This window comes from Paenibacillus polymyxa, assembly GCF_001719045.1.
GTDB classification, from domain to species: domain Bacteria; phylum Bacillota; class Bacilli; order Paenibacillales; family Paenibacillaceae; genus Paenibacillus; species Paenibacillus polymyxa_B.
Genome location: NZ_CP015423.1, coordinates 4,428,871 through 4,486,541 on the forward strand (window position 1 = coordinate 4,428,871; position 57,671 = coordinate 4,486,541).

52 protein-coding genes, 1 tRNA gene and 1 riboswitch (2 of these 54 only partly in view) are annotated in these 57,671 nt (G+C 45.6%); of the genes, 46 read left to right on the plus strand and 7 right to left on the minus strand.

Features of this window, described 5'->3' with window-relative positions; genetic code table 11:
* Nucleotides 1-898 carry the 5' portion of a tRNA modification radical SAM protein MnmL/YtqA gene (locus tag AOU00_RS19895; RefSeq protein ID WP_061829120.1) on the minus strand. It extends 56 nt beyond the left edge of the window, so 898 of the gene's 954 nt are visible here — the first part of the coding sequence; its start codon is at nucleotides 896-898; its stop codon lies beyond the left edge, outside the window.
* Between the two features lie 306 nt (nucleotides 899-1,204).
* On the opposite strand from AOU00_RS19895, the gene AOU00_RS19900 reads away from it, so the two are divergent.
* Nucleotides 1,205-1,402 carry a hypothetical protein gene (locus AOU00_RS19900; RefSeq protein WP_013309373.1) on the plus strand — a complete coding sequence of 66 codons (198 nt, stop codon included), beginning with the start codon at nucleotides 1,205-1,207 and terminating at the stop codon, nucleotides 1,400-1,402.
* A 104-nt stretch (nucleotides 1,403-1,506) separates the two neighbouring features.
* Entirely contained in the window at nucleotides 1,507-2,220 is a 714-nt protein-coding gene (gene trmB, locus AOU00_RS19905; RefSeq protein ID WP_013309374.1) for a tRNA (guanosine(46)-N7)-methyltransferase TrmB, read from the plus strand.
* A gap of 41 nt (nucleotides 2,221-2,261) precedes the next feature.
* Here trmB and AOU00_RS19910 read toward each other — a convergent pair whose 3' ends face one another.
* Nucleotides 2,262-3,395, minus strand: coding sequence for an MGDG synthase family glycosyltransferase (locus AOU00_RS19910; RefSeq protein ID WP_420488442.1), 1,134 nt, complete (start codon nucleotides 3,393-3,395; stop codon nucleotides 2,262-2,264).
* Between the two features lie 79 nt (nucleotides 3,396-3,474).
* Nucleotides 3,475-4,002 (minus strand): phosphatase PAP2 family protein, encoded by a 528-nt coding sequence (locus tag AOU00_RS19915; protein WP_061829122.1) that lies wholly within the window; start codon nucleotides 4,000-4,002, stop codon nucleotides 3,475-3,477.
* A 610-nt stretch (nucleotides 4,003-4,612) separates the two neighbouring features.
* On the opposite strand from AOU00_RS19915, the gene AOU00_RS19920 reads away from it, so the two are divergent.
* The 9 genes from AOU00_RS19920 (at nucleotide 4,613) to AOU00_RS19960 (ending at nucleotide 13,025) form a co-directional block, all read left to right on the plus strand.
* Nucleotides 4,613-5,851 carry a glycosyltransferase family 2 protein gene (locus tag AOU00_RS19920; protein WP_069291469.1) on the plus strand — a complete coding sequence of 413 codons (1,239 nt, stop codon included), beginning with the start codon at nucleotides 4,613-4,615 and terminating at the stop codon, nucleotides 5,849-5,851.
* Between the two features lie 310 nt (nucleotides 5,852-6,161).
* Nucleotides 6,162-6,659 (plus strand): translation initiation factor IF-3, encoded by a 498-nt coding sequence (gene infC, locus AOU00_RS19925; protein ID WP_013309378.1) that lies wholly within the window; start codon nucleotides 6,162-6,164, stop codon nucleotides 6,657-6,659.
* Between the two features lie 20 nt (nucleotides 6,660-6,679).
* Complete coding sequence (gene rpmI / locus AOU00_RS19930; RefSeq protein WP_013309379.1) at nucleotides 6,680-6,880, plus strand: 50S ribosomal protein L35; 201 nt, start codon at nucleotides 6,680-6,682, stop codon at nucleotides 6,878-6,880.
* Between the two features lie 52 nt (nucleotides 6,881-6,932).
* On the plus strand, nucleotides 6,933-7,292 hold the full coding sequence (rplT, locus tag AOU00_RS19935) for a 50S ribosomal protein L20 (RefSeq protein ID WP_007429517.1): 360 nt from the start codon (nucleotides 6,933-6,935) through the stop codon (nucleotides 7,290-7,292).
* Nucleotides 7,293-7,670: 378 nt separating this feature from the next.
* Nucleotides 7,671-8,708, plus strand: a complete 1,038-nt coding sequence (locus tag AOU00_RS19940) for a BMP family lipoprotein (RefSeq protein WP_061829124.1) — start codon at nucleotides 7,671-7,673, stop codon at nucleotides 8,706-8,708.
* Between the two features lie 137 nt (nucleotides 8,709-8,845).
* Nucleotides 8,846-10,384: an ABC transporter ATP-binding protein gene (locus tag AOU00_RS19945; protein ID WP_023987756.1), complete on the plus strand. Its 1,539-nt coding sequence runs from the start codon at nucleotides 8,846-8,848 to the stop codon at nucleotides 10,382-10,384.
* Nucleotides 10,377-11,456, plus strand: coding sequence for an ABC transporter permease (locus AOU00_RS19950; protein ID WP_069291470.1), 1,080 nt, complete (start codon nucleotides 10,377-10,379; stop codon nucleotides 11,454-11,456). The genes AOU00_RS19945 and AOU00_RS19950 overlap by 8 nt, the downstream gene beginning before the upstream one ends.
* 1 nt (nucleotide 11,457) lies before the next feature.
* Nucleotides 11,458-12,417 carry an ABC transporter permease gene (locus AOU00_RS19955; protein ID WP_010349245.1) on the plus strand — a complete coding sequence of 320 codons (960 nt, stop codon included), beginning with the start codon at nucleotides 11,458-11,460 and terminating at the stop codon, nucleotides 12,415-12,417.
* A 260-nt stretch (nucleotides 12,418-12,677) separates the two neighbouring features.
* Entirely contained in the window at nucleotides 12,678-13,025 is a 348-nt protein-coding gene (locus AOU00_RS19960; RefSeq protein WP_023987757.1) for a hypothetical protein, read from the plus strand.
* Nucleotides 13,026-13,059: 34 nt separating this feature from the next.
* On the opposite strand, the gene AOU00_RS19965 is transcribed toward AOU00_RS19960, so the two are convergent.
* Nucleotides 13,060-13,500 carry a GNAT family N-acetyltransferase gene (locus tag AOU00_RS19965; protein WP_061829125.1) on the minus strand — a complete coding sequence of 147 codons (441 nt, stop codon included), beginning with the start codon at nucleotides 13,498-13,500 and terminating at the stop codon, nucleotides 13,060-13,062.
* A 613-nt stretch (nucleotides 13,501-14,113) separates the two neighbouring features.
* Here AOU00_RS19965 and ilvB point away from each other — a divergent pair.
* The 15 genes from ilvB (at nucleotide 14,114) to AOU00_RS20040 (ending at nucleotide 35,805) form a co-directional block, all read left to right on the plus strand.
* Nucleotides 14,114-15,859, plus strand: coding sequence for a biosynthetic-type acetolactate synthase large subunit (gene ilvB / locus AOU00_RS19970; protein WP_061829126.1), 1,746 nt, complete (start codon nucleotides 14,114-14,116; stop codon nucleotides 15,857-15,859).
* Between the two features lies 1 nt (nucleotide 15,860).
* The gene (ilvN, locus tag AOU00_RS19975; RefSeq protein WP_023987760.1) at nucleotides 15,861-16,346 is read left to right on the plus strand and encodes an acetolactate synthase small subunit; all 486 of its coding nucleotides are present in this window, start codon (nucleotides 15,861-15,863) and stop codon (nucleotides 16,344-16,346) included.
* Between the two features lie 163 nt (nucleotides 16,347-16,509).
* Entirely contained in the window at nucleotides 16,510-17,502 is a 993-nt protein-coding gene (gene ilvC / locus AOU00_RS19980; RefSeq protein ID WP_013309387.1) for a ketol-acid reductoisomerase, read from the plus strand.
* A 124-nt stretch (nucleotides 17,503-17,626) separates the two neighbouring features.
* Nucleotides 17,627-19,168 carry a 2-isopropylmalate synthase gene (locus tag AOU00_RS19985; RefSeq protein WP_025724101.1) on the plus strand — a complete coding sequence of 514 codons (1,542 nt, stop codon included), beginning with the start codon at nucleotides 17,627-17,629 and terminating at the stop codon, nucleotides 19,166-19,168.
* A 204-nt stretch (nucleotides 19,169-19,372) separates the two neighbouring features.
* Nucleotides 19,373-20,449: a 3-isopropylmalate dehydrogenase gene (gene leuB, locus AOU00_RS19990; protein WP_069291471.1), complete on the plus strand. Its 1,077-nt coding sequence runs from the start codon at nucleotides 19,373-19,375 to the stop codon at nucleotides 20,447-20,449.
* Between the two features lie 320 nt (nucleotides 20,450-20,769).
* On the plus strand, nucleotides 20,770-21,309 hold the full coding sequence (locus AOU00_RS19995) for a peroxiredoxin (protein WP_023987763.1): 540 nt from the start codon (nucleotides 20,770-20,772) through the stop codon (nucleotides 21,307-21,309).
* Nucleotides 21,310-21,569: 260 nt separating this feature from the next.
* Entirely contained in the window at nucleotides 21,570-21,986 is a 417-nt protein-coding gene (locus AOU00_RS20000) for a hypothetical protein (protein ID WP_013309391.1), read from the plus strand.
* Between the two features lie 337 nt (nucleotides 21,987-22,323).
* Nucleotides 22,324-23,427, plus strand: coding sequence for an ATP-binding protein (locus tag AOU00_RS20005; RefSeq protein ID WP_061829128.1), 1,104 nt, complete (start codon nucleotides 22,324-22,326; stop codon nucleotides 23,425-23,427).
* Between the two features lie 341 nt (nucleotides 23,428-23,768).
* Entirely contained in the window at nucleotides 23,769-25,910 is a 2,142-nt protein-coding gene (locus AOU00_RS20010; RefSeq protein WP_069291472.1) for a bifunctional diguanylate cyclase/phosphodiesterase, read from the plus strand.
* 107 nt (nucleotides 25,911-26,017) lie between these two features.
* Nucleotides 26,018-26,088: transfer RNA gene (locus AOU00_RS20015), tRNA-Gly, on the plus strand.
* A gap of 310 nt (nucleotides 26,089-26,398) precedes the next feature.
* On the plus strand, nucleotides 26,399-27,400 hold the full coding sequence (locus AOU00_RS20020; protein ID WP_231109407.1) for a polysaccharide lyase family 1 protein: 1,002 nt from the start codon (nucleotides 26,399-26,401) through the stop codon (nucleotides 27,398-27,400).
* A gap of 363 nt (nucleotides 27,401-27,763) precedes the next feature.
* On the plus strand, nucleotides 27,764-29,614 hold the full coding sequence (abc-f, locus tag AOU00_RS20025; protein ID WP_069291473.1) for a ribosomal protection-like ABC-F family protein: 1,851 nt from the start codon (nucleotides 27,764-27,766) through the stop codon (nucleotides 29,612-29,614).
* A gap of 449 nt (nucleotides 29,615-30,063) precedes the next feature.
* Entirely contained in the window at nucleotides 30,064-31,095 is a 1,032-nt protein-coding gene (gene pheS / locus AOU00_RS20030; RefSeq protein ID WP_269321413.1) for a phenylalanine--tRNA ligase subunit alpha, read from the plus strand.
* Nucleotides 31,096-31,123: 28 nt separating this feature from the next.
* Nucleotides 31,124-33,571: a phenylalanine--tRNA ligase subunit beta gene (gene pheT, locus AOU00_RS20035; RefSeq protein ID WP_069291474.1), complete on the plus strand. Its 2,448-nt coding sequence runs from the start codon at nucleotides 31,124-31,126 to the stop codon at nucleotides 33,569-33,571.
* Between the two features lie 209 nt (nucleotides 33,572-33,780).
* On the plus strand, nucleotides 33,781-35,805 hold the full coding sequence (locus AOU00_RS20040) for a cell division protein ZapA (RefSeq protein ID WP_069291475.1): 2,025 nt from the start codon (nucleotides 33,781-33,783) through the stop codon (nucleotides 35,803-35,805).
* Nucleotides 35,806-35,953: 148 nt separating this feature from the next.
* On the opposite strand, the gene AOU00_RS20045 is transcribed toward AOU00_RS20040, so the two are convergent.
* Complete coding sequence (locus tag AOU00_RS20045; RefSeq protein WP_023987773.1) at nucleotides 35,954-36,313, minus strand: phage holin family protein; 360 nt, start codon at nucleotides 36,311-36,313, stop codon at nucleotides 35,954-35,956.
* Nucleotides 36,314-36,465: 152 nt separating this feature from the next.
* Here AOU00_RS20045 and AOU00_RS20050 point away from each other — a divergent pair, with 152 nt between their 5' ends.
* From AOU00_RS20050 to AOU00_RS20065, 4 genes are all read left to right on the plus strand, one after another.
* Nucleotides 36,466-38,835 (plus strand): endonuclease MutS2, encoded by a 2,370-nt coding sequence (locus AOU00_RS20050; protein ID WP_069291476.1) that lies wholly within the window; start codon nucleotides 36,466-36,468, stop codon nucleotides 38,833-38,835.
* 58 nt (nucleotides 38,836-38,893) lie between these two features.
* Nucleotides 38,894-39,307, plus strand: a complete 414-nt coding sequence (locus AOU00_RS20055; protein WP_013309402.1) for a DUF350 domain-containing protein — start codon at nucleotides 38,894-38,896, stop codon at nucleotides 39,305-39,307.
* Between the two features lie 54 nt (nucleotides 39,308-39,361).
* Nucleotides 39,362-40,069: a hypothetical protein gene (locus tag AOU00_RS20060; protein ID WP_069291477.1), complete on the plus strand. Its 708-nt coding sequence runs from the start codon at nucleotides 39,362-39,364 to the stop codon at nucleotides 40,067-40,069.
* A gap of 116 nt (nucleotides 40,070-40,185) precedes the next feature.
* A complete protein-coding gene (locus AOU00_RS20065; protein ID WP_061829135.1) occupies nucleotides 40,186-41,439 on the plus strand; it encodes an MFS transporter in 1,254 nt (417 codons plus the stop codon).
* Between the two features lie 80 nt (nucleotides 41,440-41,519).
* On the opposite strand, the gene AOU00_RS20070 is transcribed toward AOU00_RS20065, so the two are convergent.
* Entirely contained in the window at nucleotides 41,520-42,758 is a 1,239-nt protein-coding gene (locus tag AOU00_RS20070; RefSeq protein WP_069291478.1) for an NAD(P)/FAD-dependent oxidoreductase, read from the minus strand.
* Between the two features lie 113 nt (nucleotides 42,759-42,871).
* On the opposite strand from AOU00_RS20070, the gene AOU00_RS20075 reads away from it, so the two are divergent.
* The 12 genes from AOU00_RS20075 (at nucleotide 42,872) to AOU00_RS20130 (ending at nucleotide 51,600) form a co-directional block, all read left to right on the plus strand.
* The gene (locus tag AOU00_RS20075) at nucleotides 42,872-43,108 is read left to right on the plus strand and encodes a hypothetical protein (protein WP_061829136.1); all 237 of its coding nucleotides are present in this window, start codon (nucleotides 42,872-42,874) and stop codon (nucleotides 43,106-43,108) included.
* 31 nt (nucleotides 43,109-43,139) lie between these two features.
* Nucleotides 43,140-43,526, plus strand: coding sequence for a spore coat protein (locus tag AOU00_RS20080; RefSeq protein ID WP_029516490.1), 387 nt, complete (start codon nucleotides 43,140-43,142; stop codon nucleotides 43,524-43,526).
* 143 nt (nucleotides 43,527-43,669) lie between these two features.
* Nucleotides 43,670-44,170 (plus strand): Lrp/AsnC family transcriptional regulator, encoded by a 501-nt coding sequence (locus tag AOU00_RS20085; protein ID WP_013370105.1) that lies wholly within the window; start codon nucleotides 43,670-43,672, stop codon nucleotides 44,168-44,170.
* Nucleotides 44,171-44,182: 12 nt separating this feature from the next.
* Nucleotides 44,183-45,394, plus strand: a complete 1,212-nt coding sequence (locus AOU00_RS20090) for an aminotransferase class I/II-fold pyridoxal phosphate-dependent enzyme (RefSeq protein WP_061829137.1) — start codon at nucleotides 44,183-44,185, stop codon at nucleotides 45,392-45,394.
* A 114-nt stretch (nucleotides 45,395-45,508) separates the two neighbouring features.
* A complete protein-coding gene (locus AOU00_RS20095; RefSeq protein ID WP_069291479.1) occupies nucleotides 45,509-45,715 on the plus strand; it encodes an aspartyl-phosphate phosphatase Spo0E family protein in 207 nt (68 codons plus the stop codon).
* A 100-nt stretch (nucleotides 45,716-45,815) separates the two neighbouring features.
* Nucleotides 45,816-46,385: a type 2 periplasmic-binding domain-containing protein gene (locus AOU00_RS20100; RefSeq protein ID WP_069291480.1), complete on the plus strand. Its 570-nt coding sequence runs from the start codon at nucleotides 45,816-45,818 to the stop codon at nucleotides 46,383-46,385.
* 18 nt (nucleotides 46,386-46,403) lie between these two features.
* Nucleotides 46,404-46,967 (plus strand): cob(I)yrinic acid a,c-diamide adenosyltransferase, encoded by a 564-nt coding sequence (locus tag AOU00_RS20105; RefSeq protein ID WP_061829140.1) that lies wholly within the window; start codon nucleotides 46,404-46,406, stop codon nucleotides 46,965-46,967.
* 21 nt (nucleotides 46,968-46,988) lie between these two features.
* Nucleotides 46,989-47,948 (plus strand): RluA family pseudouridine synthase, encoded by a 960-nt coding sequence (locus tag AOU00_RS20110; RefSeq protein ID WP_069291481.1) that lies wholly within the window; start codon nucleotides 46,989-46,991, stop codon nucleotides 47,946-47,948.
* Nucleotides 47,949-47,990: 42 nt separating this feature from the next.
* Nucleotides 47,991-48,356 (plus strand): arsenate reductase family protein, encoded by a 366-nt coding sequence (locus tag AOU00_RS20115; RefSeq protein ID WP_069291482.1) that lies wholly within the window; start codon nucleotides 47,991-47,993, stop codon nucleotides 48,354-48,356.
* A gap of 72 nt (nucleotides 48,357-48,428) precedes the next feature.
* Complete coding sequence (locus AOU00_RS20120) at nucleotides 48,429-49,325, plus strand: 5'-3' exonuclease (RefSeq protein ID WP_080710677.1); 897 nt, start codon at nucleotides 48,429-48,431, stop codon at nucleotides 49,323-49,325.
* A gap of 222 nt (nucleotides 49,326-49,547) precedes the next feature.
* A complete protein-coding gene (locus tag AOU00_RS20125) occupies nucleotides 49,548-50,426 on the plus strand; it encodes an ROK family protein (RefSeq protein ID WP_069291483.1) in 879 nt (292 codons plus the stop codon).
* Between the two features lie 166 nt (nucleotides 50,427-50,592).
* Complete coding sequence (locus AOU00_RS20130) at nucleotides 50,593-51,600, plus strand: HRDC domain-containing protein (RefSeq protein ID WP_069291484.1); 1,008 nt, start codon at nucleotides 50,593-50,595, stop codon at nucleotides 51,598-51,600.
* 161 nt (nucleotides 51,601-51,761) lie between these two features.
* Here AOU00_RS20130 and corA read toward each other — a convergent pair whose 3' ends face one another.
* The gene (gene corA, locus AOU00_RS20135; RefSeq protein ID WP_023987788.1) at nucleotides 51,762-52,697 is read right to left on the minus strand and encodes a magnesium/cobalt transporter CorA; all 936 of its coding nucleotides are present in this window, start codon (nucleotides 52,695-52,697) and stop codon (nucleotides 51,762-51,764) included.
* Nucleotides 52,698-53,250: 553 nt separating this feature from the next.
* A riboswitch (SAM riboswitch) is annotated at nucleotides 53,251-53,376 on the plus strand.
* A gap of 118 nt (nucleotides 53,377-53,494) precedes the next feature.
* Between corA and metA the strand changes: the two genes are divergently transcribed.
* The 4 genes from metA to mqnC form a co-directional block, all read left to right on the plus strand.
* Nucleotides 53,495-54,412, plus strand: coding sequence for a homoserine O-acetyltransferase MetA (gene metA / locus AOU00_RS20140; protein WP_061829145.1), 918 nt, complete (start codon nucleotides 53,495-53,497; stop codon nucleotides 54,410-54,412).
* A gap of 125 nt (nucleotides 54,413-54,537) precedes the next feature.
* Nucleotides 54,538-55,722: a PLP-dependent transferase gene (locus tag AOU00_RS20145; protein WP_043882120.1), complete on the plus strand. Its 1,185-nt coding sequence runs from the start codon at nucleotides 54,538-54,540 to the stop codon at nucleotides 55,720-55,722.
* Entirely contained in the window at nucleotides 55,719-56,897 is a 1,179-nt protein-coding gene (locus tag AOU00_RS20150) for an aminotransferase class I/II-fold pyridoxal phosphate-dependent enzyme (RefSeq protein WP_069291485.1), read from the plus strand. Before AOU00_RS20145 ends, AOU00_RS20150 begins: the two co-directional genes overlap by 4 nt.
* 432 nt (nucleotides 56,898-57,329) lie before the next feature.
* Nucleotides 57,330-57,671, plus strand: partial view of a cyclic dehypoxanthinyl futalosine synthase gene (mqnC, locus tag AOU00_RS20155; protein ID WP_061829148.1) — the beginning only. It continues 792 nt past the right edge of the window; 342 of the gene's 1,134 nt are visible here — the first part of the coding sequence; the start codon lies at nucleotides 57,330-57,332; the stop codon falls past the right edge of the window.

Below are 57,671 nucleotides of genomic sequence, written 5' to 3' on the forward strand. Positions count from 1 at the left end.
CAATGGCATTAAGCACTTCCCATTTTTTAAGCGACCACATGGGTCCCATTAGCAAATCGCGTGGGGCATCTCCGGTTAACCGATGAACGATCATTTCGGGAGGTAAAAACTCCAGCGTATCAACTATCAGCTTAACGTATTCGTCCTTTTCCAGAAAGCGTAGCAATCCCGCTTCATATTGCTTGACCATGGGCGTTTTGCGCATGAGATGCAGCAGGTGGATTTTGATGCCCTGCACATCCATAGCGGCTACCGCCCGTCCCGTATCTAGCATCATTTCATGCGTCTCTTGGGGCAGACCATAAATGATGTGGGCGCACACGCGGATATTCCGCTTGCGCAGCTTTTCCACCGCATCCAGATAGCATTGAGTATCATGAGCGCGGTTAATCAGCTCTGAGGTCGATTCATGGACAGTTTGCAGACCCATTTCGACCCATAGGTACGTGCGTTCGTTTAGCTCGGCAAGGTAATCCACTACATCGTCAGGCAGGCAATCAGGACGTGTAGCGATGGACAGACCGACAACACCGGGCTGCTCCAGAATAACCTCGAAGTATTCTCGCAGTTCCTCAACCGGGGCATACGTATTCGTGTAGGCTTGGAAATAGCCAATATATTTGGCGTTTGGCCATTTTAGATGCTGCCGATCCCGAATCGTATTGAACTGGGTAACCAGATCATCACGACGACGTCCGGCAAAATCACCCGATCCGCGTGCGCTACAAAAGGTGCAACCCCCTTTAGCGATGGAGCCATCGCGATTCGGACAGGTAAAACCCGCATCCAGCATGACTTTGAACACTTTATTTTGAAATTGCTCACGCATTTCGTAATTCCAAGTATGGAACCGTTTATCTCCCCACAGGAGAGGAGCAGGCAATAAATCTGTTTTCATGGGTGTACTCCTTTTTTTACGATCACCCCATTGTAACAAAAATCAGTCTTCATTGGGAATCATTTGACCGAACAAGTCAATAAAATGTGCGTATTTTATGGCGTTGCGGATTGAAAAAGGTTACACAATGTGTTATATTGTAAGCGGTACCAGACATACAATAAAAGGACTGTTTTCGATCCTGAAGATAAAAGTTATCCGTTGCTAATGATTATTCTTCAGGGAGGCAGCTATGCTGTTTCTATCGCCTGTTTTAGGGTAAGTGCACGTCGGTTCCATCACAAATAACCCGTGAGGTGATCTTTTATGAATGCGCAGGATAAGACGCGTATGGATAAAGTTACTGTTGAGTTAACCTTTGATGAGGCGTTGGCATTGACTGGTGTCCGTTTTGGGCAGGATCGTCAGATTGGAACGACCGCACGTCAAAAAATCAGAGCGGCTTGCCAAAAGACAATTGATTTTTCACCTGCTGATGGGGTAGACTATGAACAATTAAATTAGTTGGACCCCAATCCAAATATATTGAAAAAGGAATTTCATTTCCGTATCTTCAAGCGGGGGTGAAATTCCTTTTTCCTTGATAACAGAGTATATGGAGGAGTAACATGCGTTTACGCGGAAGAAAAGGAATTCGGGAAAGTCTGGAAGAACAGCAGGACCTAGTCATCTTGGAGCCAGCACAGTATAAGGGGAAATGGCAGCAGCTTTTTGGTAATGATCGTCCCATTCATGTAGAGTTCGGTATGGGTAAAGGGCAATTTATAAGCCAAATGAGCTTCCGGAATCCGGAGGTTAACTATATTGGCTTTGATATGTATGATGAGCTGGTTCGCCGTGCAACAGAAAAGTCTCGTCTGGCCTGGAGTAATTCAGAGGTTGATACGCCGCCTAATATCAAATTGGCACTGGCAAACATTGAACAGATCGAAAATGTTTTTGAACCAGGAGAGATTGAACGCATTTATCTGAATTTTAGTGATCCCTGGCCTAAAGCCAAACATGCACGTCGTCGTTTGACGCATCCGCGTTTTTTGGACAAGTACCGTCAGCTTTTGAACAGCAAAGGACAAATTCATTTTAAGACTGATTCGGAGACACTGTTTGAGTTTTCTCTGAATTCGTTTGCCGATAGTGGTTTGCAGATGACGAATATTTCGTTAAACCTTCATCGTGAGGGGATTAACGAGGAGCATGTCATGACGGAATATGAACAAAAGTTTATGGGCAAAGGTATGAATATTCATCGAGTCGAGGTGCTGATCGGCAAAGATGCTTTGGAAGAGTACGGAAAAACACGCCTTGAAAAGTACGGGAAATAAAAACAGATCAAATGGATAGAATAAGACAGGGTGCTTCCTTATTAGGAAAGCACCCTGTTCGGTTCCAGTATATCCAAAATACTCTGTGCGCTCTGAAGAGGATAATATCGCGCTACATTATGGACGTGCTCCTGTCGCTTGCGGACGATTTCTGGAAAATCGTGTAGCAGTCGGTTCATCCATTTAACGACAACATCCAGCGAAGTAATCGGTTCTCCGAAGCCTTGAGCCGTAAAGTATTGACAATTTTCCTCCTCCTGTCCAGGGAGAGGTTTGTGAAACAGCATCGGAATCCCTTTGGCCAATCCCTCGGTACATGTCATTCCGCCGGGTTTGGTGATGAGCAGATTCGATACCTCCATTAATTTGTCGATTTCCCGTGTAAATCCGAAGATATGAATATTTGGATGATTAAACCTGGGATCCAACTGCATTTTACGACGAATTTTATCATTATGCCCCAAACAAAAAATAAATTGAATGTTATCTCTCCACTGAGTAAGCGAACGATGTATGACTTCGTCATTCATAAGGCCCCAGCCGCCACCCATAACGAGTACGGTCGGGATGGGTTTAAGTCCAAATTGTTCTCTAATTTCATCATGCCCAGGATGTTCCCAAAAATTGGGATGAACGGGAATACCGGTCACCTGGATTTTCGAGACGGATACTCCGCGTGCGCGCAGCTTACGCATGACTTCAGGCGTAGATACAAAGTACCGGTCAACCTCGGGACTAATCCATGTTCCATGTGCATCGTAGTCTGTAATGACAGTACAAAGCGGAACATGTAAGCCTAAGCGCTTCAAACGTGAAATTACCGCGCTTGGGATGGGATGAGTACATACCACCAAATCGGGACGAAGCTGCCGGAGAATGTTTCGGGTCTGCGTGTAGAACAGACGGTGCAAAGCGAGCGTTGTAAGACGGTTTAATGATTTTTTGTACTGATGACGGTAAACCAATCCGACTAGACGAGGCTGCGATGCAACAGTCTTCTTGTATGCTGTAATAATAAGCGGGGCCATTCTTGGATTCAAAAAACTCCCCAGCTCCAGCACTCTGGTCTGCACATTCGGAGAAAGCTTCCGCAAACTGCTTGAGAGCGCGTAGGCAGCTTGAGTATGTCCGGCACCGAAACCTTCCGATAATAATAACACTCGTTTTTTAGCCACTCTCATTTCACCTGTTCCTGCTGGGATGTTCTCAATCATACCATATCGGCTTTAAGGCCAGAATGCAACCGTATCGGCTTTAAGGCCAGAATGCAACCGTTCCTATTGCTGCAGACGTTCCGATGACCGCTCCTGCGAGTACATCCGTTGGGTAGTGAAGACCCAGATAAATTCGAGAAAAACCAACAATTGTCGCTACAGGCAACAGCAGCAATGTTAGCATCGGTGACTGTAGCATAAAAGGCACGGTAGCTGAAAAAATAGCGGTCGTGTGCCCTGAGGGAAAAGAATGGTCCGACAAGGGGTTGCGGAATGTATTTGTACCTGGTAGCGCCAAATACGGGCGAATCCGCGGGTACAGCTTTTTAACGATAGCTACGGGGATGTGACTGACCCCGAGAGCGATGGCTCCCTTCATACCGGTATCTTTCCACGGATTCGGAGCGAGCCACCAAATAAGGAGTGTGGAGGCTATAGTAAAGGTAGCCCCGCCTAAATGTGTGAGATAATAAAGCCAGAAGTTCAAAAAACGGTTGTGTAAGCGTCCGTTGATCCATTTGAACAACTGCTGCTCCAGATTTACAAGTTTTACGACTAGACGTTGCATTTGGTTTCCTCCGGTTGCCGGTTCAGGTCAGTCGGCAAATATTTTGAGTCATTTTGACATAATCAGACCATAAGTAATTATTCTCTTGCTCTCATCATATTTTTAAACGCTGTTCATTTCAAGAATCACTAAAGATTCAAACTTACTTGGTTCAATTCTACACAAAAATGTTAATGGAATATAAGCCAAATTGTATAACTTTCTTTGCGTTCATCCGTCTAATAAGATAGAGTGTTTAGAAGTGGTTGCTAATTGGCCCACAAAAAGGAGGGACCAAAGAAATAAAAAGTTAGCAAATGGATGAAAATAAGACCTAAGCGTCATCAATGAGAAGACCAGCGCCGCATTCCCGGTTCAAACGGGAGTTTGTTGTGTTTTTTTGCTGCTGAGACCGCTTTAAGGGCTTTGACAAAAGATTGAAAACCAACGAAAATCGTAATGGCGTTCCTGTGTCAGCCAAAAGGGGGCTGCGCACAGACAATCAAGAAAGCAAGGGTCGGGTCAAAAACTACAGAAAAGGCGCACAAAGCGCCGCAACTTGCGCTACACAGATAGAAAACAAACAAACGCAAGATTTTAAGGGGTATAAAAAAGGGGGTAACAAGAGATCATGTTAGACGCTATTTTTGTGACGCTCCAGGTCATACTGGCGGTGATCGCAGTCTATCAGTTTGCATTCTCCTTGTTCGGATTGGTTCGCAAGAAAAGGAAAGAGCACGCGGCTCCAGAAAAATCATTTGCCATTTTAGTCGCTGCCCACAATGAAGAACAGGTTGTCGGAGCATTGATGGAAAATTTGAAGCAACTTGATTATCCGAAGGAACTTTACGATGTGTTCGTAATCTGTGATAACTGCACAGATAAGACTGCGGATATTGTTCGCGCTCACGGCATGAATGCTTGTGAACGTACGAATCCAAATCTGCGTGGTAAAGGCTACGCTATTGAGTGGATGCTCAAGGAATTATGGGCTATGCCGCGCCAATATGATGCCATTGTCATGTTTGATGCTGACAATTTGGCGCATACCAATTTTTTGAGTGAAATGAACAATGATCTGTGCACAGGTGCCCGTGTTATTCAGGGGTACATTGATACTAAGAATCCTGAGGATTCTTGGATTACAGCGGCATACGGGGTATCTTATTGGTACATCAACCGTTTGTGGCAGCTGTCACGTCACAATCTGAACATGGCTAATTTCCTCGGTGGTACAGGCATGTGCTTTGAAACAAATCTGCTTAAGGAAATGGGCTGGGGTGCAACAAGTCTCGTAGAGGATTTGGAATTCACCATGCGCTGCACACAACGCAACGTATATCCAAGATTTAATTACGATGCCAAGGTATATGATGAAAAGCCGTTGACGTTCAAAGCTTCGTCCAGACAGCGTCTGCGCTGGATGCAAGGTCATTTCACGGTTGCTCGACGTTATTTCTTCCCGTTGCTGTGGCAAAGTATCAAGCATAGAAGCCTGATTAAATTCGATATGGCTCTTTATGGTCTAAACGTGTATATCGTACTGCTCACCTTCTTGATGACAGTAGCTATGTGGATAGATATAGCGTTATTTGGTGGACCTAATATCGAAAATATTTATGTACAATTCCCGGCTTGGACTGGTGTTATAGCTGTGGGTCTGAATATTACTACCTTTGTGATCGCGATGATTTTGGAAAAGGTCACGTTCAAAAAAGTATATCTGTACCTGCTGCTATTCCCGGTATATCTGGTCTCGTGGTATCCGATTACGTTCTATGCGTTCTTTACACAGAACAACAAGCAATGGAGCCATACCCAGCACACGCGTGTCGTTCGCCTGGAAGAGGTTCAGAGCAAACAAGGTTAATTGGACGGTGAAATAGGACTGAAGATCGGTGTCATTCATTTTCTATTAAAGTATTGACACCTCGATTGCACCGTGATAAGATATTCGAGTATGTTAATTGAAAAGTATGGATTAACAAGTAGAAGGTCCGACTTCTCACCTGCCCGGTATTGCCGGCTGGTCATGATCCAATGATTTGTGAATTGAACTTTCATGATGAATTGAGTATCAGACAGGGATGTCGGCTGTATAGTCGTCATCCCTTTTTTGTGCTTAAACACAATACAACAATAACAGGTTCTGGAGGTGGAGGGTTATTAGTAAGGAACATATGATCAATGATGAGATTCGGGTGAGAGAAGTACGTCTAGTTGGTGCGAATGGGGAACAAATCGGGATTACACCGACGCGTGAAGCTTTGCAAATGGCGATTGACGCAAACTTGGATCTCGTGAACGTGGCGCCTCAAGCGAAGCCGCCCGTGTGTCGGATTATGGATTACGGTAAATTCCGCTATGAGCAACAGAAGAAAGAAAAGGAAGCCCGTAAAAACCAGAAGATCGTTGACATCAAAGAGGTATGGTTCCGTTCCAACATCGAGGAACATGACTACCAAACCAAGTTTCGCAATGTGGTAAAGTTCCTGAATGAAGGGGACAAGGTGAAATGCTCCGTTCGTTTCCGCGGTCGTGAAATTACCCATGCTAATGTGGGTCAAAAAATTCTCGAACGTGTGAAATTGGAAGTTGCTGATCTTTGTACCGTGGAGCGCCAACCCAAGCTCGAAGGACGCAGCATGATTATGATATTGGCTCCAAAGAGTCAATGACAAATTAAGGAGGAAGTTCAATGCCTAAAATGAAAACACATAGCAGCCTTAAAGGCCGCTTCAAAATTACCGGTACTGGTAAAGTAATGCGTTACAAAGCTTACAAAAACCATTTGCTTTCCCACAAATCCAAACGTGCAAAACGCGTTCTGGGTACTAACCCTGAGATGGCACCTGGGGACGTTAAGCGTCTGAAACAAGGTCTTGCTAACCTGAAATAGCACTAGCACTGCAATGAATGAAGTATAAACATTATTTGGGAGGTCTATTGATATGGCAAGAGTAAAGGGCGGATTCGTCGTTCGTCGTCGTCATAAAAAAGTATTGAAGCTTGCTAAAGGTTATTTTGGTTCCAAACACCGCATTTTTAAAACAGCTAACGAGCAGGTAATGAAATCGCTTGTTTACGCATACCGTGACCGTCGTCAGACGAAACGTAACTTCCGCAGACTGTGGATCGTGCGTATCAACGCAGCAGCTCGTTTGAACGGTTTGTCTTACAGCAAATTGATGCACGGCCTGAAATTGGCTGGTGTGGACATTAACCGCAAAATCTTGGCTGATCTTGCAGTCAATGATATTAATGCATTCAACTCTTTGGCAACTGTTGCTAAAGGCAAAATCAACGCTTAATTATTAATAATGAAGGCGTGGAAACCGCGAAAGCGGTAAAAAGGTATCCCAAGCAGTACGCTGTGTAGGGATGCCTTTTTTTGTACATACTCAATGTTACGGAAAAGACTTCGTTTTCTCCAAAATACGAATAAATATGACGTGAGATGGAAGAATGTATGTTTTTTTTAACTTTGTAACGCTTACATTGATGAGATTTTAAAAAAAATTGACCCAAGGTTATTAATTGTCTAGATTTTAGCCGATCATAATTGTATAATCTCTAAAGTAAGTCTTCTGTACGATCTGTCTCGTCAGTAAATGACATGCATGAGCATGTACATGTTCAAAGAAAAGAGACAGTCCAGGGATCTAACACTAAGGGGGAACAGTATCAGCATGAAGAAAATGTTCAGTATGTCTTTGGTTATGCTGCTGGCGATCTCGGTCATTCTCGCAGGCTGCGGTAACAAAAATCAAGGTGCGTCCAACGCAAATGGCGGAGACACAGGTGGTTCTGCCAAAACATCGAATGTCCAAATCGGCATGGTTACAGATGTGGGTGGAGTAAACGACAAATCGTTTAACCAATCTGCTTGGGAGGCACTACAAGCCACTGAGAAAGAATCGGGCGTTAAAGTTAAATACCTGCAAAGTAAATCCGATCAAGATTATATTCCTAACCTGAACCAATTTGTTAAGGGTGATTTTAACCTGACTTGGGGAATCGGTTTTAATCTGGCGAATGCGATTGGACAAGTAGCGAAAGACAACCCAAGCAAGAATTTGGCGATCATTGACAGTGTCGTGGATGCGCCTAACGTAAAATCGGTTGTTTTTGCTGAAAATGAAGGTTCCTTCTTGGTTGGGGTTGTAGCTGGTAAGCTTACCAAAACAAACAAAATTGGTTTTGTGGGTGGACAAGACAGCCCATTGATCAAACGTTTTGAAAAAGGATTCGAAGCAGGAATTAAAGCTGTAAATCCAAATGCAAAATTGGAAGTTAACTACACAGGTGCATTTGATAAGCCGGACCTAGGTAAAGCAGCAGCTGCGACGATCTATAACAGCGGTGCGGATATTATTTTCCATGCAGCTGGCGGATCTGGTACAGGTGTATTTAATGAAGCACTCGCACGTAAGCAACAAGGTCAGCAAGTATGGGTTATTGGCGTAGATAAAGACCAATCACTTGAGTTTGGTGACGACGTAACATTGACTTCGATGGTAAAACGTGTAGATGAAGCTGTAAAACGCGTATCTAAAGAAGTAATTGATGGTAAATTTAAGGGCGGTGTCGAGACACTGGCTCTGAAGGATAATGGTATTGGTTTGGCAGACACATCAACGAAAAACGTACCTAAAGACGTGCTTGATCTTGTAGAACAATACAAGCAAAAAATTATTAAGGGCGAAATTACAGTTCCTTCGAAATAAGTTTTGGCTTGAAGAACATAGAAGTAGCGACAAGGCTGGTTCATAAGACTAGCCTTGTTCTTACGTCTGGAGTTATATGGATTATGGCAAAATTAGCTCATTGGAGCACATACTATAAAGTGTATAAGGGTGATCTCATGGATGCAGCGACCCCCGTCGTTGAGTTAAAGCAAATTACAAAACGATTCCCCGGCATCGTTGCCAACGACTCCATCAGCATCAAGCTGCATAAGGGAGAAATTCATGCCCTTTTGGGTGAGAATGGCGCGGGTAAATCTACGCTTATGAATATTCTTTTCGGACTGTATCAGCCGGATGAAGGGACAATTGAAATCGGAGGTAAACCCGTACAGATTGATAGTCCAAATAAGGCGATTGATCTGGGGATTGGCATGGTGCATCAGCATTTTAAACTCGTACAGCCGTTTACCGTTACCGAAAATATTGTCCTGGGCTCGGAGCCACGTAAGGGTCTGAAAATCAATTATAAAAAGGCTGCCGCAGAAGTACAGCGGTTGTCTGAACAGTACGGTCTTCAGGTAAATCCGAATGCCAAAATTGAGGATATATCTGTTGGTATGCAGCAACGTGTAGAAATTATCAAAACGCTCTATCGCGGTGCAGATATTCTGATTTTCGATGAGCCTACAGCTGTGCTGACACCGCAGGAGATCACAGAGTTGCTGGATATTATGAAGCGCTTGGTCGCTGAAGGCAAATCAATTATCCTTATTACTCATAAACTTAAAGAAATCATGCAAATTGCAGATACGGTTACGATCATTCGCCGAGGTCAGGTTATTGATACGGTCAAGACGTCTGAAACAACACCAAATGAGCTGGCTGAGAAAATGGTGGGCCGTCGTGTGTCCTTTAAAGTGGACAAGCAGCTTGCGCAACCAGGACAAACGGTACTGGAAATGAACAATGTAATTTCTAAAAACAAGGATGGCATTAATGTTCTAAATGAGTTGAACCTGCAGGTCAAGGCGGGCGAGATTTTGGGGATTGCCGGAGTAGATGGAAATGGACAGAGTGAGCTGATTGAAGCTTTGACAGGCTTACGCAAGGTGGATGGCGGAAGCATCCGTTTGCTCGGACAAGAGGTGGCCAATCAGCCACCACGCAAAATTTCAGAGGCAGGCGTTTCACATATACCGGAGGACCGTCATAAGCATGGGTTGGTGCTCGATTTTTCTATGAGTGAAAATATGGTGCTGGAGACGTATTACCAGGCGCCTTACAGTAAAAATGGCTTCTTGAACAAAGATGCTATAGAGAAACAGGCCAAAAGTCTTATCGAAAAGTTTGATGTAAGAACACCGGATATTCACACGAAGGCAAGAGCATTATCTGGTGGGAACCAGCAGAAGGCTATCATTGCGCGTGAAATTGATAAAAATCCAGACCTTCTCATTGCAGCACAGCCTACACGCGGTCTGGATGTCGGAGCTATTGAATTTGTCCAGAAACAACTGATTGCCCAACGGGACCAAGGTAAAGCTGTGTTGCTCATATCTTTTGAACTGGATGAGATTATGAATGTATCCGACCGAATTGCTGTCATCTATGAGGGCAAGATTGTCGGGGAAGTGCTGCCAGAAGAAACGAATGACCAGGAACTGGGACTGATGATGGCAGGAAGTGCAGTGAAGAAAGGAGTAGAGAATGGCTAATCTATTGAAAATATTCACAAAAGACTCCTTTGTACTGGCGCTGGTCTCTATTATTTTGGGTCTCCTTCTGGGTGCTATTGTGATGCTGATTGGCGGGTATGACCCTATTGTGGCCTATTCTGCTTTGTTTAGCCGTGTATACGGAGATTCTTATAACTTTGGAGAGGCTATCCGTGAGATGACTCCGCTGGTTTTAACGGGGTTGGCATTTGCTTTTGCGGCCCGCGCCGGATTGTTCAATATTGGCGGCGAAGGTCAGTTTCTGGTAGGTATGACAGCTGCTTCGATTGTGGGCATTAAACTCCATGGGTTGCCAGCTATCATACATGCACCGTTGGCTGTGATTGCAGGTGCAGTTTTCGGAGGCCTGTGGGCTGCGATTGCTGGCTATTTGAAGGCCAAACGAGGCGTGAATGAAGTTATTACGTGTATTATGATGAACTGGATCGGTCTGTATTTGGCTAATTTGGTGATCAATCAGTTCGCACTTATGGAAGGTGAAAATCGTTCTGTGGATATTCAGCCTTCTGCTTCAATTTCCATCGAATGGCTGTCCCAGATGATGGGGAATGCTCGGGTACATTGGGGTACAGTTATTGCAGTGCTGGCGGCAGTCTTTTTCTACATTTTCATGTGGAAAACAAAGCAAGGCTATGAGCTTCGGGCTGTCGGATTTAATCAGGATGCATCCCGCTATGCAGGTATGAATGTAAATCGTAATATCATAAAAGCGATGTTTATTAGTGGAGTTTTTGCCGGATTGGCAGGCGCCTTTGAAGTACTGGGAGTATTCCATTATCAATCTGTCATGGCAGGATCACCGGGAACCGGCTTTGACGGTATCGCTGTAGCTCTGATTGGGATGAATAACCCATTCGGTGTGCTGCTCGGTTCTGTTTTGTTCGGAACGCTTACGTATGGTTCTGCGGGGATGAGCTTTAGCGCAGATGTACCGCCCGAAATTATCCGGGTTGTCATTGGCTCGATTATTTTCTTCATTGCGGCCCAAGGTATTGTACGTTGGGTTGTGAAGCCGCTCTACTCCAAGCGGAAGAAAGAGAAGGTGTTGTAAAATGAGTTGGTTAACACTTGGTGAATTAATCCATACAACGCTCGTTTTTGCGACGGCGATTATTTTTGCGTCTCTCGGCGGAGTTTTTTCAGAAAAATCCGGTGTAACGAACCTCGGGTTGGAAGGACTTATGGTATTTGGAGCGTTTGCAGCGGGTGTTGGCGGATTTTATGCCGAGCAAGCTGGACTAGGAGGCACCTCTGCGGCTTGGGTAGGTGTGCTGTCAGCTGCGGTGTTCGGTATTCTGGTTTCGCTAATTCATGCTGTAGCCTCTATTACGTTTAAAGCTGATCAGGTAATAAGTGGTATAGTTATCAACTTTTTGGCAGCAGGTAGTACACTGTACATGGTCAAGCTTTTATTTGAGGGTGATGGTGACACGGGTCGGATTCAGGGTTTCAACGAAATATCCATCCCTTACCTTGTGGATATCCCGATTGCAGGAAAAGCCTTTTTCCAAGCCTATCCAACGACATACTTAGCCATTCTATTAGTTATTATTGGCTATTTTACTTTGTATAAAACACCGTTCGGCTTGCGTTTGCGTTCCGTTGGGGAGCATCCAGGAGCGGCCGATACAGTGGGTATTAAAGTAAATCGTCTTCGGTATATTGGTGTTATGATCAGTGGGGCGTTGGCTGGGATTGGTGGAGCTACCATCACCCTGACTACAACCAACATGTTCTCGCACAATACAGTTTCGGGGCAGGGATATATTGCTATTGCCGCTATGATTTTCGGTAAATGGAATCCGCTCGGCGCTTTTGGCGCAGCAGTGTTTTTTGGTTTTTCACAAGCCATTCGCAACTATGTGCAGCTGTTCGCATGGTCCCAAAGTATTCCCCAGGAAATTATTTTTATGTTGCCATATCTCCTGACGATTATTGTACTGGTAGCGGCTGTCGGACGTTCACGTGCTCCGGCCGCTTTGGGTCAACTTTATGATCCAAGCAAGCGTTAAAACTTATAAATAGCTGATGTGTATGTTTTGAAAATGTCATTGGTGTATAAAAAATCTGGTATCTGCATGTGCAGGTACCAGATTTTTTTATATTGTGCAGGCATTTAAACATACGCCACTGGCATGAATGGAATAGACTGTGCTATGCAGATTGGACGGGACGCTCGGCCCCTGTCAGCTCCGGTCTATTTTGTGGTGGTGATGAGCTATCAAGGAGCCGTTCAATCTGTCCATCCGTTGAGAAAGAAGGAGGAAATACGATGAAACAGGCAGTAACCAGAAAGCAGGTGGAGAAGCTTGTTGGCAAAGTCATCTTTGCTACTCGCAAGGATGGTTCCCAGGTCAGCGGCAAGCTGATTCGCATTTCGGGTAACCGACTGGTTCTTCAACCAAACCGCAAGAAAAAAGTAAACACGAAGGCGATTATTCCTCTGGTGCTGTTTGACTTGCTTGCCATCGGCACGGCTCCATACATTGGTGCCTATGGTGGGGGATATGGTGGCTACGGTCCAGGTTATGGAGGACCAGGATATGGTCCGCAGCCAGGCCCGTATACAGACGGGGGGTACCCCGGAGTAGGATATCCGTATTACCCTAATTTATTTTAGTCATACAAAATCTTGAGCTCGAAAAAGATACTTTTTACAGTGACTTTTCGAGTTCGTGGCATCGGCTCAGAGCTACGTAGCGCAGCATTTGATATTGATGACGCAGATAAAAATGGATCCCCCTGATATTGTCTTCGTCCACCATAACTTTAGCCCGCTTGCAGCGACGCAGTCGTCCGTAGTGTTCGGCATGCTCCAGCAGTTTTTTTCCGTATCGCATACCTTGATGAGCCGAAGAGATTGCGATCAAATCAATGTATAATAGTTCGCCATGCAGCATAACATGAATGAAGCCAACAACCTGTGCATTATCCGGTCTGCAAGCTACAAAAGTGATGCCCCGGTTTAAGCGCCGGGGTAATTCTTTGCGTATTTGTTCCATTTCTTGGGCACTTAAATGCGATAGGGGGACAAGCTCTTGCTCGATGAGACGAAAGATAATGCTGTCATCTTGATAGCTGCGTTTTCGAATCATAAACGGGCCTCCTTTTCTACCCTTTTAACAAGATAAGACGTGGCTTTGGAGGAGTGCACTGTCTCACCGTGTGGTCTTTTTTATAATATGCGGGTACCTCTTACAAGCGTGCGACTCTGAGGTGCTTCAGAAAAGAAACATGAATTTTTATGAAATATGGGTATTGACTATCCCAGATGAGAGACATATAATGTGTCTAAACATTTGAAAGAATGACATGAACTCAACGGCAATGAAGAGGACGAAGTGATTAGGGCTCTTTTGTTCAGAGAGTGAGGCATTAGCTGCAAGCTTCACCAAAATCCCTTTTTAACGAGCTCACCTTGGAGCTGTTTTCCTGAAAAGTATTTGGGCCCGATGATATTAACGGTGCGCTGAATCACCTATTAGGGAAAATCGTACGGTCTACGTTACAGACGCCAGATATGGAGATCCTTTGTGATTTCTGTACCTGCCAAGGTTCGATATTGCGAAATATCGGGCAAACACGGGTGGTACCACGGAAGCTACAGCCTTTCGTCCCTCAGTAACAGCAAGTCTGTTCTAGGGATGAAAGGTTTTTTTGTTTTTACAAATGTCAGATGTATGTAAATTTTGTAAAGGAGGATGACCAATGAGTGCACAAATTCCTGAAGTTAGGTCAACCAATGAATTACGTGAAAAGTGGATGAAGCCTGAAGTGATTACAGGTTCGGAAATTTTACTCCGTAGCCTGTTGCTGGAGGGAGTAGATTGTGTCTTCGGATATCCTGGTGGTGCAGTGCTTTATATCTATGATGCCATGTATGGCTTTAAGGATTTCAAGCATGTCCTCACTCGGCACGAGCAAGGAGCTATTCATGCGGCAGATGGTTATGCACGGGCGAGCGGTAAAGTGGGTGTCTGTATCGCCACTTCCGGACCTGGAGCGACAAACCTGGTAACTGGTATTGCGACGGCTTTTATGGATTCGGTGCCGTTAGTGGTCATCACGGGTAACGTTATATCTTCCCTGATCGGTACGGATGCTTTCCAGGAAGCCGATATCACGGGAATTACAATGCCGATTACGAAGCACAGCTATCTGGTAAGAGATGTGGAGGATCTGCCGCGAATCATCCATGAGGCATTTCATATTGCCAACACAGGGCGCAAGGGACCGGTGCTGATTGATATTCCGAAGGATATTTCTGCAGCCCAGACGTTGTTTGTTCCACAAACGGAACCTGTGACCATGCGGGGTTATAACCCGAAAGTGATACCCAACAAAATTCAACTAGACAAGCTAACTCAAGCTATTTCCGAAGCAGAACGTCCATTCATTCTGGCTGGTGGAGGAGTTGTATACTCCGGTGGACATGAAGCACTTTACGAGTTTGTTCGTAAAACGGAAATTCCTATTACGACAACATTGCTCGGATTGGGTGGTTTCCCAAGTGGACATGAACTGTGGACGGGGATGCCGGGGATGCATGGAACATACACCTCCAATCAAGCGATTCAACAGTCCGATCTGTTGATCTGTATCGGAGCCCGCTTCGATGATCGGGTAACAGGCAAGTTGGATGGCTTTGCTCCTCAAGCTAAAATCGTCCACATTGATATCGACCCTGCTGAAATTGGAAAAAATGTTGCAGCGGATATTCCTATCGTGGGTGACGTGAAGGCAGTGCTGGAATTGCTGAATCAGGATGTGAAACGTGCGGATCGAGCTGATGCATGGAGAGCGCAAATTCAGCATTGGAAGAAAGAGAAACCTTATTCATATAAGGATTCTGAAACGGTGCTTAAACCACAATGGGTTGTTGAGTTGTTGGATGAAACGACCAAGGGCGGCGCAATCGTAACGACGGACGTGGGACAGCATCAAATGTGGGCAGCGCAGTATTACAAATTCAATCAGCCACGTTCATGGGTCACCTCTGGTGGACTCGGTACGATGGGATTTGGTTTCCCTTCTGCAATCGGTGCTCAGATGGCAAATCCTGACAGATTGGTAATATCGATTAACGGGGACGGCGGTATGCAGATGTGTTCGCAGGAATTAGCCATCTGTGCAATCAATAACATTCCGGTTAAAATCGTAATTATCAACAACCAGGTTCTTGGAATGGTTCGCCAATGGCAGGAATTGATCTATAACAATCGGTATAGTCACATTGACCTGGCTGGAAGTCCGGATTTTGTGAAACTTGCCGAAGCATACGGAGTCAAAGGACTGCGTGCTACGAATAAGGAAGAGGCACGTCGGGCTTGGCAGGAGGCGCTTGATACACCCGGACCGGTCGTTGTCGAGTTTGTAGTCAGCAAGGAAGAGAATGTATATCCGATGGTGACACAAGGTTCGACAATTGATCAAATGCTGATGGGGGACGAGTAAAATGACAACAAAAAATACCATTGCTGTACTGGTAAATGATCAACCCGGCGTTTTGCAACGTGTGTCCGGCCTGTTCGGTCGCCGAGGCTTTAACATTGAGAGCATAACTGTGGGACAATCGGAAGAAGTTGGATTATCCCGTATGGTCATTGTGACTGTAGGGGATGAGAACAACTTGGAGCAGATTGAAAAGCAGCTTTACAAGCTGGTTGATGTGATCAAGGTCATCGATCTCAGTTCCAAGCCGATGGTAGCTCGGGAATTGGCGATGATAAAGGTAAAGGCAGAACCGCCTCAGCGGCCAGAGATCATGGGTGTGGTAGAAACATTCAGAGCAGCTGTAATTGATGTTGGAACGACGAGCTTGATCGTACAGGTCATTGGCGATACAGAAAAAATTGATGCCATGATCGAGTTGTTGAAGCCTTACGGTATTCGGGAGTTGACTCGAACCGGGGTTACAGCTATGATACGTGGCAATGCTTAATATGAAGCTTTAACGAATTACCGCTTATAGCGCATTACATCAATAAAGAACCGCCCGCATAAGAGCGGGGGCTCGAAGAGATTTTTAGATACTGAGCACGAGGGAAAGTCTCTTGGGGTACCCGCTCATTATGAAGGGTCCAATTAAAAGGAGGAAATTAACCATGGCAGTTACAACGTACTACGAAAAAGATGCAGAACTCAGCGTATTGAAAGGAAAGACAGTAGCCGTTATTGGTTACGGTAGCCAAGGACATGCTCAAGCACAAAACTTGCGTGACAGTGGTGTGAATGTTGTTATTGGTTTGCGTGAAGGCAAATCAGCTGATGTCGCAAGAAACGACGGTTTTGAAGTTCTGAACGTAGCTGATGCAACAAGCCGTGCAGATGTGGTTCAAATATTGTTACCTGATGAAACTCAAGCTTCTGTGTACAAAAATGAAATTGAACCTAACCTGAAAAAAGGCGCAGCTCTTTTGTTCTCCCATGGTTTCAACGTTCATTTTGGACAAATCGTAGCTCCTAAAGATAGCGATGTATTGCTGGTTGCTCCAAAATCCCCAGGACATATGGTACGTCGTACCTATGTAGAAGGGTTTGGAGTACCAGGGTTGATCGCAATTGAGCAGGACGCAACGGGTCAAGCCAAAGAAATCGGTCTTGCATACGCAAAAGGCATTGGCTGTACACGTGCGGGCGTAATTGAAACCTCCTTCCGTGAAGAAACGGAGACGGATCTGTTCGGTGAGCAGGCGGTATTGTGTGGCGGCGTGAGCGCACTCGTAAAAGCGGGCTTTGAAACATTGACTGAAGCAGGTTATGCTCCTGAGATGGCATACTTTGAATGCTTGCATGAGCTTAAGCTGATCGTTGACTTGATGTATGAAGGTGGATTGGCAACGATGCGTGATTCCATCAGTAATACAGCGGAATATGGCGATTATGTAACTGGACCACGCGTGGTAACGGAAGATACGAAGAAAGCCATGAAGGATGTATTGACTGACATTCAACAAGGTAAATTTGCTCGTGACTTCATCCTTGAAAATCAATCTGGACGTGCATTCCTGACGGCTACTCGTCGTAATGAAGCTAACCATCCGATTGAAGTGGTGGGCGGACAATTGCGTGAAATGATGCATTGGATCAAAAAGTAATAATCTTTTGTACTATGAACTCGACAACGTGAATTATTTATAAATATTAATTACAATGCGGCCCTGCTTATTGCGTGAGCCGCATTGTAATTTAAGGGTCCTAATCCTGAGGAGGTGCGTTAGGTTGCGCAAAATATATATATTTGACACAACGTTGAGAGACGGAGAACAGTCACCTGGCGTGAACTTGAATACTCGTGAGAAAGTGGAGATCGCTCATCAGTTGGAGAAGCTGGGAATCGATCGTATGGAGGCTGGGTTCCCGGCTGCTTCTCCGGGTGATCTGGCGGCTGTTAATGCAGTAGCAAAAGCTGTGAAAAATTCGACGGTTATTGGTCTTTCGCGTGCAAGGGAACAGGATATTGATGCGGTTCGCGAGGCACTCAAGGGAGCTCAGGACCCGTGTATCCATATCTTTTTGGCAACTTCTCCTATTCACCGTCAGCATAAGCTGCGGATGGAGAAGGCACAGGTATTGGAAACTGCTCGTGCTGCCATACGCTATGGGTTGAAATATTTGCCTAAAGTGGAGTTTTCTTTGGAGGATGCAGGTCGTACAGAGCTTGATTTTGTGGTTGAAATGGTTACCATGGCTGTACAAGAAGGGGCTTCTGTCGTCAACATTCCAGATACGGTAGGTTACTTGACACCCTACGAGTATGGAAATATATTCAAACATATTAAGGAAAATGTGGTCGATGTGGAGAAGATTCAATTGAGTGCACATTGCCACAATGACCTGGGAATGGCTACTGCTAATACACTCGCTGCCATCCTGAACGGCGCGGATCAGATCGAGGGAACCATTAACGGTATTGGTGAACGCGCTGGAAACACGGCCATTGAGGAAATCGCCATGGCACTGGAGACGAGACAGGAATTTTTCCAGGCCAAAACATCTCTGCAATTGTCTGAAATTGCGCGCACGAGCCGTTTGGTAAGCCGTTTGACGGGGATGGTAGTGCCGGGCAACAAGGCGATTGTTGGAGCCAATGCTTTTGCGCACGAATCAGGTATTCATCAAGACGGCATGTTGAAAGAGAAAACGACTTATGAAATCATGACACCAGAAAGTATCGGTCTGAAAGAAAGCAAGCTGGTACTGGGCAAGCATTCAGGACGGCATGCTTTCCGTGAGCGTTTGATCGAGTTGGGCTACGAATTGAATGAAGAAGATCTGAATCGCGCTTTTGGGCAGTTCAAGGATCTGGCTGATAAGAAGAAGGAAGTTTCGGACGATGATATTTTGGCATTGCTGGAAGAAAAATTGGCCGATGCACCTGAAGTCTTCAAGCTGGAAACGATTTTTGTTACCTATGGAAACAAAGCTACGCCTTCCGCACAAGTGCGTCTGGTTAACGATGAAGGTCAGGTTATCGAGACAGAAGCTGAAGGAAATGGTTCAGTCGATGCGATCTACAATGCGATTGACCAAGCCAGCAGCGAAAGCGTTGTACTTTCAGATTACTCCATCAAGTCAGTTACCCATGGTAAGGACGCCCTGGGTGAAGTCCATGTAGTGCTGACGCAAAACGGACTGTCTGTGCAGGGACGCGGGGTAAGTACCGATATTCTGGAAGCAAGTGCTCGGGCTTACGTAGATGCGCTAAATGGTTTGATCGACAAGCGTAAAAATTACAGCAATCGCGTAGATTATAAATCTTAATTTTATCGGACTTAAGAGTTGGATATATACAGGATCGGATGTTTCCGGTCCTGTTTTCTTTTTTCTCTGATGAAAAAATCAGCCTATAGGCTGCGCCTATTGAATTGATAGATTCTATATCTTGGTCAAGGCCCTGCCATGTATGTTACAAAGAAGGTATGAAAAATACGGTTGTATAGCTGTATAACAAGAGGAGTGTACGTGATGGCAGACGTTAAAAAGATTGCGGTAATAGCGGGAGATGGAATTGGACCGGAAGTGGTCGCAGAGGCAGAGAAAATTTTGAAACGTACGGAAGAAGTGTTCGGCCTTTCATTTGAAACAGAGCATGCGCTGTTCGGCGGGATTGCGATTGATAAGAAGGGCACACCATTGCCGGAAGAAACACTGGCAGTATGTCAATCTGCAGATGCCGTTCTGCTGGGAGCGGTAGGAGGACCACAATGGGACAACAATCCAAAGGAGCTTCGTCCTGAAACTGGACTGCTGGGCATTCGTAAAGAGCTCGGTCTGTTTTCGAATCTTCGTCCTGCTGTCGTCTTTGACTGTCTCAAGGACGCATCTACATTGAAACCGGAAGTGTTGGAAGGAACGGACCTGATCGTGGTGCGCGAACTGACGGGCGGCATTTATTTCGGTGAGAAGTTCAGACGAGAAAGTCCTCAGGGTGAGGAAGCAGTCGATACTTGTGCATATAATGTAACAGAAGTAGAGCGTATAGTGCGCCAATCTTTCGAAATTGCACAAAAACGTCGCAAGAAACTTGCATCGGTGGATAAGGCTAATGTACTGGAAACCTCCCGTTTATGGCGTGAAGTCGTTAACCGGGTTGCTGTAGACTACCCGGATGTCGAGCTGGAGCATGTATTGGTTGATAACTGCGCCATGCAATTGCTGCGTCGTCCATCTAGCTTTGACGTCATCGTGACGGAAAATATGTTTGGTGACATTCTCAGTGATGAAGCGGCTATGCTGACCGGATCCATCGGCATGCTCTCCTCCGCATCACTTGGAGAAGGCAGCTTCGGCCTATACGAGCCGGTACATGGCTCGGCGCCTGACATTGCAGGTCAAGGGCTGGCGAATCCCATCGCAACGATTTTGTCCGTTGCTTTGATGTTCCGTCTCACCTTCGGGTACGAGAAGGCAGCTGATGCCATTGAGAAAGCGGTAGCTGAGGTATTGGATGCAGGGCACCGTACGGCGGATATTGCGGTGGAAAAATCTCAAGCGATCTCGACAACTCAAATGGGCGATCTGATCGCAGCAGCTATTCGTTAAAAGCTCCGTAAATCACCTGTTCTGAAAAAAAAGCTTCCTAATTATATAGTAAGGTTATACAGTGCCTTTTCGACAAATGTTTAGCACAGTAGCTCCTGAGCAATCAGGAGCTACTTGTATATTCAAAAGTTCAAAATGTGAATAAAGCGTGAATTTTTAAGCTAGTTTAAAATAATTATAAAAAAGTAATGGTTATAATGTTGACTTTGATTTCAGTGAATGATAACATTTATCAAGTAAGTTGTTCATTACAATACAGATGATTGAGGAAAACACATTCGGTGTTTTTCTTACATATTTTAAAGGAGGATTTCATTATTATGGCAGAAAGATTGGTAGGAAGACCCGCCCCTGATTTTGCATTGGAAACAGTGACTGGAGACGGTCAAGAATTTGGTTCGGTGAAGCTTTCCGATTACCGTGGCAAGTGGCTCGTATTTTTCTTCTATCCACTGGATTTCACTTTTGTGTGCCCTACGGAAATTACAGCGTTGAGCGATGCTGCTGACCAATTCAAAGAGCTGGATACTGAAATTCTGGGTATCAGTGTAGACTCCGTGCACAGCCACAAAGCATGGATCAACACAGCTAAAGAAAACAATGGTCTGGGCAAACTGAACTTCCCATTGGCTTCTGACATCACGAAGAAAACAGCAAGCGATTATGGCGTTCTGATCGAAGAAGAAGGCGTTGCATTGCGCGGCTTGTTCATCATTGATCCAGAAGGCGAATTGAAATATCAAGTGGTTAACCACAACGACGTAGGCCGCAGTGTGGAAGAAACTTTGCGTGTACTGCAAGCTTTGCAATCCGGTGGCTTGTGCCCAATGAACTGGAAACCAGGCGATCAAAATCTGTAATATAAGCTTCACAAGTTGAAATTAAACAAGCAAGCCCCCAACTAGCGGTTACTCTGCCGTTATTGGGGGCTTGCTTGCCTGCTCTGTGCAGCGCAAGATGTGAGGATATCCTGTTTAAATGAGACAATATAGAGTGAAGTAACAAATAATTATGGAAATGTTGTTGTGTTCTGGAGGAATTTTGCCTGATGAAAGCGAATAAGGTATTGTAGAAGATAAACAAGGCAGAACAGGTTTTGTTCAGAGGAGGCTGAGCCCGGATGAGTTATTGCTGTGGAGCAAGCATGGTAGGAACCAAGGGAACGCTGAAGCATTACCGCACCCAAGTTCATAATGTTCCTTTGCTGTTTTGCCCGGTATGTCGTCGCATTGAAGTTCATTATAAAGTCGAAAATGAGTATGAAATTCTGGCTGAATATGCACATGGAGATGGGGCAACCGAGATTGATTTTCAGGATTATGTCATGGAAGACGATGATACGATATTTGAAAATTGTGTGAATCGTGAAAGTGAAGATGCCTTTGAAATTGTGAAGCGTCAAATTGACATATCTCTGGATTTATTGATGGTAGCCAAACAGATGAATGATGAAAAATGGCAGGGAGAGCTTAAGAGAAGACTGGCCGTTATGAGCCAAAGACGATCCCGACTTCAACATAATAAGAGCGGCAGTTGACATCCTACACACCAAAGAAGCTCTCAATTCTGGAGAGCTTCTTTGGTGTGTAGGGCGCTTGTTCCTAACGTAATCTTTCATTTTGGTAATGTTGCGCAGATATTATGACGAAAGAAAACAGGATAAAAATGTGGATTCGACACTTTTTCCGATTGACTGCGATCCTTAATCTTGTCTATCATAAAATAAGACTCGAATTGGAAAGAGATGGTCGGATTTCTGTGAAACTGTTTTCTACATCATTGAAGGGTAGTCGATAGATGCCTTTCTCTTCTTCAAGATTATTACGCGTCCGAAACGGCCAGTTTGTCATTCCGAAACAAGGGGGAAGCCTGGCATGATCAGTGAATTCCAAGAAGCCTTGCTTGATACCGTGGGAGCTTGTCCTTCCACACAGATCGCCAATAACAAGTATGAAAATGTGCTGGAGAACCTGGATAGTGGTATCATGCTGTTTGACAGTGACGGGGTACTGACCTTTATTAACGTGCAAATGGCGAAATTGCTGGAGCTACCACGGAGTTCGCTAGCAGGTCGCAATTTGATGCAAATTTTGCATCATCCTGAGTTAAGTCGGTTTAAGAAGAAGAAAATCATGCGGATTTATAAAGAAACTATCTTTCATAGAAAGCGCTATCACGAGTTGATTGATGAGTATGGTCGGCATTGGTTGATAACAGTGACCTATGGTGATCAGATGGATGGGGATTTTTTGTTTAGCGTCAAGGATGTGTCGGATTATAAGCAGATTGAGCAGACGGCGTATCAAAACGATAAGCTGGCGATGCTGGGACGCATCTCTGCCTCTATCGCCCATGAAATCCGTAACCCGCTTACCGCAATTCGGGGCTTTATTCAATTGCTTCGGCCACATTTGGTGGAGTTGGGCAGGGACGAGTATGCCCGCATTATATTAACAGAGATTGATCGTGCGAACGACATTATTTATGAGTTCTTAAATTCGTCCAAGCCTTCGGCTCCGCAAAAAACAGCTGTATCTGTGATGGGCTTGCTGAAAGAGGTAGTGATGCTGACAGAAAGCGAAGCATTAATGAAGGGTTGCCAGATTGCATTGGACGAAAATGATGAGCTCATGAAGGTTTCCATTGATGTGAAGCAGATTAAGCAGGTTATCCTCAATATGATTAAAAATGCGATGGATGCCATTGAAAGCATCAGTGGGGAACGAGAGGGCTTCATCGATATCCATACAGTGCTTGAGGGTAATTATGTCCACATTTGTATTGAAGATAACGGATTAGGTATGGATCACAATACATTGGCGCGTTTATTTGATCCTTTTTTTACAACAAAAGAAAGTGGAACCGGATTGGGATTGGCTGTGAGCTATCGAATTATCAAAAATCACGGAGGCTTCATACATGTAGACAGTAAACATGGAAGTGGCACACAATTCAAAATCACGCTTCCTGTAGTTTAATATGGGGAGGTTTTCGCAGAGGGGTCCTGTACATACTATTTCTTTTATGTTGTGCAGCGTTGGGGTATAGGTATCACCTTTTTGGAAAAGGTTGTCTGAAGCGCATAATCTGACAAGATGATGCGCTTTTTTGGTGCTGTAAGCTCGGTTATTTGCGTAAATGCGAAAATGAATTCATGAATTTAAGACAAAAAAATGATTCACCTTTCACAGATTAAATGCTATTATATACCAGAATACAACATTATTTTTGATACTATAGACTTAAACAACGGCTTCCAAAGCTGTCAAACGTCTTAGATGATCGGAATCTCCGATATGCAGGGGGCTGAAGAGGCTGAATGAGTATACGGCTGGAAGTAAAAAAAACGATAGGTATCGGCATTGCTTCGATAGTTTTGTTTGTCTTGGTTCAGTTATTTCACGTAACTTTGAATAAGATATACTCCCATAATGTTTTTTTCTTGTTATATCCGATTGTAGGATTTTCCTGTGCTGCGATTTGTTTTTCTATTTTTTATCAGTCCTGGTCCGTTTTACTGGAACAGTTATCCTTGCAGAGACTTTTTATTGCCCCGACGTTTTTGGTGGCTGGTCTGCTTTACCTTGTTCATATTGTTTCGTTTAGTTTCGTAAGCCTGACGGACTTTGCTTTGTCTCCGGGCATTTCGTTATGGCTGCTATTTGTAAATCGTGCCGTTACTTCTGTCTTGCTCTTATGTGTTTGTTTCCTCCCGTTTAGCAAGACGAAGTCTGAATACAAGACAGTGGCTTTGTGGGCAGGGATAGGCTGCACTTTGCTGATTCTAGGAGTTATTAAGACATTTGGTGCAGACTTACCGGATCTACGTATACGATACGAAATAGGCAACCTGGGCTGGACATTAAATCTGGCTGTCATGTTACTGCTTGTGCTCACTTTTATTTTCGGGGTACGAAAATATCGGAAAGCCCGCCCGGCGGAGTTGGGCATATTGCTTATGGTTCGTGGGATTGGGCTGTGTGTTGTGAGTCAGTTGTTCTATTTATTTTCTGAGCAAATGAGCGATATTAATCACCTTTTGGGACTTTTGACCAACGCGGTAGCATTTTATAATATGTTGAGCGGGCTGGTTCGGTTGATGATTCTGGTTCCTTATCGTGAAAAGCAGGCAGCAGAATCTGAGTTTAATCACATTGCCTATAATGATGATATAACAGGACTCCCCAATCGTCGTCGCCTTTCCCAACGCTTAGATAAAATATTGCGCAAATCATTGAAATCGGATGAGACAGTAGCGCTTTTAGTGCTAAATATTGATCGTTTCAAGGCGATTAATGATTCGCTTGGACATATGGCAGGGAATTATTTGCTGTATGCGGTAGGCGAACGCTTGGGGCATTTTAGCCATGAAGGGGAAGCTGTCTTTAGCATGGGCGGAGATGAATTTGCCTTTCTTCTAACGGGATACGAAGATACAGATGCTATGAGAAATCGTATTGATGATATGGTGAAGCTGTTCGATCAGCCTTTCGATATTAATGGCGAATCCTATCATGTGATGGTGAGTGTTGGTATAGCTTTATACCCGTTGGATGCGAATCAGAGCGAACAGCTTATTCAGCAGGCGGATACGGCTGTCCATAGTGCCAAAGAGCAGGGAGTGAATTTTCAGCGGTATGCTAGCGCGATGCAGATGCGAGCGCATGAAAGACTCCAGCTGGAAAATGATCTGCGGCGAGCGCTTGAAAATGAGGAATTTTCATTGGTATATCAACCACGTGTCCACCTGCAAAGTGGCGAGCTAACGAGTTTGGAGGCGCTGGTGCGGTGGAATCATCCTCATCGTGGGATGGTGATGCCGGGCGATTTTATTCCGGTGGCTGAAGAAAGTGGTTTAATTGTGCCCTTGGGGGAATGGGTGTTAAGGGAGGCCTGTCTGCAAAATAAGCAATGGCAGGAGCTCGGGTACCCACCCATCCCAATTTCGGTCAATTTATCCATGCGCCAATTTCAGCAAAAAAAGCTGGTGGATGTCATTCGGGGCATTTTGACCTATACGGAACTTGAAGCACGCTATCTAGAGCTTGAGATTACCGAAAGTATGACCTTTGATAAGGATCGGGCCTTTGAACAGTTGAAAAAAATAAAGGCTATTGGTGTCGCAATCAGTATTGATGATTTTGGAACTGGCTATAGCTCATTGCATTATTTGAAGAATCTCCCGATTGATCGTCTAAAAATTGACCGTTCCTTTGTAAATGAGGTACTGGTCGACAGCAAAAATGCGGCAATTGTATCTACTATTGCCTCCATGGCTCACCATTTGAAGCTGAAGGTTACGGCTGAGGGAGTGGAAAATGAGGAGCAGCTTCATTTTTTGCAGGCACAGGATTGTCATGAGGGTCAGGGATATTACTTTAGTCGCCCCATTCCGGCAGAAGTCTTTGAAAAATTGTTTTTACGTAAACCTATGAATTGGCTGGCTCAGGATAGTATGTAGTATGCTTGCATTTTGCTGAAAGGTAAGTTATACTAAATAACATCCTGATTCAGCTGGTTGACGATAGGTTAAGCGTGTCATACATAAGAATCGAGATGTTATAAAATGCGGGTGTAGTTCAATGGTAGAACTTCAGCCTTCCAAGCTGATAGCGTGGGTTCGATTCCCATCACCCGCTTACTGTTTTAAGAAGTTCGGAACCCTTGCGACGCAGGGGTTTTTGTTTTGTTTGGAGCTAGATAAATGCATTATAGCCGGGGTGCCGACGGGGTATCACGGCTTTTTGCGTTCTTACGAACTATTTTTACATTGCTGCACAAAAATAAAATATAAAATATTTAGCTTAGATGCTATAAATAAACAGATAAAAAGAACTATTTACCAATTACTAAAAAATATGTATAGTCGGATTGTCGGGATTTAACTTAAAAAAGGATGGTGTAGCTGCAATGAGGAAAATTTCTTTTCTGTTTTTAGCATTAACTTTGATGCTGTTTACTTTTTCTGCAAGTTCTACGTTCGCCGCTGCTGATTTTCCAAATACGTCGACGAATGGAATGACTGGTTTTGCCGGACAGGCTAAAAGTGAAAATGGAGCTGCAAAGCCTGCCACAACGGGGGGAAAAGGCGGTCAGGTCATTTATATCAATAATCTAAACGATTTGAAAAACCAGTTAGGGGATTCAACTCCTAAAATTCTGGTAATCGAAAAAAATATTTCTGCCTCCTCTAAAACCGTGGTCAACATTGGTTCCAACAAATCACTCATTGGTTCTTACGCGCAACACAAGCTGGTTAACATTCATTTGAAAACAACAAATAATTCGGGAAATGTGATCTTTCAAAATTTAACTTTTGAGCACAGTGCCAACATTAACGGTAACGATGACATTCAACTTTATCTCACTGCAGGTACAAATTATTGGATTGATCATGTTACATTTGCAGGTCACAGTTATAATGCGAATGGCTCGGATCTGGACAAACTTTTGTACATAGGCCAATCGGCTGATTATGTAACCATTAGTAACTCCAAATTTGCTAATCATAAATATGGTCTCATTTTGGGATACCCTGATGATGGCAATAAAAATTATGATGGCATGCCCCATATCACGATCGCCAATAATTACTTTGAAAACTTACTTGTACGTGGCCCAGGGCTTATGAGATATGGATATTTTCATGTTAAAAATAATTATATTAATAATTTCCAGCTTGCTTACACCATTGCTACGAATGCAAGAATCTATTCTGAGTACAACTACTTTGGAAAAGGTAGTGAAAAGGGCGGTATTCTTGATGATAAAGCCAATGGCGAGTTTAAAGATGTGGGGAGTTTTCCCGCCATCAACAACCAAAAATCGCGTGTAACCAGCTGGAATCCAAGCAAAAACTATAGCTATCAGGTTCAGACTCCTGAATATACTAAAGAGTTTGTAACGAAATATGCAGGTTCGTCCAATACAACTTTGGTATTTGGAAAATAACGCGGGTTATTTGCAAATGTGCTGTGATCTGCTATACTGACTGCAAGTAAGTATCCCATGAAAAGGAAGGTAACCATACGTCCGATGAAGTAAGCACACTGATTTTCCCACTTAACTGCACAGTTACTGGCAGGCGGCTGTAAGCTGCAACGGGAGAAGTGTGTCTGAAAATGAATGTAGGGACGTATGCGTTTATTCCGGAACGGGATTTGGCTTATTCGTTTACGGTTTATTTTTATAAGCGTATGTTCTGAGACGATTCATAACAGTCATTCTATATTCCTTGTATGCAAGCCGTAGCCTTCTGCGGCTTTTTTTATTGCTTCCGGGGTCAAAAAACCGGACTGGGAAAGGATGATCGGTATGAGAACGATTTTACGTATTCGCAATGTAGTAAAGGATTGGAACGGGACATCTTTATTTGAGAATGTGTCGTTGGATGTGATGGAAGGAGAACGGCTCGCACTGTTTGGAAGAAATGGAGCAGGTAAGACGACGCTATTGCGAATATTGCTGGGAGATGAAGCGCCAACCTCTGGTCAAGTAGAGCATGATTTGCCACTGGAAGAGCGGGGCTGGCTGAAGCAGCAGGATACGGTGGATTGGTCTCGAACCGCACTGGAGGCCGCACAGCAGGCCAGCCCTCGGCATTGGCTTCTCAAGCAAGCGTTGGGACAGCTGGAAGCTGACCTAGCCAATGCTGGGAAGGATATGGAGAATCATCTGGAGCGTTACGGCGAGCTGATGGATGAATACGAACGCCTGCAAGGCTTTGCCTGGGAGTCTGAGGTGGAAAAGGCGCTCACTCGAATGGGAATGCCTGTCCAGACGTGGTCCATTGCTTATGGTGACCTGAGTGGCGGACAGAAGACGAGAGTGCGATTAGCGGGACTCATGGTCAGGCAGCCGAAGCTGCTGGTGCTGGATGAGCCGACCAACCATTTGGATGCCGAAAGCTTGCTTTGGCTGGAGCAGTGGCTGTCCACGTATCCGGGAACACTGCTGTTTGTATCGCATGACAGAGCCTTTTTGGATCGGGTGGCTACGAGTATAGTTGAGCTCACATCGACAGGTATTGGGCGCTATAAAGGCGGCTATAAGGAATATAAAGCGCAAAAGGAGCGAGAACTGCGAGAGCAGGAAGCCAACTATCGGAAGCAGGAGCTGGCGAAACAGGCGCTGGAGGAAACGATTCGAAATTACAGGGAATGGTTTCATCAGGCGCATCGTGGCGCATCCAAGGTTGAGATGGCCGTTACGCAGAGCTTTTATAAGGCCAAGGCTAAAAAGAATATTTCCCGTTACCATGCGAAGGAGAAGGAACTGGAGCGACTGGAAGCCAATAGAGTAGAGCAACCGCGTGAGGCTGCGTCTTTGCACATGAAATTAAGTGACAGCGGGTTTCAGGCAAAATATTTGCTGCGTGCTGAGCAGGTTGACTTTAGCTACGACGACCGTATCATTGTGAAAAATCTAAATCTGATCGTTGCACGTGGAGACCGTCTGGCTGTTCGGGGGCCCAATGGAATTGGTAAAACCACGCTGCTTCGGTTATTAACAGGTCAACTGGAGCCGCAGACAGGAAAAATCACAACCAACCCACAGTTGAACATCGGATATTTTTCACAGGAGCTGGAGCAGCTTCCGGAGGATCAAACGTTGCTGGACAGTCTGCTTGTACTCCCGACGATGACTCAAACAGAAGCGAGAACGGTGTTGGGCTGCTTTCTTTTTGCGAAAGAGGACGTATTTAAAAGGATCGGGACACTCAGTATGGGAGAAAAATGCAGGGTAGCTTTTCTGCGTCTGTACTTTAGTGGAGCCAATCTGCTGGTGCTGGATGAACCCACGAATTATTTTGACATTGAAACCCGTGAAATTGTAGAGGATTCTTTGCGCAACTATGATGGAGCACTGGTGCTCGTCTCACATGATCGGGAGCTGGTGAGGTGCACGGCAACTCGGTTACTGGATATGAAGCCGGGGGGCGGATATGAAATCTATGAGGGGACAGCTGACGAAAAGCAAGAAGATGAGCGGAGCCGTCAACGGGAGCCAGAAGACCAGGAGCGGCGTGAGGAACGGCTTCGATTACAATTGCGTCTTACAGAGTTGATGGGAATGACGGGCACGAATGACGAAAACGAGAAGTTGTTGAGCGAAATCAGGCGCATTCGTGCAAATCTGGAGCGGTTGGATGATCTCGATATCTAAAGAAATGAAACGTATGCCCTGCTTGCCAAAGCGCGGTAGTTTGCATATAATAATGAACAATAGTTCGAATTTTTGAAAATGTCTTGATGGAGAAGAGTAGACAGTGTCCGATTGAACAGGGAGGAAGCGCCGTAGGATTGAGAGCGTTTCTGCAAATACTGGGCTGTTGAAGTTCGCTCCGGAGCAGTTCCTTGAACCTCAGACGCCATGTGAATGGCGAATGTGCAAGTAGGGGATACCGGTTCACGACCGTTACAACGTGTAGAGCGAGACGATGATGCATAGCATGAAAATCACCTGTAACTAGTTGCCGTAAGGCAGAATGCTGGGTGAGCTGAGCTTATTGTCTAACGAGGGTGGTACCACGGTCTTTTCGTCCCTTACCGGGAGAAAAGACCTTTTTTTGTTGTCTGAAAAGCTGGAAATGAAGAAAGGGGACTGAACAGGCGATGAGCGAAACCATCCAAATGAAGGAACATTTGCTGGCCTTGAAGGAAGAAGCACTGGAAGTATTGGAGAAGGTGGCAACACCCAAGGAGCTGGCTGATTTACGGGTCAAATATTCGGGGAAAAAGGGCGCATTGACTGAAATCTTGCGCGGTATGGGCAAGCTGAGCGCGGAAGAGCGTCCAGTTGTTGGACAGGTAGCTAATGAGGTGCGCGAGGCGATTGAAGAAGTCGTTAACCGTAAGCAGGACGAGTTCACGAAAGCAGAAACAAATGAGCGTTTGCAAGCGGAAAAGATCGACGTTACGCTGCCTGGACGCGCGTTGCCGCAAGGTGGACTGCACCCGCTCAACAAAGTGATTGAGCAAATCGAGGATATTTTTACAGGTATGGGCTATCGAGTGGCTGAAGGTCCACAGGCAGAGACGGATTATTATAACTTCGAAGCATTGAACCTGCCTAAAAATCACCCAGCACGGGATATGCAGGATTCATTTTATCTGACTGAGGATCTGTTGATGCGTACCCATACGTCACCGGTTCAGATTCGTGCAATGGAAGCGATGAAGGGCGAAACGCCTATTAAGGTTATCTGTCCGGGTACGGTTTTCCGACGTGATGATGACGATGCAACGCATTCTTTTCAATTCCACCAAATTGAAGGGCTTGTCATTGGAAAAGACATTCGTATGAGTGATTTGAAAGGAACCTTACTTCAATTTGCACGCGAAATGTTCGGAGAATCGACCGAAATCCGTTTGCGCCCAAGCTTCTTTCCGTTCACAGAGCCGAGCGCTGAAGTAGACGTGACTTTTGTGAAGAAAAATGGCGAGCGTGTATGGATTGAAATTTTAGGCTGTGGCATGGTCCATCCGAAAGTGTTGGAGATGGGCGGTTTTGATCCCGAGGTGTACAGCGGCTTTGCATTCGGTATGGGTGTAGAGCGGATTGCTATATTGAAATACGGTATCGACGATATTCGCCATTTTTATAACAGTGACCTGTCGTTCCTGAAACAGTTTGCGCGTCAATAAACAACTATATCAAGGGAAGTGAACCCATATGAAAGTATCATTCGAGTGGCTGTCCGATTATGTATCGCTGGATCAGGTAAGCGCGGAGGATCTAGCAGAGAAAATCACCCGTTCGGGCATAGAAATTGATGAGGTCGAGCAGCGCAATCAAGGAATTACTGGTGTCGTTGTCGGCTATGTTAAAAGCAAGGAAAAGCATCCAGATGCTGATAAGCTGAATGTATGTATTGTCGATGCAGGTCTTGAGGAAGATCTGCAAATCGTGTGTGGTGCTAAAAACGTGGATGCAGGTCAAAAGGTTCCTGTTGCAGTTGTAGGTGCAAAGTTGCCGGGAGATTTCCACATTAAAAAGGCCAAGCTACGTGGTGTTGTATCCATGGGCATGATCTGCTCGGCCAAAGAACTGGGCATGAATGACAAGCTGCTTCCAAAGGAATTGCAAGAAGGTATTTTGGTGCTGCCTGAGGATGCTGAAATTGGTATGCCAATTACGAAGCTGCTGGCGCTGGATGATCAGGTGCTGGATTTTGATCTGACACCCAACCGTTCGGATTGCCTGAGCATGCACGGAGCAGCATATGAAGTGAGTGCGATTCTGGGACGTGACATTTCGCTGGCTGACCCGGCTAAGGATCTGGTTGAAATTAGCGATGCAGCGGCAGATCATCTGTCTGTGAAGGTAGATACTCCTGAACTGTGTACGCACTATGCGGCCCGTTATATCACAGGTGTAAAAGTGGGGGCTTCCCCGTTATGGATTCAAAACCGTCTGATGGCGGCAGGTGTTCGTCCGATCAACAACATCGTAGATATTACGAACTACGTCATGCTGGAATACGGTCAGCCGTTGCATGCTTTTGATGCGGATAAGCTGGAAAATGGAAATATTGAAGTTCGACTCGCTCGTGCAGGCGAAACATTGATTACACTTGACGATCAGGAGCGTAAGTTGGAGCCGCATATGCTGCTGATTACAGACGGTGTGAAACCCATTGCATTGGCAGGCGTGATGGGTGGAGCCAATTCCGAGGTTACGGATGCGACGGTCAGCATTGCGCTGGAATCTGCCAAGTTTGACGGCGGTACAGTTCGCAAAACATCCCGTCAACTTGGACTGCGTTCGGAAGCAAGTCTGCGTTTTGAAAAAGAGGTTGATCCAGGCGCTGTTGTGCCTGCTGTGAATCGTGCAGCTGCGCTGATTCAGCGTTATGCGGGAGGCACTGTACACCAGGGCATCGTAGAATCAGCGTCTGCAAAAGCTGAAAACCGCATTATCAAGCTGTCGCTAGATAAAATAAACCGATATTTGGGAACCGAACTGTCGCTGCTTGAGGTGAAAACGATTTTCGGTAGACTTCATTTCGGATGTGGCGACGTAGAGCAAGGGGTACTGGAAATTCAAGTTCCTACACGCCGTGGAGATATTACCATTGACGTGGACTTAATCGAAGAGGTAGCTCGTCTGTATGGTTACGACAATATCCCGACCACGCCGATTGAAGGTCCTACAACTCCGGGAGCTTTGACAGCATCGCAATCATTGCGTCGCTCCCTGCGCAGATTGCTGGCTCATGGTGGTTGGCAGGAGACGATCAGTTACTCTTTTGTACATCCGCAAAGTACAGGGTTATTTAATGCCCTGACAGAAGGTAGCCATCCGGTACGTTTGGCTATGCCTATGAGTGAAGACCGTAGTGTTTTGCGTACGAGTATCATTCCACAGATGCTGGATACAGCAGTGTACAACATGAATCGCAAGCAAGACAATCTGGCGATTTTTGAGATGGGAACGGTATTTTATACAGAGGAACAAACATTAACCCGTCAGCCGCAGGAAATTCAAGTGCTTAGTCTACTGCTGACTGGGGTACGCCGTGAAAAACAATGGAATATTGGTGCTGAAAAGGTTGATTTCTTTGATATTAAAGGCGCGCTTGAAACGGTGTTTGACTATTTCGGATTGAGTGCCAGCATTCGTTATGTGGCTGACCAACCACAAAGCTACCATCCGGGCCGTTCCGCTTCGGTATGGCTGGATGTGAATGGAAACTCCCAACGGATCGGTACCATTGGGCAGATTCATCCGGAGCTGCAACAATCTTATGGGCTGAACGATACGTATGTAGCGGAAATTGCGTTGCAACAGGTCGTTGAACACGCCAACTCTCATATTCAGTTCAGAGAGCTGGCTCGCTTCCCATCCGTGGAACGTGACATTGCCCTCGTGGTGAATAAAGACGTTGAGGCAGGTGAACTGCTTCGTGTTATTCACGCTGCAGGCGGAGAGCTGTTGCAGGATGCACGAGTGTTTGATGTATTTACAGGCAGTAAGCTTGGTGAAGATAAGAAGAGCGTAGCTATCTCTCTGACCTATCGTCATTGGGAACATACGTTGACGGATGAAGAGATCAATGCGGCGCATACTCCTGTCGTTACGTCTCTGGAACAAACTTTTGGAGCGGAATTGAGAAAGTAGCAGGAAATGCGGGAAGCCGTATCGAATCTTAGTGACAGAGGTTCGATACGGCTTTTTGGCCTATCATCATAGAAGCTCTCTTACTCTGATATTTACCCGCTGCGGGGAAGCCGGACTAATAAGGTTGAACGCTTCACGGAAGGCGGGTTACCATAGTACCGGACACACCTTAGAATCAACATATAGTAGTATTGAAGGAGGGCATAATTGTGACTACACCAGATCGTACTCGCGTCACTGTAGAGATCTACGGTACTTCTTATAAACTCGTCGGCAGCAATACCGATTATATGAAGCAGGTTGCCAATTACGTGGATGAGCGTATGCACAGCATTTCTCAAGCTCATTCGCGTCTGGATATGCCCCGAATTGCCGTGTTGGCTGCGGTTCATATGGCAGAAGAAGCTGTACAAATTCAGGAAATTCAGAGTCATATGAACCGCTTAGCAGCGGAACGAGCAGAGCTCCGGGGAGATCTGGCGCAACTCCAGACGGCTCTAGGGGAACAGCAGCAAAAAAATACAGATCTGCATCAATCTTTTATTCAACTAAAGGAAGAAAAGGAAGCAACGCAGAAGAAGCTGATGGAAACCGAATCTGTATCAGCCAAAGAGATTGCCCAATTGAAGGCAAAGCTGGAACAGCAGGAGAAAAAAGCGACTGAACTTGAAAATGGACAAAAACAAGCTAAACGTGAATTGGAGGAGTCTCGTCAAGAAGCTTCTCGCAAGCTGAAAGAGCAGCAGGAGGCGGCTAATGCCCGTATCCGGCAAATAGAAGAGCAGATGAAGAAGGAAGTAGCTGAAGCGACTAAACAGGCTGAAGCCAAGCTGTCAGCTGCAGAGAAGACTCATCAGGAGCAAAAGCATATAGAACTGGACAAGCTGCGATCTGCTTTGCAGCAAGAGCATAGTAAGAAGGTAAGCGAATGGCAGACCAAGTGCTCAGGGCTGAATGAGCAGCTGGAGCAGGAACGTAAACAGGCTGAATTGGCGTTGAATGAAGAAAAGCTCCAGCATCAGGAAGCGCAGAAGCGAGCTGATGAAGCTGCACTGGAGCAGGAGATTCGGGTTGAGGAGCTTCAGGAACAATTAGAACAAGTACAAGCAGGCAGTACAGAGCTTGTTTCTCGTCTGGGAGAGGCTCAAGAACAAGCAAGAGTACTGAAGCAACAACAGTCCGAGCTGGAGTCTGTGCTGGAAACACAGCGACAGGCTGCGATAGAGCGAGAGCAGGCAGATACGCTTGCGCGTGAAGAACTGCAAAGCCGATATGATCAATTAGAAGCTGAAGCCAAGGCTACGCAGCAGCAGACGGCTAAGCTGGAGGAAGAACAGCGGCGGATGCAGAAGCTGCTGGAGCAAGCTCACGTATCTTCTCGCAAGCTGCAAAGTGAGCTGGCTACGCTAGCTGAAAGCGAGAAGTCATGGAAGAAGCTTGCAGAAGAACGCCAGTTGGCAGTTGATGAGCTGGAGCTCTCCCTGCTGGAAGCACGTGAACAGAAGGAAGCGATACAGGAGCAATTACAGCACGCAGAGGCTGAGCTCGAAGCTATTAATGATAAATTTGCTTCACAACAGCAACGGCTAGTTCAACTTGAAGCGAGAATCAAGGAGCTTTCACCTGAGCTGATTCGCGTTCAGGATGAGCTTGAGAAAGCCAAAGTCCGAGAGCAAGAGGGAGCTAAGGCGTATCAATCGCTTCAGGAGCAATATGGAAGCATGAAGAGCCGAGCTGGACAGCTGGAGCAGAATATTAAGCAGCTTCAACAGGAAGATCACGAACGGCGGAGTAAACTGGAACGTGCTGAGGAAGAATCTTTAGAGTGGCAACTTAAATACGATCAGTTGAAGGCAGAAGCGGAACGTCTGGAAGCTGAAGATGCTGCCCGTAAGGAAGAATTTGCATCTTGGGAACGGGAAATAGCGGTAACCGTTGAACAAAAGGAACAGCTTCAGGAGGAGACTCGTTTGGCGGTTGAAGCTGCCAAAACAGCGAAAGCTGAACAGCAGTCCATAGAGCAGGAACGAATGGCCTTGCAGTCTGAATTGGACGAAGTGGGTCAAAAATATGAAATGGCGGCGCATCAGCTTCGTCTGTTACAAGTACAACAGGACGTAGATCGGGAAAATACGGAGAAGATTTCTACAGAATTACGTCAATTACAGGAAGAATACACTAAACTTCAAACGGAGTACAATGAATGGATTGAACTTATCGAACAGGATCAGTAGATACGGATTAAAAATGTAAGGCAATCCCCGGCTGCTCATCGCCGGGGATTGTTTGCTTTTGTATCCACTCAGAGGTTATATGACACAAAGCTGTCCTTTGGCAGACGAAATCTGCTTCGGGACAGCTTTGTCGGGAGTTCTATTGAAGTTATTTCCCGTCTTTGCGACCTGCTTCAAACGGTGTCGATACCGGAATAAACAGGTCGATAATCCCGATAACCAATGCAGCGAGCAATGCGCCCAGAACGGAAACACTGACATTGGTCACCACATATTGAGCGATCCAGATCACCAGAGCGCTCACAAGAAAACCTACGATACCGCGTCCAAATGGAGAAACGCGTCGGCCGAACACTGCCTCGATAATGTAACCAACCAAGGCGATGACAATGGCAAGAATCAGCGCGCTCCAAAAGCCGCCTACACTAAATCCGGGAACGATCCAGCTTACGACCATCAGCACCAGAGCGGCAACGATGAAACGTACAATGTGCCCGAGAATGCTCACGGAATAACCTCCTTTGTTTTTTGAATTTACAGGGTTAGACAAAGGTTAGTGTGTGGCATGAAGAGCTTTCTTATGTGTAAAAGAGAGTTGGCAAATAGCGTAAGTTTGCTGCTTTCGGTATAATATAGATATATGTGAAAGGAGTAGTGAAGTTGGACTCTAAAATTTTTAAAACCCTTGAATATCAAAAAATTCTAAATAAACTAAGTCACTATGCCCAAACGGCAACGGGACAACAGACAGCCCTTCGACTACAGCCCAGCGATGATTTGGAGCATATCAAGAAAATGCTGAAAGGTACGGATGAGGCCTATGCTGCTGATCGACTCAAAGGAGTGCCTTCATTTAACGGAGTAGTGGATATCACTCCGGCAGTGAAGCGTGCCCGTATTGGCGGAACGTTAAGCCCGCAGGAGTTGCTTGGCATTCGGACAACAGTTCAGGCCGCACGCCGTATACAGGTATACGTGGCAAGTTTGCATGAGGAAAATCCTGTCGAAACATTGCTGTATTGGAGCGAGCAGCTTTCGGAGCAGAGAGGTTTAGAAAACTCCATTAAAGGCTGTATTGATGAAAATGCAGAGGTGCTGGATTCTGCCAGCACAGAGCTTTCTCAAATCCGTCGGGAGCTGCGCTCGGGAGAAGTGCGTATTCGTGAAAAGCTGGATTCCATGATTCGTTCCTCAACTGTATCCAAAATGCTTCAAGATCAGTTGATAACGATTCGTGGAGATCGGTTTGTGATCCCAGTTAAGGCCGAATACCGTTCTTATTTTGGCGGAATTGTGCATGATCAATCCGGGTCTGGCGCAACATTGTTTATCGAGCCTGAATCCATTGTAGCCATGAACAATAAGCTGAGGGAAACAAGGCTGAGAGAAGAGCGTGAAATTGAAGTCATTTTACAGAAGCTGACCGCACTTGTCGCAGAACAAGCAGATATGTTGCTGTATGATGTGGACATATTGGGCAATCTTGATTTTATTTTTGCAAAAGCGCGTCTCGCCCGTGAAATGAAGGCAACCTTGCCTTTAATGAATGACCGCGGGTACTTGAAGCTGAAAAAGGGCAGACATCCCCTAATTCCGTTGGAGCAGGTTGTTCCCATTGATGTGGAGTTGGGCAATTCATACACCTCCATTATCGTTACCGGACCGAACACAGGGGGGAAAACCGTTACTCTGAAAACCATCGGTCTGCTTAGTTTGATGGCGATGTCTGGACTGTTTGTACCTGTTGAGGATGAAAGCCAGCTGTGTGTATTTGATGCAATCTATGCCGATATTGGTGACGAGCAGAGCATTGAGCAAAACTTGAGTACATTTTCCAGTCACATGACCAATATCATTAGCATCCTGAAAAATATGACGCCCAAAAGTCTTGTATTGCTTGACGAAGTGGGGGCAGGAACGGACCCCGCGGAAGGTTCGGCTCTAGCTGTATCCATTTTGGAGCATATACATGCCATGGGTTGCCGTATGGTTGCCACGACTCACTATAGTGAATTGAAGGCGTATGCCTATGAACGTAAAGGAATTATTAATGCAAGCATGGAGTTTGATGTCGCTACATTAAGCCCGACTTACCGCCTTCTGGTCGGTGTTCCCGGACGAAGTAATGCATTTGCCATTGCCGAGCGATTGGGATTGCCAGGGCGTATTTTAGACTATGCCCGTGGTGAGGTAACGGAAGAAGACCAGCGCGTCGAGCACATGATCGCGTCACTGGAGCAGAACCGTTTAACAGCTGAGCAAGAACGGGAAAAAGCGGAGCAGCTGCGTAAGGAAATGGAAGCATTGCGTAGCCGTCATCAGACGGAGTTGGATAAGCTGGAGTCCCAACGGGACCGTATGCTGGAAAAAGCTGAGGACGAAGCAAGAGTTCTCGTGGATAAGGCTCGTAGTGAAGCAGAGAAAATCATTACTGATTTGCGTAAATTGGCTCAGGAAGAAGGGGCCTCGGTTAAGGAGCATAAGCTGATTGCAGCTCGCAGAGAATTGGATGAGGCTGAACCGAAGCAACGCAAGAAAAGTACCGTCAAACGCCCAGCCGCTACACGTACTCGTTCTATCATGGCTGGCGATGAAGTATCCGTTCACAGTCTGAATAAAAAAGGCCACGTGGTTGAACTGTCCGGTACCAAGGAAGCTGTGGTTCAACTGGGAATCATGAAGATGAAGGTCAGTCTGGATGATCTGGAACTACTGCAACCTGCACAAACAACGACTCCAAGAGTTCAAAAACCAGTGACTGGCGTTAAGCGGACACGGGATGATAACGTACGAAGTGAACTTGATCTTCGGGGGGCGAATGTGGAGGAAGCCTTGATGGAAGTGGACCGCTTCATGGATGAAGCGTTTCTGGCCAATCTGGGTCAGGTACACATTATACATGGCAAAGGTACAGGTGTCCTGAGAACCGGTATTCAGGAGTACCTCCGCAAGCATAAACATGTGAAAAGCTACCGTATCGGTAATTACAATGAAGGCGGCACAGGCGTAACAGTTGCTGAATTGGAATAGCTATGGGTTGCCGGCTTTGCCCGGGAACGCTTGGTAGAACGGGAGGGACGAAGTGAAGATGGCGATTGATGAATTGCTGTCACATCCGTTGGGGATGATGCTGGGTTATTTCTCGGTGGCGGTGCTGGAGCTAATTGTATTTTTGTCGTGTTTTGAGCTGGTAACCCGCTATAAATGCTGGGAAGAGATCAAGCGCGGCAATGTTTCGGTAGCCATGGCTACGGGAGGGAAAATGTTCGGTATTTGCAACGTGCTCCGCTTTGCGATGGAAGCCAAATCTAGTGTTTATGATACGATGATTTGGTCGTTCGTTGGCTTTTTACTGCTACTTGCGGCGTACTTTCTTTTTGAGTTTCTAACACCGGTATTTTCTATCGATCAACAGATTAAAGAGGATAATCGTGCTGTCGGCTTGTTCTCCATGATTATTTCCATATCTTTATCTTATGTGATCGGTGCCAGTGTAACTTGACACATCTTGTATACTAGAGCTTGGTATACGCTTGGAACGGAAGGATGATAAAGCTTGGAAATGACTATTTGTCCATGGTGTAACATGGAAATTATTTGGGATGAAGAATTAGGACCTGAGGAAGAGTGTCCTTATTGCCATAATGATCTGAAAGGGTACTCTGACATCACCGATGATGAAGATGAGTTTGTTTCTCCACCTGTGCATAGACATGCTGGTGAGCATGGACATGAAGAGACGAAACATGATCATGTGGCTTCTGTCACCCCGGCGCCCCACTCTCATGGAAAAGAAGACCTGAAGGGTTATCGTACATTGAGTATTCAGCTCGGTGATGATGAGGAGCAGGATATTTTATATGAGGCAGAGGATGAAATCGTAGTTGAAAAACCGGTTGATGCACCGTTGTTGCAGGATAATGAGCTTCATAAGCTGCCTGTGCTGCATACTTTGCAAAAATTCGAAGAAAGCGGTGCGGATCTGATGGCTTATGAACAAGGTGCTGAACAAATACTCGACAGACAAGATGAGGTTCTTGAATGTTCCCAATGTGGAGAGTACATGCTGCATGCGGGTTCGCAAACCGTAACCAGAGAAGGCTTTGAACCGTCGATGTCTCCAGCGCTTGGTAAGCCTGTTCTGGATTTGCCGTTCGTCTTGAATGTTTATGTGTGTCCTAGCTGCTTCCATGTCCAGCAGACACTATCAGAGAATGACCGACTGCGGATGCTGGAGAAGCTCAGCGGTATTTCCAACAATTAAATAGCAATCCCCCGGATAGGCCCAAGCTCAATACGGGCATCTTAAATCGAAGAAATCTTTGAACAAGCTGGCTTGAAATAAGCTGATTGGTGATTTTTCGGTTAGGGGGAACTGCATTGAAATCAAACCTGAACGGACAATCCATTCTGCTATTAAGCTTGAATGGATTGTTTGTGTTTGCAGCAGCATTGTCAGGCACATTTCTTAACGTGTATTTGTGGAAAAGCAGGCAGGATTACGCGATGATCGGCTGGTTTAATGTCAGTCAACAAATTGCACTGGGAATTATGGTCTGGGTGGCTGGAAAGTGGGTCAAGGAACATAACAAAATGAATGCCCTGCGCGTGGGGACCGCATTATCCGGCCTATTTTATCTGATCGTGTTATATACGGGACCGCAGGCTGTGAACTACATATGGCCGCTCGGGATGCTGCTGGGTGCAGCATTAGGTTTATTCTGGCTGGCGTTTAATGTGATTTTTTTCGAAGTCACGGATCAGGCAAGTCGTGATCATTTTAACGGATGGGTGGGTCTGCTAGGCTCGTTTTCCGGTATAGTGGGACCTTGGCTGTCCGGTTGGATTATTGCCCGTATGGAGGATGACGCAGGTTACCGCGTGATATTCAGTATTTCCTTGGCTTTTTATGTCGTAGGAGTGGTGCTTAGTTTCTTTCTTCGCAAGCGTAAGCCGACAGGAAATTACAATTGGAAGGAGCCCAAGCAGCGATTGTCACAAAAAGGGAGTATGTGGCGTCCGTTGTCGTTATCGCTTGTTGCCCAGGGCATCCGTGAAGGGGTATTTGCCTTCCTGATTACGCTGCTCGTGTATGTAGCTACTCAACAGGAATGGAAGCTGGCGCAGTTTTCACTTATTACATCGGCGGTTTCATTTTTCAGCTTTTGGGCTGTCGGAAAATGGCTCAAGCCACACTATCGTTCGGCGGGTATGCTGTTGGGTGCCGTATTGTTGGTGATCGCGCTTTTACCGTTATTGTGGCGTATGGAGTATAGTACACTACTGATTATGGGGATCGGCACCGCTTTATTTATGCCCTTGTATTTAATTCCCATGATTTCTGCCAGCTTTGATTTAATGGGTACGAGTAAAGGAGATGCCAATCAGAGAGTGGAACTGGTTGTACTACGCGAACTATGCTTAATGGTAGGCCGATTGACCGGAACACTCATTTTCTTGGGTGTCCTAAGTATCAGCAAGGCTCCCACGGCGATGATCTGGTTGTTGATTGGATTGGCATTGATGCCAGTGCTCGGATGGTTTTTTATGCGAAGTGTGCTGAAAATGGAACAAAAGACAAAGCAGAGCAAGTCTCATTCCCACGCACAACGCTGGCACAAGCAAACCGAATAGTTTATAGTTTAAAATACATTTAAAAAAAGACCTCCAGACCCACTTAAAGGGAAAGGAGGTTCTTTTTTTGTTTCCACACGTTAAACCATCGGTTCCGTTGTTTCGGGCGAGGGCTTGGTAGTACGGGTCAAAGAATAAAGCTCCATTTCAGGTCGGTGTGTGCCCGTCAGTTCATCAGCCAAAAGTTGTGCGGCCATCATACTCGTGACTGCTCCATTTCCCCCGTAACCCTCTAAAAAGTAGCAGTTGGGAAAACGCGGATGTGGACCAATATACGGCAAACCGTCTTGAGAGGAGCCGAATACAGCAGCCCATGCAAAGTCGATCTGAAATGATATACCCGGAAAAAATTCCTGTAACGTTTGTAGCAGCTTTTGCTGTTGGTGCAGCAGCCTGATTTCACGTTGATTGGCGTCCAGTACAGGTTCGTCTAAACCACCAATAATAATGCGTCCTTCCGGTGTGGAGCGCATATATAGATAAGGACGAGCGGTTTCCCAGATGAGACACTGTTCATGCCATAAGGGAGTATCTCCGATTGGATTGGTGGCGATAGCATATGAGCTTTCCAGAACGGCTCCGCGGTCTGTTTTAATCTCTTGTGTTTCATAACCTGTTGCAAAAATAACTTTTTTCGCTCGGATAATTCCACCGTTGGTATGACAAACAACTTCATTTTCGTTAAATTCAAAATGCTTGGCTTCCGTATGCTCATATAAGCGAACACCAAGACGGCTGGCAGATCGCAGCAGTCCTTGGGCGAACAAAAATGGATTAACCTCGGCATCTTCGCGTGTATATAAGGCTGCTGGTTTTCGGAAAGGAAATCGGGCAGCAATCTGTTGATCATCCCAGTATTCGACGGGAAATCCAAACCGGGTTAGCTGTTTGTACTCTTCCTGAAGTGTCTGCACATCCTCCGATGTACTTGCATAGTACAGGCTACTTCGGCGTGAAAAAGACGGATCAATTTCCAGCGTGGTAGACAGTTTTTCCAACTGATCCAGAGCATCTTTACACATACGGTAAAACAGTACACCGTTTATTTCACCAAACGTATTGATGAAGGAAGTTAAGGTCTTATCACTGCTATATTGCAGCAGCCCGGTATTGGCCGAAGAACTTCCATGTACTAGCTTGCGTTTGTCAATAACCACGGCGTCTACCTGTCGTTCTCCCAACAGTCGGGAGCAGATGGATCCACCCATGCCGCCACCGATGATCAATACATCACAATTTAAATCCTCTGCCAAAGGCGGGAAATCCAACATTTTCTCCAAGGTACTGGGCCAATATGTATTCCCGCTTATCAATTCCATATAAATGCACTCCTCATAAGGTAATATGTAGTATTTCTTAGGTGTACATAGTATTTCGCCAAACGGACAAGATAACCAGCGTGCAACAAAACATTCAAGGAGGCACAGAGATTATGCAATCTACGAACATGCAACCCTTGTCAGGTAAAGAGCTGGAGTACATCGTGGACTCCATTTCCAATGAAGAACTACTACTCAAACAAAGTGCGGCGACAGCGGCTTCTATTCAGCACCCAGCCATCCAACAAGCCTGTTTGCAACTGGCAAGAACTCATGAGCACCACTTGAATCTGCTTTCTAATGCTCTTCAACAGCATCAGCAGCTTGCCCCAATGCAACCGCAGCAGTAATTTGGATTTACAATAAAGGAGGTTTGACAGAATGTATTCACAAAACAATATGTCATTTATGCCCGAAGAAGATTTGCTCTATACCATTCTTGCTGATATGAAACGTACGGTGCGCGAGTACACAACGGCGACGACAGAATCCAATTGCCCGTCTGTGCGTCAGATGTTCACCGACCTTACGAATGATACATTGCGTCTGCAAGGTGATTTGTATCATCTGATGAGCCAAAACAATATGTATGCCACTCCGACTAAAGCACTGCGCATCGATTTGGACAAACAGATTCAAGAAGCTCGCAAGACCCAACAAGAATGCCAACAGTTCATTCAGCAAAAGTCGGCATCCGCGGGAGTATATGGCCAATCTATGCACCAGCAAGGCCAGTCTACTCATCAAAACAACCCTTATTATATGTAAACGGGATTTTTCGTTTTTGAAGCAGATTCCCATAACAGCCGTCCATCTGCCGGGTTTACCGGAGTGGACGGTTTTTCTTTGCAGGTTTAAAGTGCGTATTGTATGATGTATAGTAATCTCTTTCGATGGAGGCCTTATGTAGAATGACAGAGCTGAATGAATTGAAATTAAAAGTGCTGGAATTGTTAAAAGAAGATGCGAGAAGAACACCGACTCTATTGGCTACTATGCTGGGGGTTGACGAGCAGGATGTTCGCACCTCAATTAAAGAGCTCGAAGACCAACATGTGATCGTCAAATACGCCGCTGTAGTCAATTGGGACAAAGTCGACGACGAAAAGGTTACCGCTTTGATCGAAGTACAGATTACACCCGAGCGTGGAAGAGGCTTTGAAGGGATTGCAGAACGGATTTATTTGTATCCGCAAGTTAAATCGGTCTATCTCATGTCCGGAGCATACGATTTGCTGGTAGAGGTTGAAGGCCGCAATCTCCGTGAGGTCGCTAATTTTGTGTCGGAAAAACTGTCGCCTATTGATTCGGTCTTGTCTACCAAGACTAATTTTACGCTTAAAAAATACAAGCAGGACGGAATTATCTTTGAGGACCATCAGGAAGATAATCGTCTGATGATTTCGCCGTAAAGGAAGATCATGATGAATCTCAAAACAGAAGCATTTACCGACAGTAACAAAGCCATGAGTTCCTATTTGTCCCCGTTGGTGCGCGAGATCCCATCTTCGGGTATTCGTAAGTTTTTTGACTTGGTGGGTGGCAACAAGGATATTATTACCCTTGGTGTAGGCGAACCGGATTTTACAACCCCTTGGCATATGAGGGAAGCCTGTGTCTATTCATTGGAGCGAGGTTTTACCAGCTACACGTCTAATGCGGGAACGCCAGAACTGCGTGAAGCGATTAGTGATTATCTGAATGAGCAATTTGAAGTCCGTTATGATCCCAAAAATGAGATTATCGTAACCGTTGGGGGAAGCGAGGCGATTGATCTTGCTTTGCGTGCGTTAATTGTACCTGGCGACGAAATTCTCGTGCCCGAGCCATGCTACATTTCATATTCTCCAATCACTTCGATTGGAGGCGGGATTCCAGTAGGTATTGAAACATTTGCTAAGGATGAATTCAAGCTGACGGCTGAAGCACTGGAGGCAAAAATTACACCTAAATCCAAGGTGTTGATTTTATGCTATCCGAGCAATCCAACTGGGGCTACGATGACTTATGAAGATTGGCTTCCGATTGCCGAAGTCGTGGAAAAACATGATTTGATCGTCATTTCTGATGAAATTTATGCTGAATTGAATTATGGAGAAAAGCATGTCAGTTTTGCCGCTATGCCTGGTATGATGGATCGTACGATTCTCGTCAGTGGTTTTTCCAAAGCCTTCGCCATGACAGGCTGGCGTATTGGATATACATGCGGGCATCCAGATCTGATTGCCGCTATGCTCAAAATCCATCAGTACACCGTAATGTGTGCGCCTTCTATGGGTCAAGTTGCGGCACTGGAAGGCTTGCGGAATGGTTTGGGTGAGAAAGATCGTATGGTAGAAGCCTATAATCAGCGTCGCCGTCTGATGGTTGAAGGGTTCCGGGAAATCGGCCTGGAGTGCCATGAGCCAAGAGGGGCTTTTTACGTTTTCCCTAGTATTCAAAGCACGGGACTCAGCTCAGATGAATTTGCACAGCGTCTTTTGGCAGAGGCTAAAGTTGCGGCTGTACCGGGTAATGTGTTCGGTTTGGGAGGCGAAGGCTATCTTCGTTGCTCATACGCGACTTCTGTTGCTCAGCTGACGGAGGCACTGGATCGGATTGGTCATTTTGTAGAAAAAGTAAGAAAAGAAGGTTAAAATTATTTTTTTATGGGTAATTCATAAAAAATAGTCTTTTATTTCTAAATTTCTATGCTATAATTTGAAATCGGAAGCAGGAAGTTCAATTTTTCAATTGTAGGAGGAATGCTCATGTCATATGTTGGATATAATTCATCTAATTCAATAGGATACGACATTTCCCTGGAAGATGAAATTTTGTTCCTGCGCAATGAGATGATGCGGACATTTCAGGAAGAGCAGTCCTTCACCTCTGATCTTGTTATCCAGATCAGTTGCAAGCTCGATTTGAAAATCAATGAATATATGAAGCTGTATGGTACGGAATGCAAGGTTTAACCGTATGAAGTCAGCCAATGCAAGAAGAAGGCCGTCGGGCCTTCTTTTTTTGCGTTCACAACTTATGATATATTAATGGCATGGAAGAGGGGGCGTACATATGAGAGCAGGGCTAAAAAGGCTATCGCCATGGATCATCGGAATGCTTGCACTTGTATTATTGGCTGGATGTGGGGGACGGGACAAGGACAGCTTCTCCATTTTTATTATGGATAAAGGGGATGCTTCAGTCATCCGTGAAGAGCTGGCACAAAAGCTTAAGGATAAGCTAGGCGAACAGGCTCCGACTATTGAGATTTCAGTCAGTCCGCTGTATAACCAGCAGAAGCTGGTTGTAGAATATGCGGCCGGGGAGCATGATCTGTTTCTTTTGCCGGAAGAGGACATGAAGCTGTATGGACAGAATGGCTCGAATCTGCCGTTAGATGATGCTTTTGACAAGAAGACGTACGCTCGGGGCGTGTTCGAGGGCGGCGTATTTAAGAAGAAGGGGCAGGAGGAAGAAGGATCAGATGTAAGCAAGGAAACTCATTTGTTCGGAATTCCGGTGGAGCAGATGAAGATGTTTAAGGAGCTAAAATATAACTCCAAAACATTATTTGCTACCGTGCCGCCTCGTACAAGCAATAAGGAAGAAGCCATCAAGGTGCTGAAAGCACTTACGGAATGATAAAGGGGATGGAATGAAATGGGCATATATACTAGAACAGGTGATGAAGGACAAACTTCTGTGATCGGCGGTCGAGTGTCCAAAGATGATGATCGTGTGGAGGCATACGGTACAATTGACGAGCTGAACAGCTTTGTAGGACAAGCGATCAGCTTTGCCGAAGGGGAAGAGTTTACGGATATTCGGACTCAATTGGAAGAAATACAGCAGGAGCTGTTTGATTGTGGTTCGGATTTGGCGTTTGTTAAAATTAGTGAAAGCAAATATAAGGTGAAAGACGAGCTGGCAGAGCGTCTTGAAGGCTGGATTGATGCATGTCAGGAGGAAAATCCGAAGGTGGAGCGTTTTATTATACCGGGTGGTAGCACATTATCCTCAACGCTTCATGTTTGCCGTACAGTTTGCCGACGCGCGGAACGCCGTGCTGTTACACTAGGTAAACATACGGACATTAATCCGGCGGTACGTCGGTATTTGAACCGCCTTTCTGATTATTTCTTTGCCGTCGCTCGCACGGCGAATGTCCGTCAAGGCGTGCCCGATGTCGAATATGTGCGCAGCAAAAAAGTGTTCCGCAAATAAGGAGGCAACCGGGAATTTGTGATGAGCTTGTATTATGAACCTATCGTATATACGATCCCTCCTGAGGAGGAGGGCATGCTGTTGAAGACTATTTTACAAAAACGTATGAACATTTCTCGAAAGTTAATATCCAAACTCAAGCTGACCGAGCAAGGTATTATGCTGAACGGGACACGTGTGTACATCAGCGTAAAGGTAAAGTCCGGGGATCAAGTAGAAATTCGCATGGAGCGCGAGCGTTCTGATGATATTTTACCTGAACCCATTCCCTTTGAGATATTGTTTGAGGATGAACATCTGTTAGTGGTGAACAAGGCGGCGGGCATGATTGTCCATCCGACTCACGGTCATTACACAGGAACACTGGCTAATGGGGTTGTGCATTATTGGCAGGCCAAGGGAGAACTGTTCCGGTTTCGTCCTGTTCATCGTCTTGATCAAGAGACGACGGGTGTGCTGGTAGTAGCCAAAAATCCGTATGTACACCAGCATATTTCTGAGCAAATGATTGCGGGAACGGTGGTTAAGCGCTATACAGCTCTGGTGCATGGACGGCCTGAGCTGCAGGAAGGAAAGGTAGACGGACCGATTGACCGCAACCCGGATGATCCGCATTTACGTATGGTGACCCCGGATGGTTATCCTGCCCTTACGCTGTATAAGCTGGAGGAAGTGTGGAACGGGGGAAGTCGCATCGGACTAAAGTTGGAATCCGGGCGTACGCACCAAATTCGAGTGCATATGACTTATATCGGTTGTCCGTTGATCGGAGATAAAATGTATCGGATTACACCCGATGACGCTGCGCAACGTGAGCGATATGATCAGCTTGATGCCAAGATGCCTCGACAGGCTCTGCATGCCTCAGAGCTATCCTTGGAGCATCCTGTTACCGGGGAGCGGCTGACGTTCTATGCTCCGCTACCTGACGATATGGCTGAAATGCAGGAGCTATTAAGAGCGCAATATCTTTCAGAATAAAATATAAATAAGCGATGAAAACATATGGAGGTTAATCTAGCGATGAGCCAACTGAAAGTATATCAGTATTCTAAATGCAGTACCTGTCGTAATGCAGTGAAATGGCTTCAAAACAAGGGACATGAGACGGAACTTATTCCTATTTTTGAACAACCGCCCGGCCCGGAGGAATTGGAGGACTTGATTCGCAAAAGCGGGCTGGAGCTGAAAAAGTTTTTCAATACAAGCGGTGAGGTGTACAAAGAGTTAAAGCTGAAAGATAAGCTTGGAGACATGAGCCGTGAAGAGCAAATTTCGCTTTTATCCTCGAATGGAAGATTAATCAAACGCCCGATTGTAACCGACGGTAACAAAGTAACGGTAGGATTCAAAGAGGAAACATTTGAGGGCACATGGGGAGCTCAATAACGCCCAATTTACCCCCACGATATGTTATACTGTGGGGGTTAAATATTATGATGAATGGGAGCAATACAATCTGTGACACAACGCAATGAACAATCCGTAATGCTGGTTGACGGCATGGCCCTGCTATTTCGCGCTTATTATGCAACCGCCGCAAACGGTTATATCCGTCGTACAAAAGCTGGAGTGCCAACGAACGCCATATATGGTTTTATTCGATATTTTTGGGATGCAGTCCAAACATTTAATCCTACACACGTCATTTGCTGCTGGGATATGGGCGGAACGACATTTCGTGGGGAACATTTTGCTGCGTATAAGGGAAACCGAGCCGACGCACCAGATGATTTGATTCCCCAATTTACATTGATTCGGGAAGTGACGGACAGCCTCGGCATTCCCAACATTGGAGCGGAAGGTTTTGAAGCCGATGATTGTATCGGTACGCTTGCACGCCATTATTCGCAAAATGAGGACATGGATGTAATGATTCTCTCGGGAGATCATGATTTACTTCAATTAGTGGATGATCGGACACGGGTCATTATTATGAAAAAAGGGCACGGCAATTATATGGTATACACCCCGGAGACCCTGCTGACTGAAAAAGGGCTTAAACCACGCCAAGTGGTGGACCTTAAAGGCCTGATGGGGGATGCAAGCGATAATTATCCAGGAGTACGAGGTATTGGTGAGAAAACGGCACTCAAGCTGGTGCAGGAATATGACTCTATTGAAGGCATTCTGGAGAATTTGGATCAATTAACACCCTCGGTCCGTAAAAAAATTGAGAGTGATTTGGATATGCTGCATCTTTCACGCAAGCTTGCTGAAATTCACTGCGGTGTACCTGTAGCATGTGCTTTGGATAGCTGTCTGCTGACGCTGGATCACGTGCAAATTGTAGACAAGTTTGAGCAGCTTGAAATGAAAAGCTTGTGTACATTGATGGGTGTCGCAACCGGATCATAATGAAGCTGTTAGGCTTGATACGGACAATTTAAGTGAAGTAAGTTTATAGGGATGCTGACGCTAGGTGCGTTAGTGTCCTTATTTTTATACCGTTATGTCAAGGGAGTTGTATAGTCATGTGAAGGATTATATACAATTGCGATAAGGGGATTGACCTCGGGCACATTTCAGGTGAATATAGTGGATAGAGAACCGGATTATTGAAAGGGGACAACAGCAACTATGACAGTATTGGGAGCAATTGAGGCAGGCGGTACCAAATTTGTATGTGGAATTGGCAACGAACATGGGGAGGTACTGGAACGAGCAAGCTTTCCAACAACCACCCCAGCAGAAACAATGGAGAATGTCATCGCATTTTTTGAAGGCAAGGGCATTGAAGCATTGGGTGTAGGCTCGTTCGGGCCGATTGATCCTATCGAAGGCAGTGATACATATGGGTATATTACAACAACGCCAAAGCCACATTGGGGAAATTACAATTTAATTGGCAAACTGAAACAGCATTTTGACGTGCCTATGGGGTTTGACACGGATGTGAATGGAGCAGCACTTGGTGAGTCTATTTGGGGTGCCGCCAAGGGATTGGACAACTGTCTGTATATTACGATAGGTACAGGCATCGGGGCAGGTGCTTTGGTTGGTGGAAAGCTGATACATGGATTATCCCACCCAGAAATGGGGCATATTCTGGTACGTCGTCACCCAGAAGATACGTACGAGGGGACATGTCCTTATCACGGAGATTGTTTGGAGGGACTGGCAGCAGGTCCTGCGCTCGAAAAAAGATGGAAGGTTAAAGGACATGAGCTTTCTGTCGATCACGCAGCCTGGGAAATGGAAGCGCACTATCTGGCACAGGCTTTAATGAGCTATGTATTAATCCTGTCACCGCAAAAAATTATTATGGGCGGGGGAGTGATGAAGCAGGACCAACTGTTCCCTCTCATTCGTACCAAGCTTCAAGAACTTTTGAACGGATACGTGCAGCATTCGAGTCTGACAATAGATATTGAGCAATATATCGTATCTCCGGGATTGGGTGACAATGCTGGATTGTGCGGTGCTCTGGCATTGGCAAAGGAAAAGCTGAATCATTAGAATTTATGGTTGACGGCACTCCAAGGTACGGTTATTATATAGGCAACAGCATAGTACGGCTCAAAAAGGGAAGCACCTTTCTTGCGAATACGCAGGATAGGTGCTTTTTTTTGCGTTTTTGTGTTGTGCAGGACTGTCTTTCAACGATATGAGGGAGGAAGAAATCATGGAGATTGTATTTTCAAATCGCTTGTCCAAACGGAATGAACAGGGCTATGAGGACTTTGCTCAGGTATGGATTGGGCAACATGAAGGGGGATGGAGTGCAGGCTGGAGCACACACCATGTCCCGGATGAAAGTATAGACGACCTTTGGTATGAGGGCAGCTTGTGGCAGGAATTACTGCATGTATACCGTCATGAGCTGGCGCTCAAAATGGCTGAGGGCTACAGGCCCTTAATCCATGGCGTATTTCATGAGCAAGAAGGATCATCAGGACGAGGACAAACGCTGCAAAAGCTGTATTGCTACAGTGATTTGTTTCCACGTGATGAAGTGTATGAGCAGTTGACGATGTGGAGACGGCAAAAAGCAGCAACGGAACGAAAAGCGCCTTATTTTATCGCTACGAATCGGCTGCTTCGACTCATTAGCGTCTATCTTCCCCATACCGAAGAAGAATTGTTGGAGCTGCCTGGTATGGGTCAGGGTAAGGTGTCGCAATATGGGACGGAGCTATTGGCTATTACGACACAAAATGACCGGACCACGCCATTTCCGTTGAACTGGGTAACAGAGACGCTGGAAGAAGAAGTTTTTTTGTCATGGCTATACAAGCAAAAAGAGAACCAATACAGGCAGGAGCTGAATAAGTTCAGCCTAACTAGAACGATTATCGAAGGCATTTCGGACGGTCTTTCACTGGAGCATATCGGGATGAAGACAGGTTTGCATCGTAGAGAAATAATTGAAGCTGTGGAGCATTTGGACAGGGATGGTATTGATATGGAGAAGCTGATCCGCAAGGAATTGGTGAATGTATCTGAGGAGGAGCAGGCAGCCATCTGGTCTGCTTATGAAGAGTTGGGGGATACGCTACTCAAGCCTGTCATGCTGAAAGTGTATGGGGAAGAAAAGGCGACAGAAACAGGATTGGATCAAATTTATGAGCGTCTGCGTCTGATCCGTATACGGTTTCGCCATCAGCAGGTACCCGACCGACATGTTGGATAATATAGAACTGATTAGATAAAGCTAAAGTATTAAAGTACATTCAGGGTCCAACATACTAAAAAGCAGCAGCCAGTTCCTCATAGGACACGGCTGCTGCTTTTTATGATCAAGCTTGAAAATCGAAATAGGTATCCAACTCCGTACTTTTTCCCCTTTTCTTTTTAAACCCAGTCTTTCTTGCGGAAAATACAGAACATACTGACACCTAGTGCCACCATAATACCAATGACGACAAAATAGCCATAACGTGTATGAAGTTCAGGCATATTATCGAAGTTCATCCCATATATTCCGGTAATGACCGTCAATGGCATAAATACGGTCGTTATTGCCGTAAACACACGCATAATTTCATTGGCACGATTGGCGATACTGGATTGATAAGCTTCTCGAAGGTTACCCATCAAATCGCGGTAAGTTTCAAAAGTCTCCGAAATTTTCACAGCATTTTCATAAATGTCGCTGAAATATTTTTGCAATTGATCGTCGATGAGTCGCAAATCCCGTTTGTTCAGGGTATTGATGACTTCCTTTTGCGGACCCAGCACTTTTTTCAGCCACAGAATCTCACTGCGTAAGCCGATGATTTCGTTCAAATGCGACTTTTTCGTATGCATTAGAATATCTTCTTCCAGCTTTTCAATGCGGACCTCAATCCGGTCACCAACCAGAAAATAGTTGTCAACAATCAAGTCGACCAGCAGATACATAAAACGGTCAGGCTGGCTGACTTCTTGCTCCCACAGCATAGGCTTGAGGGTACGAAGCTCATTGATTTTCTGCTTGGTCACCGTAATGATAAAATGGCGGCCGAGAAAGATGTTCAAAGCTCGCAAAAATATTTCTTCATCATCAAAACGAATGCTATTTACAACGATAAAATAATGGCTTTCATAAATTTCGATCTTCGGACGTTGTTCTTCTTCACTCAAACAGTCTTCTACTGCAAGATCATGCATGGAAAATAAAGGTTGGAGCACTGCCAAATCATCGACATCGGCATCAATCCAATAAAAACCTTCTGCCGGTGCAGTAAGCGCCATTTCAATTTCTTCGACAGGGGTAAAAACCCCGTTGTTGACCAAACGGATTTTCATATATGTCACTCCTTATGCTCCGTCGTAACGGAAATACGTTTACCTTAAGCATAAGGAATGGATTCAGTTAGCCAGTTAGCCGGTGCGGGTAAGCGTGCATTCTCATCAAAAGCCGGAGGCTTTTGGAGCATGCAGAGCCTGGCGTCCCGTCTTTCGGCAAGCTGAAGTCATTCCTATGCTGTTGTTCAGGGATCGCCGCCTACTCGGACTCGGGTCGCCTTCCATTCCGGATTCACCTCTCAAATGTTCTTTTTTTAGATTGCCACAGTATCGCAGGAAACACTCAAAGTCTGCACTACTGCTCCATATTTTTGCCTAATAGCACTTGTATAGTATAACGCTCGGCCTACGGCCTTTCAAGCGCAAAATCATGGGCTAAATCAACAGTAGTGGCAAGAGCTTCAGCGAAAGGAGGGATATGATTTAACCTATGGAAAAGGTAGACAAAATGTGATTGCAGGGCACAAATTTAAAAGTCCCATCTTGACGAAGCCCAGCCGATGCATTAAAGTGAACAACAAGAACTTTGTGAACCCAAAATGAATATAGCGAAATCTTATCAAGAGCAGGTGGAGGGACTAGCCCGATGATACCCGGCAACCGGCGATTTTAATCGCACGGTGCTAATTCTTGCAGGACGCGCGCTTTGTACAAAGAGCGTTGCCCTGACAGATGAGAGAGGCGCATATGGATACAAATATGACCTTTCTCTAACCAGAGAAAGGTCTTTTTATTATATGCCCGGCATCTCAGCAGGACGATTTTCGCAAAACTTACCGAACAAGGAGTGAGTTTACATGCCGATTAAAATTCCAGATACACTACCTGCCAAGGAAGTGCTGGAGGGCGAAAATATTTTCGTAATGGATGAAAGCTTGGCTTATCATCAGGATATTCGTCCGTTGCGCATCGCCATTTTGAATTTGATGCCTACGAAGGAAACAACGGAAACCCAACTATTGCGCCTGGTCGGCAATACGCCGCTGCAAGTGGACGTCACGCTGGTGCACATGAAGTCTCATGTATCCAAAAATACATCGCAAGAATATTTGAATATGTTCTATAAAACGTTTGACGAGATTAAGAACAGTCGTTTTGACGGCATGGTCATTACAGGAGCTCCGGTTGAACAGCTTGAGTTTGAGGATGTGAACTACTGGGAGGAGATCCGGCAAATTTTTGAATGGACGAAAACGAATGTAACTTCGACCATGCACATTTGTTGGGCCTCACAGGCAGGTTTATACCATCATTTCAATGTCCCGAAATACGGGCTCGACTACAAATGCTTTGGCGTATTTCCACACACCGTGATTAAACCTAAAGTAAAATTGCTACGCGGCTTTGATGAACTGTTTTATGCCCCTCACTCCAGACATACGGAGGTTCGGCGGGAAGATATTGATCATATCGCCGAATTAGAAGTTTTATCCGAATCCGAGGAAGCTGGAGTGTACCTCGTAGCCACGCTTGACGGTAAACAAATTTTTGTAACTGGGCATTCTGAATATGACCCGCTTTCATTGAAATGGGAATACGACCGCGATGTGGCCAAAGGAATGGATATTGAAGTTCCCAAAAATTATTTTCCTAATGATGATCCTGAGCGCACACCGCCTTCAATCTGGCGGGCGCATGCCAATTTATTATTCTCGAATTGGCTGAACTATTATGTATACCAAGAGACACCTTACGATATCGGGCCCCAGATTTAAAAAAGGGGGTTGTAGTTTACCCTTGTACAGTACCACCTTGCAGTAGCGCAGCAGTATAGTCTTTGACATCCATTTTTGCAGGATTGGTTATAGCACCCACTATGGAAGTTAACAGGAGGATTCATATGAGTGAGAAACAGTGGAAAATCGAAAGTAGATTGGCACAAATCGGTTCAGTAGAGGAGCCAGTAACCGGGGCTGTTAATTACCCGATTTACCAATCTACGGCGTTCCGCCATCCCCGTCTGGGTCAAAGCACAGGATTTGATTATATTCGGACGATCAATCCCACGCGAAAGGTACTGGAAGAGGCTTCTGCTGCACTTGAATCTGGTGATGCAGGCTTTGCATGCAGCTCAGGTATGGCGGCGCTGCAAACGGTATTTGCATTGTTTGGACAGGGAGATCATCTCATAGTATCGCTGGATCTGTATGGCGGGACATATCGTTTGCTGGAACGTATTTTATCTAAATTTGGTGTAACAGCCAGTTATGTGGATACGAACGATCTTGAAGCACTCGAACAGTCATGTCGACCGAATACCAAAGCTGTATTCATAGAAACACCTACAAATCCGTTAATGATGATTACTGATATTCGAGCGGTGGCTGAATGGGCATCACAACATCAGTTGCTTACCATTGTAGATAATACGCTGCTAACACCATACTTCCAGCGGCCATTGGAACTCGGCGCGGATATTGTGGTACATAGCGCAACCAAGTATTTGGGCGGACACAACGATGTGCTGGCAGGGTTAATCGTAACCAAAGGCAAAGAGCTATCAGCTGAAATTTCCTTTCTGCACAATTCCATAGGGGCCGTGCTTTCCCCGAGTGACTGCTACCAGTTGATGAAGGGGATGAAGACGTTAGCGCTGCGTATGGACCGACATGAGCATAATGCAACAGTGCTGTCTAACTATTTACTGACGCATCCGGCGGTGGCGGAAGTATTTTATCCGGCGCTCGAAGGCCATCCAGGTCGTGAAATTCAAAATAAACAATCCAGCGGAAACACAGGGATTTTCTCCTTTAAAGTAAAGGATGCTCGCTATGTAGAGCCTTTGCTTCGTCACATTAAGCTCATTGCGTTTGCGGAAAGTCTCGGCGGTGTTGAGTCGCTAATGACCTATCCCGCGGTGCAGACACATGCGGACATACCAGCAGAAATTCGAGATGCAGTTGGGGTAGATGACAGGCTGTTGCGTTTCTCCGTAGGCATTGAGCATACAGACGACCTCATTGAAGATTTGCGTTCGGCGTTGGAAGCGGCACGTCAAGAAGTAGAAGGAGGAGAGCTGCAATGATAGAGGATGCGAGGAGGATCGGGCAGGATTTGAACAAAGAGCGGAAGTTCGCTACCAAGCTGCTGCATTTTGGTTCTGAAATTGACAGCGTTACAGGGGCCTCGAGCGTCCCGATCTATCAAGCTTCTACCTTTCACCATCATGATATTTTTAATCCTCCACAGCATGACTATAGCCGTTCAGGTAATCCGACACGACAAGCTTTGGAGGATTATATCGCTTTATTAGAAGGCGGGGCGTGCGGCTTTGCCTTTGCGTCAGGTATGGCGGCCATCTCCACTACCTTTATGCTCTTATCCGCTGGAGACCATGTCATTGTTTCGGAGGACGTATACGGGGGAACATATCGACTGCTGACCTCCATTTTGAAACGGATGAATATTGAAACGACCTTCGTTGACATGACGGACCTCAACCTTGTGAAAGAGGCGTTGCAGGAGAATACAAGGGCTGTATATATGGAAACCCCGTCCAATCCGACACTCAAAATTACCGATGTAGCAGGAATAACCTCTTGGGCACAGGATCACGGACTTTTAACTTTATTGGATAATACTTTTATGACACCTTATTATCAACGTCCGATTGAGCAGGGAGTCGATATTGTATTGCACAGTGCGACCAAGTTTCTGGGCGGACACAGCGATGTGCTGGCAGGACTTGCGGTAGCGCGTACCGAATCGCTCGGGAGACAAATCAAGCAGCTCCAAAATGGACTGGGTACCGTGCTGGCTCCGCAGGAGTCATGGTTGCTCATGCGCGGTATGAAGACACTGGAGGCTCGTATGGCTCACAGCGAAAAGAGTGCAGCCAAGCTCGCTAACTGGCTGAACGAGCGCAACGACATTGAGGCAGTATACTACCCGGGTCTGGAAAATCATCCAGGGCGTGAAGTTCATGAGCGTCAATCCAGCGGTTATGGTGCAGTGATATCGTTTGATGTGGGTTCTGGTGAGCGTGCAAAAGAAGTACTCAGTCGCGTACGTATTCCAATTGTAGCGGTGAGTCTGGGAGCTGTGGAAAGCATCTTGTCGTATCCGGCGATGATGTCACATGCGGCTATGCCCTATAGTGTACGATTGGAGCGCGGGATTACGGACGGACTACTTCGTTTCTCCGTAGGTTTGGAGGATATTGACGACCTGATCAGTGATCTGGATGAGGCGCTGCGCTAGAGCGTTAGCACATCCGCAGCATCTTTGTCGTTTTCACGCCGGGAGCAAATATGTACAGCACTAAACAGCAAGTTTCCAGTATTTCAGGAGGCTTGCTGTTTTCTATAAGAATGACATGAAGGACAGTGTGAAAAAAGGCACTTTCAGTCCTGTTTTGTTATTTCTTGGCTATACGCAATGTTGAGATAAGCTTGGCAGTTGCCTGTTTTCCTAGGTGAAAAGCAGAAAGAAGCGGGAATAAGTATGGTTCCTTACCTAAAGATATGTTAGTATTATCATTAGGTTTTACTATGCTAAATAGCACAGACAACATACAAGGCCAGTCATGAACATACATTACGGCAGGGTTCGAACGCAGATTTGTGAAAGCATTCTCGTTCATAAGTCCTGTCGTTCATTTCGTCGCCCTGTGACAGCGAAGGAGGATACACCATGAGTGTAATCGACCATATTTTAGATAAAGCCCTACGCGGCGAACGCCTGAATTTAGAGGATACCGTTGCTTTGTTCGAATCAGACGAGGTAGAAAAAATAGGTCATGCGGCGAATAAGGTCATGAATCGCATGCATCCCGATCCCATTAAAACCTTCGTCATCGGACGAAATATTAACTATACGAACGTATGTGACGTATACTGTCGCTTCTGCGCTTTTTACCGTAGACCGGGTTCCGATGAAGGTTATGTTTTGCCGGATGAGGTGATCTTTCAGAAGATCAAGGAAACGCAGGAGGTAGGTGGCACCGAAATTCTAATGCAAGGCGGTGTGAATCCA

Excerpts from the sequence above, each read along its gene's own strand:
- AOU00_RS20105 (WP_061829140.1), top strand. The coding sequence starts at position 46,404 with ATGGGCATATATACTAGAACAGGTGATGAAGGACAAACTTCTGTGATC.
- AOU00_RS19965 (WP_061829125.1), bottom strand. The coding sequence starts at position 13,500 with ATGATTCGAAAACGCAGCTATCAAGATGACAGCATTATCTTTCGTCTC.
- AOU00_RS20095 (WP_069291479.1), top strand. The coding sequence starts at position 45,509 with ATGTCATATGTTGGATATAATTCATCTAATTCAATAGGATACGACATT.
- AOU00_RS20075 (WP_061829136.1), top strand. The coding sequence starts at position 42,872 with ATGCAATCTACGAACATGCAACCCTTGTCAGGTAAAGAGCTGGAGTAC.
- AOU00_RS19915 (WP_061829122.1), bottom strand. The coding sequence starts at position 4,002 with ATGCAACGTCTAGTCGTAAAACTTGTAAATCTGGAGCAGCAGTTGTTC.
- AOU00_RS20090 (WP_061829137.1), top strand. The coding sequence starts at position 44,183 with ATGAATCTCAAAACAGAAGCATTTACCGACAGTAACAAAGCCATGAGT.
- AOU00_RS20080 (WP_029516490.1), top strand. The coding sequence starts at position 43,140 with ATGTATTCACAAAACAATATGTCATTTATGCCCGAAGAAGATTTGCTC.
- ilvB (WP_061829126.1), top strand. The coding sequence starts at position 14,114 with ATGAGTGCACAAATTCCTGAAGTTAGGTCAACCAATGAATTACGTGAA.
- AOU00_RS20145 (WP_043882120.1), top strand. The coding sequence starts at position 54,538 with ATGAGTGAGAAACAGTGGAAAATCGAAAGTAGATTGGCACAAATCGGT.
- AOU00_RS19960 (WP_023987757.1), top strand. The coding sequence starts at position 12,678 with ATGAAACAGGCAGTAACCAGAAAGCAGGTGGAGAAGCTTGTTGGCAAA.
- AOU00_RS20055 (WP_013309402.1), top strand. The coding sequence starts at position 38,894 with ATGGCGATTGATGAATTGCTGTCACATCCGTTGGGGATGATGCTGGGT.
- AOU00_RS20130 (WP_069291484.1), top strand. The coding sequence starts at position 50,593 with ATGGAGATTGTATTTTCAAATCGCTTGTCCAAACGGAATGAACAGGGC.
- AOU00_RS20110 (WP_069291481.1), top strand. The coding sequence starts at position 46,989 with ATGAGCTTGTATTATGAACCTATCGTATATACGATCCCTCCTGAGGAG.
- AOU00_RS19955 (WP_010349245.1), top strand. The coding sequence starts at position 11,458 with ATGAGTTGGTTAACACTTGGTGAATTAATCCATACAACGCTCGTTTTT.
- AOU00_RS20070 (WP_069291478.1), bottom strand. The coding sequence starts at position 42,758 with ATGGAATTGATAAGCGGGAATACATATTGGCCCAGTACCTTGGAGAAA.
- AOU00_RS19995 (WP_023987763.1), top strand. The coding sequence starts at position 20,770 with ATGGCAGAAAGATTGGTAGGAAGACCCGCCCCTGATTTTGCATTGGAA.
- AOU00_RS19945 (WP_023987756.1), top strand. The coding sequence starts at position 8,846 with ATGGATGCAGCGACCCCCGTCGTTGAGTTAAAGCAAATTACAAAACGA.
- infC (WP_013309378.1), top strand. The coding sequence starts at position 6,162 with ATGATCAATGATGAGATTCGGGTGAGAGAAGTACGTCTAGTTGGTGCG.
- AOU00_RS20000 (WP_013309391.1), top strand. The coding sequence starts at position 21,570 with ATGAGTTATTGCTGTGGAGCAAGCATGGTAGGAACCAAGGGAACGCTG.
- AOU00_RS19950 (WP_069291470.1), top strand. The coding sequence starts at position 10,377 with ATGGCTAATCTATTGAAAATATTCACAAAAGACTCCTTTGTACTGGCG.
- metA (WP_061829145.1), top strand. The coding sequence starts at position 53,495 with ATGCCGATTAAAATTCCAGATACACTACCTGCCAAGGAAGTGCTGGAG.
- AOU00_RS20085 (WP_013370105.1), top strand. The coding sequence starts at position 43,670 with ATGACAGAGCTGAATGAATTGAAATTAAAAGTGCTGGAATTGTTAAAA.
- AOU00_RS19900 (WP_013309373.1), top strand. The coding sequence starts at position 1,205 with ATGAATGCGCAGGATAAGACGCGTATGGATAAAGTTACTGTTGAGTTA.
- corA (WP_023987788.1), bottom strand. The coding sequence starts at position 52,697 with ATGAAAATCCGTTTGGTCAACAACGGGGTTTTTACCCCTGTCGAAGAA.
- AOU00_RS20005 (WP_061829128.1), top strand. The coding sequence starts at position 22,324 with ATGATCAGTGAATTCCAAGAAGCCTTGCTTGATACCGTGGGAGCTTGT.
- pheS (WP_269321413.1), top strand. The coding sequence starts at position 30,064 with ATGAGCGAAACCATCCAAATGAAGGAACATTTGCTGGCCTTGAAGGAA.
- AOU00_RS19920 (WP_069291469.1), top strand. The coding sequence starts at position 4,613 with ATGTTAGACGCTATTTTTGTGACGCTCCAGGTCATACTGGCGGTGATC.
- AOU00_RS20100 (WP_069291480.1), top strand. The coding sequence starts at position 45,816 with ATGAGAGCAGGGCTAAAAAGGCTATCGCCATGGATCATCGGAATGCTT.
- ilvC (WP_013309387.1), top strand. The coding sequence starts at position 16,510 with ATGGCAGTTACAACGTACTACGAAAAAGATGCAGAACTCAGCGTATTG.
- rplT (WP_007429517.1), top strand. The coding sequence starts at position 6,933 with ATGGCAAGAGTAAAGGGCGGATTCGTCGTTCGTCGTCGTCATAAAAAA.
- leuB (WP_069291471.1), top strand. The coding sequence starts at position 19,373 with ATGGCAGACGTTAAAAAGATTGCGGTAATAGCGGGAGATGGAATTGGA.
- ilvN (WP_023987760.1), top strand. The coding sequence starts at position 15,861 with ATGACAACAAAAAATACCATTGCTGTACTGGTAAATGATCAACCCGGC.
- abc-f (WP_069291473.1), top strand. The coding sequence starts at position 27,764 with ATGAGAACGATTTTACGTATTCGCAATGTAGTAAAGGATTGGAACGGG.
- pheT (WP_069291474.1), top strand. The coding sequence starts at position 31,124 with ATGAAAGTATCATTCGAGTGGCTGTCCGATTATGTATCGCTGGATCAG.
- AOU00_RS20010 (WP_069291472.1), top strand. The coding sequence starts at position 23,769 with ATGAGTATACGGCTGGAAGTAAAAAAAACGATAGGTATCGGCATTGCT.
- trmB (WP_013309374.1), top strand. The coding sequence starts at position 1,507 with ATGCGTTTACGCGGAAGAAAAGGAATTCGGGAAAGTCTGGAAGAACAG.
- rpmI (WP_013309379.1), top strand. The coding sequence starts at position 6,680 with ATGCCTAAAATGAAAACACATAGCAGCCTTAAAGGCCGCTTCAAAATT.
- AOU00_RS20150 (WP_069291485.1), top strand. The coding sequence starts at position 55,719 with ATGATAGAGGATGCGAGGAGGATCGGGCAGGATTTGAACAAAGAGCGG.
- AOU00_RS20020 (WP_231109407.1), top strand. The coding sequence starts at position 26,399 with ATGCTGTTTACTTTTTCTGCAAGTTCTACGTTCGCCGCTGCTGATTTT.
- AOU00_RS20115 (WP_069291482.1), top strand. The coding sequence starts at position 47,991 with ATGAGCCAACTGAAAGTATATCAGTATTCTAAATGCAGTACCTGTCGT.
- AOU00_RS19940 (WP_061829124.1), top strand. The coding sequence starts at position 7,671 with ATGAAGAAAATGTTCAGTATGTCTTTGGTTATGCTGCTGGCGATCTCG.
- AOU00_RS20125 (WP_069291483.1), top strand. The coding sequence starts at position 49,548 with ATGACAGTATTGGGAGCAATTGAGGCAGGCGGTACCAAATTTGTATGT.